We start from the raw sequence: 57671 nt of genomic DNA, 5'->3' as shown, positions 1-57671 counted from the left end.
GGCTTTATTGGCATTAGAAACGATAAAAAAAAACAATATTACTCAATTATTAGTTATGGATGATCAGACTTATTGCGGAATGATACATTTACATGACCTTTTAGATGAAGGTATTATTTAAATAAAATTATCTTTGTAGGAATGAATAAAAATAATTACGCACTAATAATGGCTGGTGGTGTTGGAAGTCGGTTTTGGCCAGTAAGTAGAACAGAATTTCCGAAACAGTTTATAGATTTTTTTGGTGTAGGAAAAACGTTAATTCAAAGCACTTACGATCGATTTGCAAATATTTGTCCACCAGAGAATATTTTTATTGTTACCAATGAAATTTATGTCGACTTAATAAAAACCCAAATTCCGGGTTTAAGCCCGAACCAAATCTTGGCCGAGCCAATTATGCGTAATACGGCTCCTTGTATTGCTTATGGTTCGATGAAGATAGCTGAGATTAACCCAAATGCTGTAATTGTAGTTGCACCTTCCGATCATACCATTGCTAATCAAGATGGGTTTATAATGGCTATTAATCAGTCGCTAAAAGCTGCAGCTGAAAACAAATGCCTACTTACGTTAGGCATTAAACCGAATCGACCCGATACTGGTTATGGTTATATTCAATATGAAGATGGGGTGCTGAAAACTGATGAAGCTATCCATAAAGTTAAAACGTTTACTGAAAAACCCAATGTAGACTTGGCGCAATCTTTTATACAAAGTGGCGATTTTCTTTGGAATGCCGGTATTTTTATTTGGTCGGCAAAAGCAATTAATAGGGCTTTTGAAAAACATTTACCTGATATGTTCGAAATTTTTCAGCAAGGTAAAGTTTTTTACAATACGCCAAATGAAGAGGCATTTATTGCCAATGCTTATCTCCAATGCACAAATATATCCATCGATTTTGCCATTATGGAAAAGGCAGACAACGTATATATCTTACCAGCAGATTTTGGATGGTCTGATTTGGGCACATGGGCATCTATTTATGAAATGGCTGATAAAGACTATGTAGGAAATGCCGTTATTCCAAGTAAAAAAGTGATGATGTACGATTCGTCTAATTGTATGGTGAATGTTCCTAAAGATAAGCTAGTTATACTTCAGGGTTTACATGATTATATCGTGGTAGAATCGAATAATATTTTACTGATTTGTCCGCGTTCTGAGGAGCAAAATGTAAAAAATATTACTGCAGATGTGAAAGCCAAATTTGGGAATAAGTTTATTTAGTATTGAGATTTAATTAAGTGTTAACCTAGAGTTTTCCAATTGCAAAATGGCTGTTCAGCATGTTATATGTACCCAGTCCCACTAGGCAATACTCATATCTCAATACTATTGCCGCTGTCTAACCGCCTCATACAAAATTACTCCAGCTGAAACAGAAACGTTTAATGATTCGATTTTCCCAGCCATTGGTATTTTAGCGAGGTAATTTGCTACTCTTAACAATTCATTTGAAATTCCTTCATCTTCTGAGCCCATTATAATTGCTGTAGGTAAAGTGTAGTCTGGTACATAAATTAAATCGTTTGTTTTTTCGGTACACGCCACAATTTGTAATCCACTATCCTGAAGAAATAGACAGGTTTTATGTAAATTCGAGTGTCTGCAGATTGGGATGCTAAACAGTGCTCCTGCCGAAGTTTTTATAGCATCAGCATTAATTTGCGCAGCATTTTTTAAGGGAACTACAATGGCGTGAACCCCTACACAAGCAGCAGTTCTAGCAATAGCACCCATATTCCTTACATCGGTAATGCTATCTAATATTAAAATTAATGGAATTTCTCCCTTTTCGAAAACGGATGGAATTATATCTTCAATATTTTGGTAAGTAATTGGAGAAATGACTGCAATAACACCTTGATGGTTTTTTTGAGTCATCCGGTTCAATTTTTCAACTGGAACTGAGCTTAATGGAATTAATGTGCCATTTAAAAGTGTTTTTAATTCAGTAAATAAATCGCCAGCCAAGCCACGTTGCAAATAAATGGTTTCGATATCACGACCTGCTTTTATAGCTTCGATTACGGCCCTAATACCAAATACAAATTCGTTATTTTCTTTTGGGCGTTGGGGTCTTCTAAAATTATCCATTGTTTTTTATAAGGAAATGCAAAAATAAGAAATAGATATGAGATAGTCATCGTTAGAAAGATTGAGCCTTATCAACATTTAATTGTTTAGAAATAAATTTAATATGTTAAAACAATCTTTAAATGCAATATCTTAATTCCCAGTCTGTTTAAAAAGATTTAAGAATTGGACCTTTCTTTTACCTAATTTTGAGGATATGATTATCGATAACGAACAACAGGGACAAGGAAAATACTCAACTTCAGCACGGAAGAGCAGGCTGGCTACATCTATGAATACGATGGGTAAAATACCGCCACAAGCTATAGACTTAGAAGAAGCGGTTTTAGGTGCTTTAATGCTTGAAAAAGATGCCTTATCTACCGTTATTGATATTTTAAAGCCAGAAGTATTTTATGCTGAGTCTCATAAAAAAATATTTGAAGCGATCCAACAACTCTTTCAAAAATCGAAGCCTGTAGATATTTTAACCGTAACTGCTGAAATGCGCCAGCAAGGCACTTTAGAATTGGTGGGCGGAGCCTATTATATTACCAATTTAACCAACCGTGTTGCTTCTGCGGCAAATATCGAATATCATGCCCGAATAATTTCTCAGAAATATATCCAACGCGAGCTAATTAGAATTTCCACTGAAATTATTACGAATGCCTACGAAGATACCACCGATATTTTTGATCTTTTAGATCACGCCGAGAAAAACTTATTTGATATTGCCCAAAACAATTTGCGTAGAGATACGCAAAAGATGGACGAGATTATTAAACAATCGCTAGCCACACTCGAAGAATTACGCACAAAAACAGATGGCTTAACGGGAGTTCCTTCGGGGTTTACCGATTTAGATCGAATTACAGGAGGTTGGCAAAAATCTGATTTAGTGATTATAGCTGCTCGTCCAGCAATGGGTAAAACAGCATTTGTACTTACTTGTGCTAGAAACGCAGCCGTCGATTTTAAGAAACCCGTAGTGGTGTTCTCTTTAGAGATGTCGTCTGTTCAATTGGTAAATCGTTTAATCTCTGGCGAAACTGAAATTGAGCAAGAGAAAATTAGAAAGGGAAACTTGGCCGAATGGGAATGGCAACAATTGCACAGTAAAATTGGAACCCTCACCGAAGCCCCACTCTTAATTGATGATACACCGGCATTGAATATCTTCGAGTTTCGTGCAAAATGCCGTCGTTTAAAATCGCAATACGATATTCAAATGGTAATCGTAGATTATCTTCAATTAATGCATGGAAAAGGCGAAGGTCAAAGTGGAGGTGGTAACCGTGAACAAGAAATTGGCAGCATATCTCGGGCACTAAAATCGGTTGCCAAAGAACTTGAGGTTCCCGTATTAGCATTATCACAATTAAGCAGAGCGGTAGAAAACCGACCTGGTCAGAACGGGAAAAGACCATTGTTATCAGATTTACGTGAATCGGGTTCCATTGAGCAAGATGCAGATATGGTATTATTCTTGTATCGACCTGAATATTATGGTATCACTGAAGATGAAAATGGTCGCTCACAAGCCGGTATTGGAGAAGTTATCATTGCTAAACATAGAAACGGTGAAACCGGTATCGTTCCGTTACGCTTTATTGGTAAGTATGTGAAGTTTGCTGATTTGGAAGAAAGTTTTATGCCTCAAAATAGTTTTTCTTCTGAGAGCGCAGCGATGTTGCCTTCATCTAATTTCGACAGACCATCGGGCAATGTGATTATCAAACCCTCTAGCATGAATGATATGCACGATGAAGATGCTCCTTTTTAAATCAAATAGCCTAAAATTATACCTGCTAAAATAATAAATGGCGGACTAATCTTCGTATACACCAAAATTAAAAACGTTGAAATTAATATTCCAATAGCTAACCAATCTAGTCCAATTGGTTGCACCAATAAAACAAATGCAGCAATAATAAATCCAACACTAACGGCATTGATTCCAGATAATGATTGTTTGATTCGAGCAATCTTCTTTAAATCGTCCCAAAAAGGAACAATAAATAAAACCAAAATTAATCCAGGTAAATTAATTCCTAACACGCCCAATAAGCCACCTAAAACCTGTCCAGATAAATCATAGCCCCCTTGCTTCATACTTAAAGCACCTAAATAGCTAGTAAAAGAAAAGGTTGGGCCTGGTAAAATCTGTTGCATGGCAAAACCAGAAATAAAATCGGTTTGCAGCAAATAGTGCTTCATTTGCACAAATTCGGTAAACATTAAGGGCACTAGAACTTGTCCGCCTCCAAAAACAAAAATACCATTACGATAGAAATTCTCAAATAGTCTAATTGGTAAACTAAAAGGAGATGTTCTATTTATAATAGCTCCTAGCATTGCCATAAAGAGCAATACACCTATAAAGTAACTTAGTTTTCGTGGATTGATATTGGCAAATAGGCGCACCCGAATCTGTGCTTCATCTGTGGGTGTACCTATGGCCGACGATACCATTCCTCCAATTAATATGGCAATGGGAAAAACATAGGCATTTCTTAAAACCAGCGTTGTAATAACGGCACCAAATGCTAAAAAGATAGCAATTTCGTTTTTAAGTACTTTTTCTGCTAAATGAAAAGCCCCATAGGCAACGATTCCTAAAGCTATTGGATTAATAAATTTTAAAATTTCAACAAATTTTTGCTTCTGATCTAATAAGGCATAACTTATAGCAGCCATGGTCATCATTGCTGCTGAAGGTAAAATCCAGATTAAAAAAGTGAGTATCGAAAGTTTTAATCCCCCAACCTTATAGGCAATGCCTACTAAAGTTTGAGTAGAAGCCGGACCCGGTAGAACTTGAGCTAATGCATTTAATTCCAACAACTCTTCTTCCGAAATAAAACGATTGTTCTTTACAAAATAGCGAAGCAAAAGCGAAATATGTGCTTGTGCCCCACCAAAAGCGGTAAATGTAAAAAATAATACATTTCTAATAAATAAGAGCTGCCTATTTGCCATGCTAAACCTATAATCCTAGTCTATTCGTCCTCATAATCTAAACCTGCCGCACTAGCATAAGCCCCTTGTAATTCAGAGAAGGAATGCATGTCTCTTTTTGTTTTCGCCTTTAACATGCCTGTTTGATAAGTTGCTATCGCCTTTTCCTTCTCATTTTCCTTTTCATATAATTTGCCCAAGTGATAATAGGTACCTACATAATCTGGATATTCCTCAATTAATCGTAAATAGTAATGAAATGCATTTTTTGTGTCATTTATTACATTGTACTCTGTTGCTATGGCATAGAGTACAAAGGGATCGCTTGAATCGTTGCTTAAAAATTCTAATAACTTTGATAATCGGTCGTTTTGCATTTTAAATCACTGCTTTTTTAATTAGATTTGCATAAAGAATTAGAGCTGAGTAACCTTTTAAATCAAATATAAAACCTATGAAGATATTAGTTTGTATAAGTAACGTTCCAGACACCACCACAAAAATAACTTTTACCAACGATAATACACAATTCAATACGGCAGGTGTTCAATTTATTGTAAATCCGTACGATGAGATTGCATTATCGAGAGCCATTGAACTTTGTGAAGGTGGAAAAGGTACCGTAACGGTAATTAATGTTGGAGAAAGTACAACAGACCCCACCATTCGAAAAGCATTAGCCATTGGCGCTGATGATGCCGTTAGGATTGATGCAGCCCCACGAGATGCCTATTTTACAGCTTTTCAAATCGCAGAATACGTAAAAGCGAACGATTTTGATATGATTTTATGTGGGCGTGAGTCTATCGATTATAATGGTTCACAAGTAGCGGCGATGATTGGCGAATTTTTGAGTATCCCATCAATTTCGATCATTAAAAAATTAGATTTTGACGGAACAACAGCCACCATTGAGCGTGAAATTGAAGGTGGAAAAGAAGTAGTTTCGGTTGCTGGAAAATTCGTTGCAAGTTGTGCCGAAGGTACTGCAGAAGCCAAAATTCCGAATATGAGGGGAATTATGTCGGCCAGAACTAAACCTTTATTGGTTGTCCCTGCCAAGGATGTAGAAGAGCTTGGTAAAATAACGAAATTTGAAACTCCTGCCCCACGAGGAGCAGTGAAATTAATTGCTGCCGAAAATGCAGAAGATTTAATTGGTTTACTTCATACCGAAGCTAAGGTAATTTAGTTTTCACCCGATAGCTATCGGGTTACAGTTCGGAGTTTTCAGTTGGATGTATAACACCTCAAATAATTAATTTAAATTATATCCTTTAGGGGATTAGCATAAAAAGATATGTCAGTATTAGTATATGTAGAACAAGCGAATGGTAAATTCAAGAAATCTGTTTTTGAAGCAGTTTCTTATGCTAAAGCAATAGCAGATAAGCAAAATACCACGTTAGCGGCTATTTCAATAGGGAATGTTGCAGATAGCGAGTTAAAAGAATTAGGTAAATATGGCGCTTCAAAGGTATTAAGTGTTACGAACGAGCAATTAACTAGTTTTGTAAATCAAGCCTATGCTGCTGTAATTGCAGAGGCAGCCGAAAAAGAAGGCGCAGCTATCATAGTACTTTCAAATTCTTTTTCTGGTAAAGGTTTAGCACCTCGAATTGCGGTTAAACTTAAAGCCGGATTGGTTGATGGAGCGGTTGAATTACCAAATTTTGAAGGTGGATTTTGTGTTAAAAAAACGGCCTTCTCGGGAAAAGCTTTTGCAATAACGAGTTTAACTTCATCAAATAAAGTTATTGCTTTAAATCCAAATGCTTTTGGTGTAAAAGAGTCATCGGTTAATCCCGTAATTGAAGCGTTTAGTCCGTCAGTAAAAGCAACAGATTTAGTGGCTATCGTAAAAGAAATTGTTAGGGCTACGAACAAAATTTCATTACCAGATGCCGAATTAGTGGTTTCTGCGGGTAGAGGTTTAAAGGGACCAGAAAACTGGGGCATGATTGAAGAATTAGCCAATTTGTTAGGTGCCGCTACAGCATGTTCTAAACCTGTATCGGATGCCGATTGGCGACCACATTCAGAACACGTGGGTCAGACAGGTATTGCCATTAGCCCTAATTTGTACATTGCAATTGGTATTTCTGGTGCTATCCAACATTTAGCAGGTGTTAGTTCGTCGAAAGTAATTGTTGTGATCAATAAAGATCCAGAAGCACCTTTCTTTAAAGTTGCAGACTATGGCATTGTTGGAGATGCATTTGAAGTTGTTCCAAAAATTATTGAAGCGTTAAAGGCTCATAAAGGATAGTTTTAGTGTACGACCTCGCAGGTACCTGCGAGGTTGATTAAAGAATATGAAGAAAGTAAAACTCGACATCGTGGGCTTATCGTATAGCCAAACCCAATCTGGCGCCTATGCCTTAGTCTTAGGTGAAGTAAATGGCCGAAGAAGACTGCCCATAATTATTGGTGCATTCGAAGCGCAAGCTATTGCTATTGAGATTGAAAAAATGACCCCTACTCGTCCGCTTACGCACGATTTATTTAAGAGTTTTGCTCAGCTCTATCATATACAGATTACCGAGGTGTTAATTTACAATTTAGTTGATGGGGTTTTCTTTGCCAAACTAGTTTGTACTGATGGCGAAAATACACAGGAAATTGATGCACGTACCTCTGATGCGATTGCACTAGCGGTACGTTTTAATGCGGTTATTTATACCTACGAGTTTATTTTATCTTCTGCCGGAATAGTGATCGAAGGAAATGATTTTTTATTCTTAGAAAATATGGATTCGATTACCAAAGAGCATAGTTCAGAAGATATTCAGACCTCTATTCCGGTTTCAGGATACCAATCGCTTACCAACGAAGAACTCCAGCAGAAGTTAGAAGAAGCATTGGCAGAGGAGGCTTATGAACGCGCAGCCCGGATTAGAGATGAAATTACGAAGCGCAAAGATTTTTAGTTTCTATATGGTTTATGTTTTAAAATAGTTATAACTTACAGGCAACTATTCACTAACGAAACAAACTAATAAATGAACATTAAATTTCGCTTAACCATCATGAGTTTCATGCAATTTTTTGTATGGGGCGCATGGTTAATTACTATTGCCAATTATTGGTTTGGTACAAAACAATGGGACGGTGCACAATTTGGCCTAATTTTCGCCACAATGGGATTTGCATCGCTTTTTATGCCAACACTTACCGGTATCATTGCCGATAAGTGGATAAATGCAGAAAGATTATACGCCCTTCTTCATATCCTATATGCCGGTACGCTATTTTATATTCCACAGGTAGAAACACCAGATGGATTTTTTTGGGTCATATTTTTAGCTATGTGCTTTTATATGCCCACCATATCATTAAGCAATTCCATTTCATACAGTACATTAAAATCTGGCAATCTAGACGTGGTAAAAGATTTCCCACCAATTCGGGTTTGGGGTACGATAGGTTTTATTGCAGCTATGTGGATAACTAATTTAACAGGTAGTAAAGCGAGTGCAAATCAATTTTATATTGCTGGTATCTCTGCACTTGGCCTTGGGCTTTATGCTTTCACTCTACCAAAATGTGTTCCTTCGAAATTATTGGAAGAAAAATCGACCATTTTTCAGAAGTTGGGCTTAGATGCATTTAAATTATTTGCCGATTATAAAATGGCTTTGTTCTTCATCTTTTCTATGTTTTTAGGTGGGGCGTTACAATTAACCAATGCTTATGGGGATGTATTTTTAGACGAATTTAAGTTGTTTCCTACCTACGCAGAATCATTTGTAATTAAATATTCGACCATAATTATGTCCATTTCGCAGGTTTCTGAAACCTTATTTATTTTGGCTATTCCTTTTTTCTTGAAACGTTTTGGAATTAAGAAAGTAATGGTAATTGCCATGTTGGCATGGGTTTTCAGGTTTGGATTGTTTGCTTATGGCGATCCTGCAGGGAATTTATGGATGATTATATTTTCATGTGTAGTATACGGAATGGCTTTCGATTTCTTTAATATCTCAGGCTCTCTTTTTGTTGAAACTTCTACCACTCCAAAAACACGTTCATCAGCACAAGGTTTGTTTATGATGATGACCAATGGCTTTGGTGCTGTACTGGGAAGTGTAATTTCGGGCTGGATGATTCAAAAATATTTCACAAAAGGATACAGTACCATTCAGGCCTTGGCCGATCATGTTGGTGCGCCAGCTAGCGATACCCATTTGTTAAAATTTTTAGCTGATAAGGGCATTACAGTGTTAGGAAATGGCGAATTAAGTAGAGTATTAGATGTTAAAGACTGGCGAAACATATGGCTAGCATTTACATTTTACGCTTTAGCCATAACTGTATTATTTATTATTTTCTTTAAGCATAAGCATACCAAAGCCGAAGCAAAGGCCATCGAAGCGATTTCTCATTAAGATACAAATTATAAAATGTCAGCTTTTAAGCTAAGAAAAGAAAAAGATTGCCTCAATTGTGGGAGAATAGTTGAAGAAAATTTCTGTCCACATTGCGGTCAAGAAAACATCGTTGTAAAAGAAGATGCGTTGCACATGGTGAGTCATGCTGTGGCCGATTATTTTCATTTTGAACATAAATTTTTCGGTACCATTAAGCCTTTAATGCTTAAACCCGGCAAACTTACCAAGGCCTATGTAGAAGGAAAACGCGTTTCATTTATCCATCCTATTCGCTTATATATTTTTATCAGTATTATTTTCTTCTTGGTTGTGCTAAATGAAAAGAGAATTGGAGAAGGTGGCGATCCCATAAAAGTAGAAGAGAGTAAACCAGCTAAAGGAAACGAAAAACTTACGCTAAGTCAAAAAGATAGTTTAGTTGATTCTGAAATCAGAGAAGTAGAAAAAGCGATGAAATACGTTCCGAATGCCAATGGATTACGTGACAGTTTAATTAGGGAAGCAAAAAAAGATATTATAGCCGATGCAAAGTCGGGCAAAGTGAATACGAAAATAAATTGGAAAGTCGGAAATAAAAAAAAGTGGGCAAATAATTGGGCTACTAAAGATACTACAGTTGCAGATTATGAGAGAAATCAGGCGAAGTTGCCCAAAGAAAAGAGAGATGGTTTTCTGGAGCATTATTACATTAAAAGAACAATAGAGCTAAATCAATATCCAGATCCGAAAAAGAAATTTATAGAAGATTTTTTGCACAACATTCCAAAAATGATGTTTTTGCTGCTTCCGCTTTTTGCACTAATATTGAAATTGGTCTATATCAATAAAAATAGGTACTATTACGAACATCTGATTTATTCGTTCCACGTACACTCAGCGATATTTTTAAGTGTATTAATTACCATGCTTTTACAGTGGTTATTTGCTTTTGTGTACGATATAGATGGCTGGCTTTATGCTATATGTACATTTTATATCATATGGTATATTTATCGTTCACTTAGGGCCTTTTATGGAAGCACAAGATGGATCACGGTGTTAAAAATGTTCTTTTTAAGCTTTGCTTATAATATTGTGCTCACTATTTGTTTCTTGATCATCATTGCCATAAGTTTCGCTATGATTTAATTTAATTAATCTTAATGTCTGCCGGAAAATATAGAAAAGAAAATAATTGTTTAAACTGTGGTTTTCATGTCGAAAAACATTATTGCAGTAGTTGTGGTCAGCCCAATCTAGAGTTAAATGAGAGCTTTTGGCAATTTATTAGTCACAGTGTAGCCCATTACTTCCATTTTGATAATAAGTTTTTTCAAACGCTGGTTCCCCTTATTTCTAAGCCAGGTAAAGTTACCCTAGATTACTTAGCAGGTAAAAGAGCAAGGTATATTAATCCGATCAGCATGTATATTTTCGTCTCGCTTTTGTACTTTTTGGTCGTTTACTCTAATAATCACAAAAAAGAAAATGAAAACGAGATTACCAAATCAACACTTAAACGGCCCGTTTTAGACAGTATTTCCACGCCATTATCAAATGCTGGATTGATGAATAAACAGATATTAGCGAAAACCCAGCAAACCATAAATGAGAGTTTTGATCGAGAAGAGTTTCGTGCATTGCCGTTCAATGAACAAACCCGAGTATTACACGAGTTAAATACGAAATACAAGGAACAAAAATCAGATTCATTAAAAAAGCTAATCCATACGTTCACAAGAGTACACGAGGTGGCGAATGATAGTACCTATGCTGCATACCTAAGCCGACAATCAAAGTTATCGAGTGCTGAAAAGGATAATTTTTTTGAACGGTATATGCAAAAGAGAAGCATTGAAATAGGGCAAAATGGTGAATTCATTCAGGAACAATTAGAACACAACAGACCAAAAGTTTACTTTTTATTTATGCCATTGATGGCATTTTTCGTTATGCTTAATTTCAGGAAAAACAATATCCGATATCTAGATCATTTGATTTTTACCATACATGGGATGACCGCATTTTTTATCGTATCAATTATTATAGAGCCTACTAAACGATTTTTATTCCCAGATGGTTTTATTAGCGTTGTTTTAGAAACTGCACTGATTGCTTGGGTTTGTTGGTATTTAATGCGGAGTTTGAAAATATTTTATCAGCGTAAAACCTCAACTACAATTTGGAGAGCCCTATTTATCATTATCCTTTATAGCTTATCCTTAAAACTTGCCGAAACGGTAATTACCAATATTATTTATTACGTAGCCACTTAAACCAAAAATACTTTGACAAACCTTAAAAGTTTGTCAAAGTACTTAGTGATTACCTATTTTCAATAGGAACAAAATTCATATCTACATCGCCAACATATACTTGACGTGGGCGACCAATTGGTTCTTTATTCTCGTGCATTTCTTTCCACTGCGCAATCCATCCTGGTAAGCGACCTAAAGCAAATAACACTGTAAACATGTCGGTTGGGAAGCCTAATGCTCTATAAATAATACCAGAATAGAAATCTACGTTTGGATATAATTTACGATCAATAAAATAAGGATCGCTCAATGCAGCTTCCTCTAATTTTTTAGCAATTTCTAAAACTGGATCGTTGATACCTAATTTCTCTAAAATATCATCGCATGCTTTTTTAATAATTTTAGCTCTAGGATCGAAGTTTTTATATACACGGTGACCGAACCCCATCATTCTAAAAGGATCGTTCTTATCTTTTGCTTTATTAATCCATTTTTCAGTATCGCCCCCATCTTCTTTAATTAATTCGAGCATTTCAATTACTGCTTGGTTAGCGCCACCGTGCAACGGACCCCAAAGTGCCGCTATTCCTGCCGATACAGAAGCGTATAAATTACAATCTGATGAACCAACCATTCTAACAGTCGACGCTGAACAATTTTGCTCATGATCGGCATGTAGAATAAGTAACGTATTCATTGCACTAACCACTACCGGATCTATTTCAACTTCCTCGGTACGTTGCCCAAAAATCATATTCATGAAATTGGTTACGTAATCGTATTTATTTTTAGGATAAATGAGTGGATGACCTAGTGATTTTTTATAAATGAAAGATACAATAGTGGGAAATTTAGCCAAGAGTTTAATCATCGTTAAATTCATTTCTTCTTTCGAAGAATTTGCATTTAATGATTCAGGATAGAATGTAGATAGAGAACAAACTAGTGACGCCAATTGTGCCATTGGATGAGATTTAGAAGGATAGCCATCTAAAAATTTCTTCATGTCTTCATGGATCAAGGTATGGCGACTAATTACTGACTGAAAATCAGTTACTTCTTTAGTGGTTGGTAAAGCACCATAAATTAACAAATAAGCAACTTCTAAAAAATTAGATTTTTCTGCCAATTGCTCTATAGGATATCCACGATATTTAAGTATTCCTAACTCTCCATCTAAAAACGTGATTGCACTTTTCGTGGAACCTGTGTTTTTGTAACCTAAATCTAAAGTAATGTGACCTGTTAAATCTCTTAATTTTGAAATATCGATAGCCTTCTCCCCTTCTGTTCCTGTAATTACTGGAAATTCATATGTTTTTCCGTCTATCTTAATTTCTGCAATATCTGACATATAGTTATAGTTTTATAAATAACAAAAATAGGTAATCTGTTTCAAATACGCCACTTATTAACTTAACAATGCTGTTAATAAATAGTTAAATTCTAATTATTGGGCTTTAATTTCTTCCAAAACGGCACCACACTCCATCATTTCGCTGCCATAATAAGGATTTTGAATTTTTTTCTCCGAAGCAAGCCAATCGCCACCCTCTCCATTATTAGCCATCGGACAATGCTGAACATAGATTGTTCCTTTGCTTAAAGAAGCATGCTTAAACAAAGCAATAATATCGGCACTAAGTGAGGTAAATGCTGTACGCTGCACCGCAATATCATTTGCTGCTTCTATTTTGGAAGCTGTAATCGCTGTATTTTCGCAACCTGCATAGGCTTTTAAAGAAACGGATAATTTCTTTGCTGCTGATTTTGCATCGCTAACATTGGTTGATACCAAGGCATTTTTTAAGGCAAGATAATCGGTGTAAATTGCTCCAACTTTTTTATCCTTAAATGTAAGCGTTGCTACCGTAGAATCTACTTTTACAGCGTTCGAATCTTTAGTTTCGGTTGATTTATTTTCGGCATTATTGCAAGCCATTACGATCAACATAAACGCTATTCCAAAATATTTCCTCATCATTTATATATATTTTATTTTGCTGCTCAAAATAGCATTTATAATTTTAAATTAATAAAAAAAGCCAACTAAAATTGGCTTTTTAAGTATAAAATTAGATTTTAATTATAATTTAATGAAGTCTCTTTTTAATAACGTCTTATAAATCAATAAATTCATTAAAACCATAGCCATACCATAAAATACATCTTCGAAAGGAATGGTTAAAATTCGGCAGCCAATGATTTCATTTTCATTATACCAAACTATCGGATTTTCTATGCCCGTTCCCGTTAGTACACCGTTTACAATTAGGAATGGGAAAAGTAAAATACAATAAATCAAGTAAAATTTAATTAACCAGTCAACCCGCATAACATATTTTGCAATTAACAGCAACACGCCAAGTGTTAAAAAAGCAAACATCGTATAGGCCTTTTCGAAATTTAAAATTGCCATAAATACACACGCAATTATAAAAATCAGACTTATCCATTTATCCGTTTTTGGCTCTTTTAACCACAAATCAATGCAGTGATAGGTAAATACACATGCATAGGGAATACATAAAAAGAAAAGAATTTCTTCCAAAGGAAGGTTATACAGGTAAACGCCCACCAAGTAGTCGCTATTAAATCCCCATACCCCCAAATCCGTAAAATAAGCATCCCATACTATAAAAAAAAAGCTTGTACATATTACTGCTGGAAAAAAAGCTTTCCATGTTTTATAAAACTTAAGTTTAGGATGAAAAGAGAATAAAAAAGGAACGATTATAGTAAAGAAATTTACTAAGAGGTAAGCATACTTCATTTCACTGAATCTCTAAAGTACTTTAATGGCACCCAAAGCATCCCGAAGCATTCGCCATGTTCCTTGCTAAGATGTTTATGGTGCATTTTATGTGCTCTTCTAATTGCCCTAAAATAACGATTATCAGTAGTCCTAAAAAACTTAAAACGCTGATGGATAAATATATCATGAACAAGAAAATAGGCCACTCCATATAAAGTAATACCTAAGCCAATATACAAGGCGTTTGCAAGGTTATAAAAAGAACCTAACCCTATGCAAATTATACCTGGAATTGCAAATATTAAAAAGAAAAAATCGTTTCGCTCAAAAAATCCGGGATGATCTTTTTGATGATGATCGCTATGCAAGAACCAAAAAATACCATGCATAATGTATTTATGGGTTAACCAAGCTACCCCTTCCATAATTAAAAAGGTTACTAGAATTATCAATACGCTCATGATGCCTTAGTTTTAAATTCAATAATATTCTCGAAACATATTTTTAACCAAGCGGTATAATGATTTGGATTTTCATTTAAATCTAAACCCAGCTCATCTAAACTCATGTATTTGAATGACGCCACCTCGTTGGTATTTATTATGGGTAATTCATCGCTTACGCCAAAATATACATGGTCGAATTCATATTCAATTAATTGATTGTCGAAGGTGGCTTCGTAAATAAAATTAAAGCCATACTCCAGTTCGCATGCCATTCCCATTTCTTCCATTAATCTGCGACTTGCAGCTTTATCCGTCTCTTCAAAGGGTTTAGGGTGACTACAGCAGGTATTGGTCCACTTGCCAGCAGAATGGTATTTATCAAGTGCTCGTTGTTGCAGTAGTAACTCACCGCTGCTATTAAAAATGAATACAGAAAATGCCCTATGTAACAATCCCAGACTATGAGCTTCCATTTTATCGATTATCCCAAGAGGATTATCAAGACGATCAACCAATACTACTTGTTCTTCCATATTTTTATTCTTTGTAGATAATTTTCAATTCTATTTTTAAGATCTCTATCTTTAATACCTTCGAGTTTATTAATTAACAACTTCTTATCGGCTTCAATCGCATTAGAATAGCCTAAAAAACCAGGTATATTAGTTTGGATCGTAAGCCTGATGTACCTAAGTTCAACATTAGAGCCATCTTTCCTTATTGCATTTTCAATCAACTGTTTACCCTTATTAAATCGGCTTAACTTTGTAATTGGGTTAAAAACATGGTTGGCCTCCATCATTATAGCCGCACCTTTATATCCAGTTAACAAAGCATCATCATTTTTAACAGGCATTAATAGCGCAATTAATTTTTTATTCGCTTGTTTATCATCAGCAGCAATTTCATACAAATTTCTAATTTCAATAACGTTAATGCTATCGATTTTAAATAAAAGAAGTAGAAGACAAATTTTCGTTAGCATTTTATCTTAGCGTATGTTCATCCTAAACCGTATCATCGAATCGAGCATTAAACCAAATTTTTGTCCATTCGAAATTCGTATACGTTTATTCATAATTTCGTTGACACCTGTATTCTTAATTTTTTCGAATAATGTTTTATAATAGACATAGGCTAAATAAACCCCTTTTCTAGATGATAAAGGTAATTTTTTAATCCCTATAACCGCCACCTTAAATTCTTCATCAATCTCCTTTTCGATCATTTTCTTTTGATCTTCTCTAAAATTAGCTAAATCTACATTCGGAAAGTAACTGCGATTTAACTGCATAAAATCATCCTTTACATCACGCAAAAAATTAACTTTTTGAAAAGTTGAACCCAATTTCATGGCATATGGTTTTAACTTTTCGTAAAATGATTTATCGCCATTAGTAAATACACACAAACACATTAAACCCACTACTTCTGCCGAACCTAAGATGTATTGCTCATAAGTTTCATTACTATACACATTATCCTCTAGATCCATTTCCATACTCTTTAAGAAGAGTTCTATCAACTCAATATCTATATTATATTCATTAACCACTTTTTGAAAAGAATTAAGTACTGGATTTAAGCTAATGCCAAATGTTATGGCCTCAAAACAATCTTTCTTAAATTTTTCTAGCAGATACTTTTTATCATAGTTATGAAATGAATCTACAATTTCATCAGCGAAACGTACAAAGCCATAGATTGCATATATCGGATCTCTTAATTTTTTATCTAGAAAGTAAATTCCAAAAGTAAAGCTAGTACTGTAGCGTTGTGTGGTAATTCTACTGCAATCGGCAGATAATTTATCAAACAGTTCTTTCATGCTAGGATTAATAGGATTTTAAGTTAATAGGATTATTGACCCTTAGCGCATCATGCTTTAGGTATTTTATGACTTCATTTGCCGCAACGGTTCCGGATATAATGGAAGGCGGAACACCCGGACCGGGCACAGTTAATTGCCCGGAATAGAATAAGTTGTTCAACATTTTGTTTTCTATAGAAGGTTTTAAGTTGGCTGTTTGCTTAAGCGTGTTCGCCAAACCATATGCATTTCCTTTGAAAGAATTATAATCGAGTTTAAAATCATTTACGCAATAACTTTTCTTGTACGCAATGGCGGATATAATTTCTTCACCAATATATTGCTCAAGGCGCTTTATCACGAGATCAAAATATTTTTCTCGTTGTGATGTGGTATCTGAAAGATCGGTTGCAATTGGAATAAGGATAAACACATTTTCATGATTTTCAGGAGCTACTTTTGAGTCGGTTTTAGATGGACAACACACATAAAACAAAGGTTTATCTGGCCATTTAGGGTCTTTATAAATTTCCATAGCATGTTTCTTTAAATCCTCATCGAAAAAAAGAGTATGATGTTGCAATCCAGTTAATCTTTTATTTATTCCCAAATAAAAAATTAAACAGGAAGGCGCTAAAACTCTACTATCCCAGTATTTTTTGCTGTAATTTCTAAACTTTTCGGGAAGCAATTCTTGTTCTATGTGATGATAATCTGCTGATGCAATAATTGCATCGAAGGTTTTTTCTTGCTTGTGGGTGACCACTTTTTGGATTCGATTTTTAGTTAATTGAAGGTTTATAACGGGCTGCTCTAAATGAAACTTAACGCCTAAATTTTCGCCAACCTTTTTCATTGCATGTACTACTTCACCAAACCCTCCTTTTGGATACCAAGTACCTAGTTTTAGGCCCGCATAATTCATTAAAGAGTATAACGCTGGTGTGTCTTCTGGAGTAGCACCTAAAAATAGAACAGGAAATTCCATTAATGCTATTAATTTGGGGTGCTTAAAATATTTTTTAACATGTTTACTAAATGATGTAAACACCTGCAGTTTAAAAATACCTTTAATTAAATCGAGGTCTACAAATTCAGTCAATGATATTCCTGGCTTATACACCAATTTCTTCATCCCAATGTTGTATTTAAATTCAGCCTCTTTCATAAACGCATCTAGTTTTAAAGCACTTCCAGGCTCAATTTCTTCGAAGAGTTTTCTCAAATCTGCATAATTGCTGGGAATAGCTAAATCTCTGTCCTTAAAAATTACTGAAAACGACGGGTCAAGTAAAACAAGTTCATAAAAATCGCTCGCGGTATACCCAAAATCGCTAAAGAATTTTTCAAATACTTCAGGCATCCAGTACCAACTTGGACCCATATCAAACACATAGCCTTCTTCTGTTTTAAATTGACGAGCCCTACCTCCTACTTCTTTATTTTTTTCGAATACCTCTACTTGATAACCTGCTTTTGCCAAATACGCAGCAGCACTTAGGCCAGCAAAGCCTGCCCCAATTATTGCTACAGATTGACGATCTACATTTGTGCTCATTTCTTAACGGTTTTTAATTGAGCTTCGAACTGATCTATTGAAGTAATCCAATTTACATTGCTCGGCAACTTTAAGCCAGAAATTAATTTATGATTCCCTGCCAAATGAATTAATACAGAAGGATAGGTTGTAGAGAGTTGGTCTATATACTTTTGAGCATGCGTTATCAAATTATTTTGAACCATAAAGATTAATATGTGATTAATCTTATTTAAAGCGAATACCTGATCTACCGATTCTAAAGGAACTCGTGGCCCTAAATAAATTACTTTCTGTGCTAACTTACGAAGCGCATAATTGGCATATAAAAGACCGATTTCATGTTCTTCTTCTTGGGGTAAAAACAATAACCAAGTTTTGCCATTATCAAACTGCGGAAGGTTCTCTATGGCAACAAATAACTTCTGTCGGATAATACTTGTTAAGAAATGTTCTTGTGCAGCGCAAATGCTATCCTTTCGCCACATTAACCCCAGTCTAACCAGCAAAGGATAGATAATATATTTATAGGTATTAGAAACCTCATATTTTGCAATGCATTGATTTAAAAGTGTACTAAATTTAATTTCATTATAACCAATTCCATACTGAAGTAATTTCGAGATGTAGCATTCGTATTGTTGATCTTTAGCAATCGTGTCGCTTATTTCTAGATCAATATGCTGCTTCATTGCATCATCACTTAATAAGCAAACTTTTGATATTTTTAATCCTTGGTTACTAATGCTAACAATATTTAACAAACGCAATAATTGCTTATCATCGTAGTATCTAGTATTTCCGGCCGAACGATGTGGAACTAGCGCATTATAGCGTTGCTCCCACATTCTTATGGTATGTGACTGAATTCCAGATAGTTGTTCTAAATCAGAAATGGTATACTGCATTTTGTTTAAATATTTTTCATTTAATTTAAACAATAATAAGGATAATAAGTTTGAAAAAGTTTTGGCACTGTAACAAAATGGTCATTTTTTTAAGCCGTATAATCCTTTTTTTAAAAGACAGATGTCTTTTGTTAAAGACACGTAAATAATTGTGGTTTAATACGAAAAAAAATGCATGAATAGGCAGTTATTTAACTAGTGGCATAAAACTTGTATCTTTGCAGTAATGCGGTTAAGAATAAAATTTCTAAAATATATTTTATTTATTTTGGTTACTGGTAGTGCAGAAGCAAGTTTTGCTCACTATGGAACGTCTGGTTATGGATGTAATTTAGGAAATGTGGTGTATGGACAAAAAATAGGTACAACTAAATTTTATGGAACATCATACGATGTATATAGTTCTAATGGGGCACATTACTCGATTGACTGGAATAATGCGTCTACCCCTTATCAGATCAATAGTTATAACATTCACGATCAAGGCGAAACATGTTGGGTGAATAGTTATGTAAACCCAAAAAACAATAACTCTGGTGTTTCTTATGGCTCTTTAGTGTACTATACAGTAAATCCACAAGTGAATGTTCCGTTAGATGATTATGTAGGATTAATTCTTATCCTAACTAGTGGTTTAGGAGCCATTATCATCTATAAAAAACAACTTCTCTCCTCTAAGTTGTAAGTGTTTTATTGAATTCATCATATTAATGCTTACCTTACCTAAATGGGTGATAAAGCAAACTTAATTTTAGGTATGATTTCGATATTAGGTGGCTTTTCTGTGTTATATACTATCTTTAAAGGGAAACGTTAATTTAATACTTTAAATTCAGTGCGTCGATTTTGCTCGTGCTGTGCTTCGCTGCATTTAACCCCATCTTTACAATCATTAATTAATTTTGTTTCGCCATACCCTTTTGCAACAAGTCTAGTTTCACTAATGTTTTTTCTTTTTAAGTAGTTAACAACTTCCTGTGCTCTTTTTTTACTTAAACTTAAATTTGAACTTGCACTTCCCCTACTATCTGTATGTGAGTCAATTTCTATTTTAACACTAGGATTATCCGTTAAAAATAAAACCAATCGGTCTAAATCTGATGAGGCCTCTTGCTTAATGCTACTACTTCCTGTAGCATAATAAATATTCTTTAAATTTATAGTTGAATTAGGTTTTGTTTCTTCAATGCCCAAGAGAAGTTTAACATATAACGTAGTTGATCGGTTTAATCCCTTTGTACTTACCACTTCGATATTAGAAATGTAGTTTGATTTTTTAGCAGATAGTATATAATCGCTATTTTCGCTCAATTGAATATTAAATTTCCCATCAGTTGAATTACTTTCAACGGTAATCGTTTTATTTAAAGTTTTATCTATAATACTTATTACACCCCCCCCCATTGGTGTATGCGCATTTTTATCTTCCACTATTCCAGTCAATGTAAACCTGGGGTCGTTATGCGTGAGTTTGATTAAAATTTCTTTTTCTTCACCATCAAAACTGCTCTTTTGTATTTGCCGGGAAGTTGTGCTAATATCATTCAATACACCTGTAATTGAATAATTATCTGCCTTAACTGCAGGAAAAAATACTTCACCCGTACTATTTGAAACTCCTTTTAGTTCATTTCCATTTGCATTAAAAGCAATATTCACAGCTGGAAGGGGTTCACCCGTCTGCTCATCTACAACACTAATTCTAATGTCCTTATGAGCTATTTTTATGATAGGAGGTTGGACTGGTGTAACAACAATTGGCTCAACTAAAACAGGTTTGGTTCTTTGCTTTTTGCTAATACTCGTTCCAATACCGATAGTATAATATAAGTGATTATTAACATTCGCCCCGCCTGCAAACCGGTATTGCATATTGGTTAAGATAAATCCTTCATTAAATAAGTTAAACTTCAAACCTACTCCTGCAGGAAAATATAGACCTGACTTTTTATAATAGGTAAATCCTGCACCTCCAAAAAAATAGGGTATTATCCCATTTGCATCATTCAATAGCTTGGCATTAAAGCCAACATTCATATCTAACAAGAATTTGCTAACTCCGTTGGTGCTTCCATCTTTAAAGAGATAATCCATGGAGCTTCCATCCAACGTAGCTGTAAAATCTAAAAGCTGATTTAGACCTTTTAGATAGTTTAGGCCAAATCCTGCTTGCATTTCCCTAAAACCACTCCATTTATCGTTTTTTAGTACATCACTTAAGGAAGTAAGCTTAATCTGTTGTGCCGTTTTAAAATCATTATAGAAAATATGAAAGGCTATTGATGTTGTCTTTATTGTTTTTGTTTCCTGAGCCTCAATTCTTAAGATTGAGAAACAGGTACAACAAATTAATATAATTCTTTTCATCTGAATTGGAGCTTTTTAGTTAGATGTCTTTGTTGCTTCTATATTTCTTTCAATCTTAAAAATAAAAGGCGTACTTCTACCTTGTGTAGTCGCATCAACACCCTTCAAGGGCATACCTTCACGATCAAAAGTTTGGATCGTCCATATAAATCTTTTATTGGATGTACTATCCAACATTGCCAATTGTGGTCGCCATACGTATTGCGTAGTTCCTCTAACCACCTTTTCATTAAGTAGTGGCCTATTTCCTCGAAAAGCCTGCATGGGCGTTTGGTCTGGCAAGATTTCAAATATTTGGATGCGATATTCTGGAAGTTCTGGTACAGCTGGAATGAGGCTTGTCCACCGAAACACAATGGTACGCTGTGCAATGTGCGCCTCTAAACTAGCTTCGTTTGACGGGCTCATCAACAACGGTAACTGATAGTCCACCATAGAGAAAGGTTTGGTTTGCTTCGCTCGAACCACATCACCAGCCGTATTAACTACTTCTACAGTCATTTGATAAAGGCCTGCGCTTAGTCTACCTGTACGTTGCAATAACGTTTGTGCTTTACCCGAAAATGTTAAATTCTGAAACTGCAGCGCATCTGCAATGCTAAATAAGTTAACCCCATCCTTTAATCGATAAACCCTTGCAGAAGCGGTATTGGAACTAGCGATTACGGCTCCACTTCCGTCGAGCAAAGTGGTTCTGAGTTTAACATTTGGATCACTTATCACTACTGGAATGTAAGAGATAATTAACTGCCCATTAATCGGATTATTCCAATCATTTAACCAGGGTTGTGGCCGGCTATTTAGTGCAAGATTTATTGTAATTTGGGATTTAGATGAAGAAATCATAAAAAATACCGACACCATCAATAGTATAATTTTTTTCGTAATCATTTTGTTAAAATCTATATTGCAAACCTGTCCTAACTGTTGTTTCAAAATAATTTGGAAATCCAGTTATGGGAGGATTTAATGAACTTCCAGGTAGCTCTGTACCGTAGTGGTATACATTCGCTGTTACAGAAAATTGCCAAATTAACTTTTTATACAATTCCCAATCGAAGCCAGCAGTTGCCAAGAGATTTTTATTAGCAGTATAAGGTTTAATGGTACTTAAGCTGTATTGCAGCTGACCTTTAAACCCTATTTTATCTTTAGGCTTCCAATTCATTCCAGCAGTTGCACTGAGCAGGGAAAGTTCGATTGGTGTTGCTTTATTTTGGAACCACATGAGGCTAAAATCTGGACTGATTTTTTTCTCTAAAAATGTGGGGACATATAAAAGTAATGCCGTTTTGGTCTTGTTATGGGTAGTGCCAAATGGGGGTACGATCAGTGTTTCGTCGTACTTGCTATAGGTATAGGTTGCACTTAATAGGTGATTAATTTTAGAAGTTGTCCAGGTGTAGGATGGATTTAGGCTTAACTCATTGCTTACACTTTTATAGCCCGAAATACTGGAAGCATCAAACCCGAAGTTATTAAAGCCAGCAGTAAGTGTAAAACGATCGCTAAACTGTGTAAAGACATTAATGTTGGCGATGATTTGTTTGGTTACACTTGGACCAGCTATTTTGCTTAAATTTCCAAAACGCTGACCTAAACTGGCCACTACATTCATTTTCTTTTTAAAAGCATTAAAATGAGTATTCGCTAGATATTCTGCTTTATCATTTTGCATAAATGGATAACCTGCGGTATAATATCCTGCTCCATAATAATTAAACTTAGCCCCTATTTCCCAGTCAGAGCCTTTCTTAGCAATACCAATCATTACTGCGTTATCTTTATTGGATGAGGTATGCGCTTTAATAAAAGGTTTAAAATCAGGAACGATGCTTGTGGAGACTGGCAAGTTTAGATTCCTTGTAAAAAAACTTTGTCCAAGTTCAATATGATACTTCCAACCATCACTAGTATTTACTTTAGCTAAAAAGCTTACGACCATGTTTTCTTGTGGTTCTATTGGAGGTAAAGGTGCTGAAGTAACCGAGCTTCTACGATCTGAAGATTTTACAAAGTTAAATCCGGCAAAATATTTCTCTTCATTTTCCATTCCCAACTGTGCCATCCACTGATTCCTTTGGTAAGCACCAATTATACCATTTGGTGGGAATTGAGAAACCGATTGATAATCGACCGGCCGCTGTGAAACGCCATTGAATACTTTCAATCTAAATTTACCTGGAGCTAGATTTACACCATAACCAAATACCCCTAAATCTCCAGTACTTAATTCGCTGTATTGCAGATTTTGTGTACCTAATAGAATTTCTGTTGTACCAATTTTAGGGCGAATACCGAAATTATTAACTGGATTGGTTAAATATTGCCATATACTTTGCTTTTTTCCTGTTGATGATGTTGTAAAATTATTTTGCAGGGCACTAAAGTTGAAATTGAAAGGAATATTCCACTTTCCAACGCTAAGGCTTGGGTTAAAGGAATATCGCAATAAATTCCATGGCTTACGAGCAGGGTAAAAATTTGGGACAGATGGATTTGGATTTTTATCTAGTCCATATCCCTCATACCACACACCCATGTCGCCACCAATTTTTACGAGTTTCTTTTTATCTTGTGCATTTGCATGAAAAGACAATACCAAAACAAAGTAAGGTATTGATTTTCTTAAAGCACTTTTCCAGAAAGCACTTATTTTTCCACAATACATTTTTTTTATCTCTAGCTCCATTATTGTGCTTTTTGAATAATAAATTCACTTAAAGGAGATTGGCCTCCATCTTCGGTGAGTACCTTAATCGCATAAATATTTTCTTTGCCCATATTTTTATCGGTAAATTTTTTATCTGTAACTCTGGCATATTGTTGAAGTTCACCTTTGGCGTTCTTCTTGTAAATGACAAAAAATACTTCTTTTTTCAATTGTGGATACGTCCATTTTAGTTCAACTTCTTTGTTAATTATGTTTGAATTAATATTTGTTACGGGAGGCCGAATTCCGCCATCAAAAGGTTTTCCATATACTGGATTTGCATACTTTGAGTATAATTTGCTTTGGTCAACTGCTCTGATCGAGTAATAATAGGTTATATTGGTTTTTACAGCGGTATCAATTACCTTTTTCTGAAGTGGACTTAATTTGAATACTACTTCCCAATTATTGTTCAGATTTGTTTTTCTATAAATAAGTTGCTCTTTTACATCCAAACTTTCGCTAGGGGCAAAATAGAGTTCTATTTGCTTTTCTTTTACTATAACATTTGTAAAAACAGGTGTTATTGGAGGAATGGTATCCGGTCTTTTAACCGCAATTACATCTGAATAGATAGACTGATTGTAATTAAAATCGAGTGCCTTTACTTGGTAATAAGTTTTAGGCGTTAGGGAATTAAGTGAAACCGTGTCAGTAAACACAAGTTTAACGGCGTTGCTATCTAATTTATCTTTTCTAAAGGATTCTTGAATAACCGAGAGTTCATGTTCAGCACTATTACTTTTATAAATCCGGTACCCTTTTAAATCTTTTTCTTTGCCTTTTTTAATGGTTAGCGTAACAACACCTAAGGAATCGACAATTGCACTTACAATCTCGGGTTTAGATGGAGGAATAGTATCCACTAAAGCAACATAACCCGGATAAGAGGCACTGATGTTTCCTGCGGTATCAAGTGCATATACTACATAGTAATTATTTTCTTCGAGATTAAAGTCAGTGTCTACAAAACTCCTTATCGTATTTGCCAGCAGTTTTTGATGAAGCAATTTAAAATCGCCAGAATCTTTGCTCGATCTGGCAACCATAAATCCTTTTAAATCGGTTTTATTTCCATAAATATCCCATCCAATGCGTATCTCCTTTGGTTTAACATGCTTTAGTTGTTTTAAGATAGGCGCATCTGGTGGAGTAAGGTCTTTTGGCATTCCTTTAGCTTCAGCAAATAATACTTTTTCACCAAAAGAGGTTAATCCATAAAAACGATACCGATACCATTTATAATTGGTTAACGAATCATCGTCGAATGTGCCGTTCGTTTTGCCCTCAAAGCCTGCTCCTTTAGAATCGTAAATTGGTACGGTATTTAAAGGTTTAAATTGAGTTTCACCTTCGGCTGCTCTTTCTACAAAATAACCAGCTATTTCGGGATTAACAGGCCAAGCAAAGGATAATTTCGTATCGCCAGCAAAAACAAGCACTTCATTTTTATATCGATTGGCATCAGCCACTGCTTTTACGGTGATGTTCGCATTTTCAATTTCATAGACAGTAGAGTTTGCATTAAGCTTGATCTGATAAGCATAGGTTTGACCAAGTTTAACAGCATTATCTATATAGCTTAAACCAAGAGCTTTTGCTACTTTACCATCTTTTATAGTTGTTAGCACAAACAAGCTATAAATCATATCCTCTTTGCTCTTCTGCTCTTTTAGGTCTGCAATACCTGCATCAAGATTTAGGGCTTTTTGTTCATTATCTTTTCCTGCAAACAAAAATTCCATCGCAATCTCCATATTGTCTTTTGTAGCTAAATTTTTTTCGGTGGCAATGAGCGAATTCCAAGTTGCTTGATCTGATGCTTTAACTGTAGCTATATCTTCAAATTTATTCGCCCCAGCTTCCTTACGCTGAAGAGTATAACTATGGTTAAAACCTAACCTAAGAATGGTTTTGTGGTCAGGAATCCACCGTAGTTCTATTCCATTTGCAGTAGTAAACCTGCCAATTGCTGCGATTTTTGTTTTAGCCCCTTCTATTTGAGCGAATGACGAAAATGAAGCAAGGAGAAGTAAAAAAAGGTTCAAGTATAATTTCATAACACTCAATTTTTTAATTTTTGTAATCCCGTAGGGAGCGCATTTACCTGTAATACCTGCATCGGGCCGGTTCTAAACACTACTGTTTTGGTTTCCTTTACCATACTTCCATCCCGAGTTTTAGCTTGGCCCCACATGGTCGACATTCCATCTCCTCTCCCCCCCAAAGAAGGATCAGGGAACCGACCATATTCCATTAAGGCTGCGGTAACTACAAATCGATAATCGCTATTTACAGTCAGCTTATTAACTGCATCAGGAACAGGATTTGGGTAATTTGGTGCTGGTGGTGGGGGTATGGGTGATACAATAAATTTAGCTTTTAACCCGCCATGAGCGGCCATTAGAGTATTTCCAGTATTGACATTTAGTACCTGAAGATTCGCTGCCTTATTTTGTCCAAAAGCTGGGGTTGTATTTATTGTTCCGCCGATATAATACTGATGCTCACCTAAGTTATTTACTTTGGTTTTAAGCGTTATGGGCACCCAATTGCCACTCGCATTTTTAATTTCGAGTGTTTTGGTCACTACCATTTTAAATGTTCGGTTTTTAGTGGTACCATCGCCCTGGTTTTCGGATACATCGAATATACGATCGGGTACCAATCCGTATCTCACATCAATAGGCGATGTAATTGGAAAATTATATTTGCTAGTTGGCGCAACCGATTGGATGAGCTTATTTTTAAAGTCTCCTGCTTCGTCTTCTTGGGCAGCATCTGCAGTTACTACTGCGGTACCGTTACAATCTTCACCTCGTTCAAATGTCTCATCATAGTGGGTTTTTAAAAGTCCATCAAATAAATCGATATCGGCCGACAAAGCACCTGCAATATATTCCGGATTAGGGAATTTGCCCGTTACCCAAGCACCAGCTTTTATTTTAAATAGATTTATTGATTTATTACCACATGCTTTCGTAAAACTTGTACCTGTTATGCTTGCATTTACACTTCCATATAAGCCGAGCCATCCTGAAGCTCGATAGCCATTGATACCAATACAACCATTTTGGTGCATTAAGGATAGATTTAATTCGGCACCCGCAAGCACGGTACCTCCGATAGACCATTGCCTACATAGCCCTCTCAATAAATCTTTAGTTATATTCTTTGAAAACTCAATTCCTATACCAGCAGCAATGCCTTTGCCTGTTGCAGTATTTGCATCAACCCCTCCAGTACCCAAATGAGTTAGGCTTGGGGAACTTCCCGTAGCTGCCAAATAATTATTAAAAAACTTAGTTGTAAATCCAGTTGGCGCGGGAATATCGTTACCAAACATAAGGTACGAGTATAAGTCTACTCCAAAAATTCGCACGGTATTCGTACTGGTTGGTGTACCCGCTTTGAAATACCATTTATTAGTGGTACCATTAATGTTTAGCACAAAACCAACGGGCGCTGGTGTAACAATCGCCGGCGGAACATTGACCCCTAAAGCAGCCGACATATAAAATATCTTATCTACAAAATTATACTCGACAGCTACGCCTCCCTTGATTTTTGCGTTTGGTTCTCTTTCTTCAAGTTTTGCTGCAAGCCAGAAATCGCCTGTAAACCCGATTTTGGTTAAGCCCCCAGTATTTGCATTAAACTGTGCCAATAATTTTACATCGGCATTAAAGGTTTCGAATTTCGGCAAAGTGGCTATGGTTGCCATGGCCGAGAAACCCAAACTACTTTTCTTTGGTTTAAAGGTATATTTAAATCCAACCTCTGGCGCTGTTTTTGTAACAAGTTGGGCTTCCATATTGTAAAAAGCACCTCCACCAAAGCCATAAAAACCAACTCCAGTTAAAAATGGGATGCCTGGATTAAATTTAACATCAGCTTCTGCTCTCCAATACCGATAATATTGATTGTTATTATTGTAAGTAGTATTACCGAATTGTACCAAAGCATTTGCCTGTATGGAGACGGCTGTAAACGTTACCCCTAACGTGGCCAAGAAACCATCTCCATATACCGGATCATTATCGTACATTTTAAGTTTACCATCAATTTTAACCGCTGGCATATCGGCATGTACTTCAATATCTTCAATAAAAACCCCTTTAAACTTGGGTAGGAATTTTATGGCACTTTTATTCATCTGGACGGCAAAGGCACCCCCAACAGTTGTGCTTCCACCAATATCATCTGTTAAATTGGCAACTATATCGATCATCAAAGCACCTCTTAATAATTCTTTCAGGTTTGGATCTGAAGGAGCCACAGTGGTTAGTTGTTTATAATAGACCTTTTTTACAGTTACTGGGAAATTAGCCAGTCGCTTTTGTGGGCTCGCAAAACTCCATGTACCAGGATTAAACGTCATGCCATTTGTATTTAGGGCAGAATTACTTGTGTAGCCGAGACTTAAGTTTTGAAAGTCCATTTGGAACTTGATTCCTTTAATCCCCTTTTTACGAATAGCTGCAGCACCAGTATTGGTTGCCGTATCGATAACACTCAAGTCGGTACCTCCCCAATCAAAACTTCCGTTTAAGTTAATGGTCATAGATTTTACAGTGTTGGATAAACTTGCTGTAATAGTTGAAGTTGGACTTAAGGTTATTTTACCCTTTAAAATATCTGCATCAATTGGTCCAGACGGTAATACTACAATTTGAAAATTATTAGCACCCCCTGCCTGTGCGAAAGTGGCGGTATATTTTAGGGTGTTGGTTAAAGTCTCGTTACTTATGGGCAGAACAAGTTTTCCTTTAGCGCGCCCCTCTGTTAACGAACCTTTTAAAATCGACAATTCTAAGGTATCCAAACTAGCGCTCATGTCTGAAACCCTCCCTTGAGGAAAGGTGATTACATTCTTCGCCTTTATCTTCATCGTTACCCCCTGATCGTCGATAATGGTATTGGTTGCCGTAATTTGTGTTGGACTGGCTCCTGTTTTCCAAGTATCAGGCAACGTAAGTCCAAGTGTCTTTATATAGAAACCTTTCCAAAGTAGCCTTCCAACTGTAGTGGTATCACTGGTATAATTTGTAGGGAAGTTCATTGCTGCAGGATTCCTTGTATCCGACAAATCAAGCGCAAGGGAGTTAACCGAAATTTTTATCCCATTAGTTCCAACAATTTCGCAGTTTGGCAAATTCCCTGTAAGTAGAATATCATGCATGCTTGTTCCATTTCCAGAAACGGTAGCTTTTACAGAATCTGGGGAGGTGGGCATTGGAAGCAACCAATCTCTTGAAAATTTAACATCAAGTGCAAGCCCTATATTTTTTACGCCTGTACTATCCCATTCAATAAAGCAACCATTTCCAGACACGCCCTTTTTAAAGACAAATTTCATTTTCGGGTCTGAAACGAGATTTGGAATACTAATATCTTCAACTAAATCTACCCTTCCATTAGAAAAATCAATTCTTTTTGGATGTATTTCAAAATATTTTCCTGTAAAACCTAATTTATAATCATTAACTCCTTTTGTAAACTCTTTCTGCACTAAGAAATTAATCTTTGAAACATTAGGCTTAAAAACGATCTCTGTGATCATTAATTTATCGTCGGCATTACTAAATTTAACCCCAAAAGGCATTTTAAGTGAATTGGGAGGTATAGGAGGAGCAGTAATATTGGCTTGATAATTTATATCGGGGAATCCGTAGTTGTTATTATTTGCCCAAGCCACCACATTATTTACTTGGTTATTAGTCCAGTTTACCACACCATCTACCGGAATATTCGATGCTATTGCCGTAAGATTAGCGGTTAGCCAAGATTGGATGTAATTTACGCCAGCGCTTTTTTCGGTAACAATGCCACCAGCAGTCAACCTTTTGTTTAAATCGATGCGAATTTTACTAAATTCGACAGCAATATTAGTAGACAACCAAGGTACAGTTACAGTTCCCTTGCCAGTAATAGACCCGTCTGTTTCGGCTGCAATTTGTGCCACTACAATTTTAAATTCACCTTCAAAGCCAGCGCTAATCGTATCTCCTACTGCTGCAACACCTGTACTAACCAAAGGAATATTGGTATTCCCCAAACCAAATGTAGTTGGTGTACTTGTGCCATTATTTGGGCCTATCGGAATATCATCCGTATTTAAGGCCTGTACATTCCATACAAATTCGCAGCGATAAGGAGCAGTACAGGGACCTGAAATTAAACTGGTAACTACTGTTTGAGTTGACGCATTTACATCCTTCGTTACCAATGGCTGATTGGCCATAATGGCTTGACCAGTACTTTGACCAACCATTAACTGCCATATTTTTAAGCGATATTTAACAGGGGTACCAGTACTTGGGGTCACTGGAGCCCATTTAAAAATAATAGGTGCCGACAAGGCTGCTTGAGTAAGTTGATGAGCATCTGCTGGTGCTAAATTCTGCGGAGCTTGATATTGCGTTGGTAGTATTGCAGGTATTGTAAATGCTTTTATTTTTTCATCACTTACGGATATCGTAGCACCATTTTTAGTACCAAAGAACTGGACAACAATTTCGTAGCTTCCTGGTACTAGTGTACATGTTTGTCCTAGCAAAGCAATAGCTTGATTTCCACTCCACACTTTTGTAGCTGTAAAAAAACCAGCAATTGGTGCGGTTCCTGTGTTAAAAGCCCCACAAACTCGAACTCCATTTTTTCTAATGAAAACCAAAATCTTACTTTCTTCGGCGGCAGAAGATACACGCCCGTTATCCATTTTCGGATTAGCGGTAATCGTTAGTAGCGATGTCCCACTATTCCAATTTGCTGTGTTTGCATCTGGATTTGCTGGTAAGGAGATAGCAATGCTAGTGATAGCGCTATTTTGAGCATTTGCGTTTAAGCAAATGAGCAAAAATAAAAATGGGAGCATTTTCTTCATAGATATGTTCTTTTTAACCAGTCTATTTATTGAATGAATAGATACTTATATCCGTAATCGACATCATACATGCAATTATCTATCAAATTATGATAAGTTCTTTTCCAGATATAAAATGTTTTCCAATAGATGCTTGGTCGTGGAATACCATGTCTGAATATTATTTTGATTAGTGGAAAGGAAATGGATCTACCTTTCACAGTTTCGCCCATTTGGTTGATAATTGATGGATCGATCAAAGAAGGATTAAATAGGCTAGCGTTAGCTACCACCAATTGTTCTTCATTATTAACGGCGCCACCTGGAAAAGTTTTCGCGTAATCGCAGGGAACATTATTAGGTTCATTATCAGCCATCGTCTCTGTAGCTTTAATCCAATGCTCCTTTGCCGACTGAATAAAGGAGAAATGATTGTTAAAATGTTGTTGTGGGTTTATGTTTACCGATTGAACAGGCTGTACCATTCCCGTTGGAGAAAGATTAACAATACTTCCAGATGCAAAAACTCCCTGAGAAATTCTTTGATCTAAATAGTAGGATATTCCTCTTTGTAAAGGAATTCCCATATCAAACACCTTACTTCCAGTTGCCGAAAAACTAGAGGGCCCCCATGATAGCGGATTATTGTTTCCATTTGAGCTATCCATTGTTAATACTCCATCATCGAAACCCGGATGAATGCTGTATTTCAATGCATATAAAATAGCGGATGGATGGCCTCCTGCAATCGTAAACACAGGAACACTAATGTCGTTGAGGTAAGATGCCCATCTACTTCTTGTTATTTCGGGTACTAAATCTACCAATATGCTGTTTGCTATAATGCCGTTATTGGCAACCAATGCCTGAACATTAGCAGCACCTGGAACTAAAGCTACAAGTACCTTATTGAATAAAGGCGCAGAAACTCCTTGCGCAACGAGTGCTAATTTTGCAAGATTACTACCAGAATAAGCACCTTGAATGCTCAATCTTCCCTTACATCTATCTGATATTAAGCCTAGATTTCCATATTTTGTTTGAAGGATTCCTTGGGTTTTTGTTTTGTTGGCTATAGATAAAGCTACGTCAGCTATTAAAGCGCCGGTAGAATGAGAGATCATTACATAGTCACGGCCAAAACAATTTTTACCTCTACGATCAGAACGATCAGATTGAACCCCAGTGCCATTTTCCATGGCATCTCTTATTTGTGTTAAAATAGCATGAATTGCTACTTCTGCACTTTCGGCACAATCGTAAGTAACCACTAAATATCTATTGGTATTACCTCTGCTGCGAAGAAAATGATCGATATGTGGCCCCATATTATGTAAAGCCTCCGTTTTATAGTAACCATTTACATATTCATTTTTATTAGCAGGCCATTTACCTATAGCGCCATTAACACCTAAGGCCCTGTCAATTAAATGGCTCATCTGCAATCCATGTATATAAATAATATCTCTACCTCCAAAAGGCATATTTGCCATGTTAGTGGGCTTAGGTAAATCGCATTTACCATCAGACAATGGAGAAATGGGCGGTAAAATTGTTGGGTCTGTTTTTTCAGGTTTAAAATCAGTGTTAAATAATTCATTTAACTCTTCACAGGTCATGTCGATCCCGGCAAGCTTCAAGCTGTCGTTACAATTATATGTATTCACCTCATCGGGTAGTGTACCACCAATATTGAAACAAGAATTAGACAGTTGTGCATAAAAATCGGCAGTTCCATTATATCCGGGATATAAATCCACTAGGCTGCCATTGAAATACTCATCATCTTCAGCTTCTGAATTGCAGGAGACTGCCGTTGTAGATGTATTTCCATATCCGGCTGGCATTATCGGACTTCCATTAGCTGCTATTTGTACTTCATCGCACCCATCTTCCGGTGTTTCACAAACGGTTATATTATCAATCCATAGTGTTGCATTGGTATTATCATTCGTAAATGCATTAAAAGCAATATTTAAAAAATCTTTATTAGCTACCCATACAGGAAACTCTATAACCGACCAATCGTTGCAGTCCTTTATTTTATTGCTTCTACCTATAATCGCTACATCAGCCGTAGGTAAGGGATGAACTCCGGTACTGGAACTTATACTTCCATTGAAAGCAATCGCTCTCAATCTCACATAATCGACTGAACTTTCAGTTGCTTTAAATCGAACCGCTACGCTAACTTTGTATTTTTTTCCCTGAACAATTTTATTATTGGGATCTAGCGATTGCATGATAGCTTTTCCATTGCTTATATTACCTGATAACTTTATGTATCCCTGTTCTATAAAACCTTCTGCTGCATCGTTATTAACTGTAGGATTACCATAAGCGTTTGCCCAATATTGAACACTCCCTGCAGGCATTACGCCAGGTTGGTTAGCTAATAAAAAACCGCCATTGCGAATAATTGTACACGCTACTTCTGTTTTAGGCTTACATTTCCCTGCGCTATCTGCAGCATATAAGGCTCGAACTTCTGATGGGCTAAGCACTCTTTTAAATAACTCTATTTCATCTAAAATGCCTTTAAAGTTGTACGAGTTGCTATACAAATCTTTTCCTATTCTTAATATAGAGGTGTTATCGATGTTTCCAGGTTGAAGTGTTGGATTACCAAATTGAGTAGGTACACCATCTAAATAAAATACAATACCTTTTTTGTCTTTTCTTGAAACTGTTATGGCGATATGATGCCATTTACCATCGGCTACAAATAATGGCGAAGTATAATTTGTAAAAGCACCATTTCGCAATTGAATGCCTAGCTTACCATCCATTAAATAAATCAGATATCCGGTCGGAGTTCCTTGTTGAGAACGTTTATCAACTAAATCTTGTAGATCGCTCGCAATATTAATTTGTATCCATGCATCAAAAGAAAAGTCGCCCGTACCAAAATTGAGTTCTGCATGATTGGGCACGTCCACATAATTGTTTGTACCATTAAACTTTAAGCCTCCAGCTACTTTTGCAGGCACTGAAAGTGGATTATTCATACTCGTCCCAGCATTATTTACCCCAGCAAGGTCTACCAACGGCTGTCCTGCTTTCTCATCAAAAGTCCACCAAGCAACCATGCCCATTGGAGGCGTTACACAACTTATGTCAGGTTTACAACCCTCTACTACTAGGTAATAAACACATGGCTCGCATTTTACATCGCCACAAACAGCACTTAACGTAATCGTATATACACCATTGGCTGTTGGTGTAAAACCATCGGTGATGATACTCGTGCCGATGCCAGATTTGATCAACACGTTCTCCTTTTTAATCGCCCATGAGGTTTTTGCTTCACATTTAACTGCTCCCGTTTTGCATTCGTAGGTACTGCTGAACTTGAAGGGCAAGTTGCATTTCCACGGCAGTTTGGCACCACTCTCGTATCTTTTGGTGCCTGCGGCTGTCTGCACACTCATCATTCCCCATTTGCCACAGGTGCAATCTGAAGAAGTAGAACAAACTGGTAATATGATATCCAATTCTGCTCCAGGCTTACACGTAATGGGTCCAGGATCCTTATCATCTCCCTGCAAACCGAGTTTAATTGCATTTTGCCCAATAACTACGCTAACCTCAACTGAATAATTAACTGTAGAACTTCCCCCGGTATTTTGAGATTGTAAGATTGGAGAAATATTAGTAGTAGGATAAATGGGTGAATACGAAGGGTGATAAGCAGTTAAACCACTCCCGTTTTGAGTATAACTTAAGGTATACGTATTACTGGTGTAGGTCGAAGAAAAATTTATTTTGTATCGCCTATTTCTACCTAAATCTGGCAAGCATTCTATAGATAATAGTTTTAAAGACAGGTTTACATCACAGCTAGCTGCAGTGAATTGGAATACATCAGTAGTGTTAGTCCCTCCTATCGGTTTACCCTCTCTATTCAGTTCCTGCACACCCCATGCATACTTGCTGCCTGCTTTAAACTTAGGCGCAGACAAAGGATATTTCAATTTTAGCGCATGAATGCTATCTTTCTCGAAAATGGGCTTATTCGTATGAAGATTAATCATACTGTCTTTTTCAAAGAATGGTTTATTGGCTCTAAGTGCCTGATCTGGAGATTGATCACCGATAATTTCTACTATTTTTATTTTGTAAGTAGGTGGCTCATTTACTGGATAAACGTTAATTTTCCAGCTAAAGTTGGGTTTTTCGCCTAAAGCTAACGTACTGCCATTCGCCGGTGAAACTAATTTTACTAGGGCATTAGCTACTAGGGTTTCACGCTTGAAAGAAAATAGTTCACTCGTTCCATTATTTCCCCCAATAGGTTTCCCGTCGCGCTCAAGCGCTTGCACATTCCACACAAATTCGCAAAGGTAAGGCAGTTTACACGGTCCAATGTCTGCTAAGCTCAGTATGGTTTGCGTTAAATTCTCAATATCTTTAGTCATCAAAGGCGGGTTTACTCGCATGGCTTGACTGCCATTTTGCCCCTGCATTAATTGCCAAACCCTTAACTTATAAGTTACTGGTTCTTGAGGACGAGGAATTACGGGTGTCCATCTAAATAGAATAGGCTTAGCGAAATCATTTTCCTTAAATGCAGCGCCCATGGCAGGTCTGAGGGCTTGTGGACTTTGAAAGGTTTGTTGTTCTGTGCCACGTATGGTAAAAGCTTTAACTTTCTCTTCGCTATAAGGCATTGTTCCAGTTGGACCGTAGCCAAAAAATTGCACACTCAATTCATATTCACCAGCTGGTAAAGTACAACCTTGACCAATTAAAGAAACTGCGTTTGTACCACTCCATACTTTTGTTAATGTATTAAAATTTGAAGCGGGAGCGGTATTACTCGTGTAGGTTCCACAAATTTTTGTATTATTTTTTTTTATAGTCACCAATATTTTGCTTTCTTGTACACGACCATCTACCCTTCCGTTTACAGCTTTTGATGTTGCAGTAATGTTAAATACATTTGTACCATTTCCCCAGTTAGTCATATTTGCATCTGGGTTTGCAGGCAACGAAATGTTAATACTCGTAACGGGATAAGTTTGCGCATTTGCTTGCACGGTAATTAATACCATTAGGATGGCAATGATTTTTTTCATGGTGAGGTATTTAGACACCATTAAATTAGTTACACTACTATAGATCAACAACCTATACTGTGCAACGTTCTATTAGTAATGTTTGTTAGCCCTTTATGAATGAGTTTACGGTAAACCTTTTAAGAATGTTTTGCATTAAGCCAAGCCTTATAAAGTTCGGACGGAATTTGAAATAAAATTCTATTGCCTGGATTTCTTTTGTTTTTAAAGACCTCTTCCATCCTAATCGAAATAGGATGCGTATCAAAACTACAAAGTGCCTTAATCCTTTTATGAATTAGCTCCATACCCCTACTTTTGTGAACATTATTTGCTTTTAATGCTTTACTATTAACTATACCTATACCATTATCGGTAATGGTTATAAGGAGATCATTTTCGTTTAAAGTAAATAGTATGCTTATTTTTCCAGGCTTCTGAGAGGGCATAATGCCATGTAAAATGGCATTTTCTAGAAGTGGTTGTAAGATCATGGTTGGGATCATCCAGTCTTCAACATCCAAATCTTTACTGATATCTATCTGATAATCAAATTTTTCATTAAAGCGCATCTGCTCTAACCTAAGATAAATTTGAATATTTTCGACTTCTTCTTCTAAGGGGATAAACGATTGATGGGCTGCTTCGAAATTCTTTCTTATTAATGATGCAAAATCACTTAAATACCGATTTGCACTTTGGCGATCTTGTACATTAATGTAATGTTGAATACTGTTTAACGCATTGAACATAAAGTGTGGATTCATCAATGACGTAAATGCCTGTTGTTCGAGCGCAGCTGTTTGTATGGTAGCTAGTCTCTTTGCTATTTTAGCTTCTTTTTTTCGCTTTTGGTACCGGCTAATTACATAAACCATAATCAATTGAAACACAATGACACCAATTAACAAAAACCATATATTTTGCCAAATCGGAATAGCAACATTAAACTGGAGCGTTAAAATTTTGTTGCTGATGTTACCATTTAAATCTATAGCTCTTATTTTTAAAAAATGTTTTCCGGTACGGAGCTGAACATTTAAAATGTTTTGGCCTAAAGTGGTCCACCTATTATTATCCAGTTGATATTGCAAACGATTAAAGTATCCGTTTAAGTCTACTCCTGCAAATTGCATTTGTATATTTTGCTTTCCGTATTCTAATTGGTAATGATTTAATATATTAACTTCCTTGCCATTTATAGTTATGTGTACCAAGAAGGTAGGAATAGCTATTTTGGGAACATTATAGTTTTCGGGTATAACCGAAATTCCATTGCTTGTGGCCGCATAAATATACCCATCTTGATAGAAAAGTTCTTGTACCTCATTACTGGTTAGCCCATTATTTACGCTTAAACTTTGCGTTGTAAGGTTTATCCTATCTCCTTTAGAGTGGTATCTGACCAAAGTAACGCCACCCGAAGTTGATACCCATATCTCTCCTGGTTTTCCTTTGGTAATATTGCGTATAATATGATTGCTGATCGTATTAAAGTTAAAATTTAATATAACCTTATCTCCCCGAAGCGCAACTATTTTGTTATCAGAGGTAACTACCCAAACCAATCCATCGTCTGTATAACTTAATGCAGTAATGCGCGCGCTCAGGTTAGGGTGTATTTGATGTAAGGTAATGTACTGGTTGGTATTAAAATTATATTGATACAAGCCATCAGTAGAACCGAAGTAAACGAAAGGTTCTTTTGCTTTTACCAATGCGGTGATGCGTATGGCGTTTGGTGGAGCCGGAATCATCTCGTGTACCGACTGGGTACGTGTATCTAACCGAACTAATCCCGAATGAGTACCAATAATTATGGAGGTGTCGTTATAAACTATCGCTGTTTTAGCAAATGAAATATTTTGATTTCGAGGAATGAGTATACGCTGTTTGTAATTACGGTAAATCCCTTGTTCGGAAAAGCTGTAAATGTCTTTTCCTGAAAATAATATCTTCCTTATTTTTGCTGTAGCAATTTTATTAGTGTGATGTAAGCTAAATTTTCCATTTTTATTGATTTCGACAATTTCTCCATAATAATTACCAGCGAAAACAGTACCATCGCTTCGTTTGGCAATGCTCAAAAAATTGGTATGTGAAAAATCTGGAGGCATGGTTAAGTTTTGTAGCAAATTCTTACGGTATACGAATAGCCCTTTATCAATAGTGCATACATAACGATTGCCCTTACTATCTTCACCGTAGCTATTCGGAAGAAAATTACCTTCAAATATCCCTATTAGGCGCAGTGTTTTTTTGTTGTAAACATATATTTTGCCCGAATATGCCGTAAAATGAACACTGTTTTCGGTAAAAAAACAATCTACATAACGCTCGGGGACAGTAATTGTGTCTCTCTTGTAACGTATTGGGTTTACCTTAATTTGAGAAAGGACTACACACGTGTTATCATTGCGGTTCCAGATGTATACATTTCCCTCATGTACATGACCCCTGAGCGATTTACTAGGTTTTGATAGTCCTATTTCTAAACTATCTGTTCGTGAGTTGTTCTTAAAATAGATTAGACTAACTTTCTGCATAGATTTTGAAACCACAAACTCAGAATTCCAAACTATAGTAGACCCATCCTTGAAAATTTTTATTGGGGTACCCCACCATTTCCCTATTCTATTTCCATACGATTTGATTTTTGTATCTTTAAAAAGAAAAAACCGATCACGATTAGTAAACATCATTTCACCATTTAATTGAGGAGAAAGAACGGATTGAGCTGTGTTCTCAAACCAACGTTGCATTTTTTCGCTTAATGGCGTAACAAAGCGGTTTTTTGTCTCATCGAAATATGCGGGTGCTTGTTTATATGTGGAAATCCAAATTCGTCCGTTCTTTTCTTTTTCCAGGTAAAGTACTTCATTATCTGGCAACCCTTGTTCGGTAGTGTACCGTTGAAAATTTTTGCCGTCAAATCGTGCTACTCCGGCGTCAGTAATTACCCACAAAAACCCTTTATTATCTTCCAATACTCTATATACGTTATTACTTGGAAGTCCATCGTTTACCGTGAAATTGATATATTTATCAGCAAAGCTTAACTTGTTTTTAGTTTTATTAACCTCATCATTCTGAGCAAAACCTATTGAAATCTGCATTGCGCAGATCACTATTAATCCTGATAAACGAAAGAAGCTGGACATCTTACTTGTTTTTCCCAAACATAACCGTTGCAGTTTTCATCTTCTCTAAAAAAATGTCAAGTTGCCTCCTGCTGATACTCCATTGATTGCCGTCAATCATTTTTACCACACCCCCATCAATGGTGCTGTATTCCTTTATGTAAGTTAGATTTACGATGTAGGATTTATGGATTCTTGCAAAATGATGTTCATCTAATAGATCTTCAAATTCTCTTAACGTTTTACTGATGACCAACTTTTGCATATCCTTTAAGTGAATGATTGTATAATTACTATCTGCTTGTAAGGAAATGATTTCGTCTAGATCAATAAATCGAATACTGCCTAATTGTGGTACGGCAATTTTTTTAACCGGATTTTTTTTATACACAGAATCCAATAAGTGTTCCATTAACAATTGATGTTGTTCAGTGGCTAGAGGATTATTTAAAGATAATTTAATTTTATGAACAGATTTTTGTAATTCATCAATATGTACAGGTTTTAAAATATAATCAACTGCACTAGCTTTAATGGCTTGCAAAGCATATTCATTATGGGCAGTTACAAAAACTACTTTAATATTTTTGTCTTCTATACTTGTTAAAAATTGAAATCCATCTTCGCCTGGCATCGTAATGTCTAAAAAAATGACATCGGCCTTGTTTAATTTTAACCACGCTCTGGCTTGTTCAGCGCTAATTGCTTTATAAACCACTTCAATGCCCTCACAATCGTTATGGAGCAAAAATTCCATGCTTGTTAGATTTTTAAGTTCATCATCAACTAATAGGGCTTTTAGCATGGTCTAGAATAATAAAATTAAATGTACAAATTGTACAAAGCTTTACCTAGAATTATGAGTAAGTATTACGATTTGTTTATTGTGTGAGATTTTTGATGAGTAAACGGCAATTTATTTTCAACCGTACACCAATTTTAGTGGTTTTCATGTAACTATTTAGTTTAAATACTATCTAATTTAAATAACCTTTAACCAAATTAACACATGAAATCATTTTACCTATTTGTATTGCTATTTGCGGCAAACTATGGCTATGCACAAAAAAAAGACACCGTAATAATTTCACCGGCAACTATTTTAACTCAGAACCTTCCTATGGGTAACCATAAATATTTAGTTTACTTTAAAAAAGATAAGGATAGTAGTAGTATTAATTTTCAGATGTGGAATTTGAGTGTTAAAAAAGAGCATTACAAGGGCAAACCGGCTATTATAATCGACCAGTTTTGGGAAGACAATACCGAAATCATTCATCGTGTTCATTCGGTTAGCGATGTAAAGGATTTTAAGCCAATTTATCAAACCAGTTGGTGGAAAGCTCGTGGTACCACCGTTACAGATTTTGAAGTTAAAACAGCCACATTTCCTGATCAACTTTTCCGTAAAAATCCAGACTCGTCGCGAAAAGTAGCGTTAAATGCCTTCTTAACTGCCACAAATGAATATGCGTTGAACTGGCATTTAGATTTAGAAACCTTTTCGATGTTGCCTTTTAAAGAAGGGGTAACTTTTGGTATAAACTATTACGACGCTGGCTTTTCAGCACCAAAAGTTCAATATTACACCGTTATCGGCTCGGCTACTTTCGAAGGTGTAGAAAAAAATAAAACCGAATGTTGGTTGTTAAATCACGAAAGTCCCGGAAATAAGGAAACATTTTGGATTAGTAAAAAAACCAAAGAAGTATTGAAATTGGAGCAACAAGCGGGGAAATTATATCGGTTTAAAATTAAAATACCTGTTTAATTTGATTTATCATTTAATATTCTTTCCATAGTACACATCTGCGGGAATATGATGCCCCGGATATACTTTTTCAAAAAGCGCATAAAGCGTAGGATCATAGACTTTTAAATCGTCTGGAGATTGAACACGAGTTTTACCATCGAAAAACTCAAAATTAGACCAGAACCACCATTGACTCCCTTCGGCCCAATATTCGGCTACGGTATTAATTGCATATTGATTTTTATAAAGCCCCTTTGCCTTGGCATTTTCATAAGCTGCGTAAATCTCTTTAACAAATTCTTTATCTATCCGCTGCAAAACCGCCATTACATTGTGGCTAAATTCGTGCACCATAATGTTTTCGCCATAATACCGTGTTCCACGAATGCCAAGCAGGTTTTCTTCGGCACACGAAGTCTGTATCCCTCCCATTCCGCGAGCACGTTGATTCCAGTAGCCACGGTCGGTCATACTCCCTATACCCCCAGGTTTGTCATAATTCTCTCTTTCATAAGGCGTAAGTCGACCATCGGTAATGGCGGGCTTTTTCCAGTCGCGGCACTCCGGAAGATCAGTTTGCATTTCATTTTTTCCGATAATCGATAATCGTGCGCCAAGCTTAATCATACTTTCGCGAATATCAGGTCTTTTCAAAAGCATGTAATTAATAATATCACGAGCAATCAACAAAGCATCGTCTGCGACCTTATCTGATGAAATTACAGGAATGCCATAGGCATCTGCATATTTTTTATAAAATGGATCGAGATTAAAGCTTTTTGGAGGAGCGGTTAGCATTGCTTCACTAAAGCTTGGTATTAAGGGAGCTTGGGCAGTTGCCTTCGTTTGGGCTATAGCTAAACCTGTATAGATTAAAAGACTAACTGTTATTCCAATTTTAGTAAAAATTCTTAGTCTCATACTTGCTAACTTAATTATATCTCTTCTAATTTTACTCCTTCTAAACTCACCTTTAGCATATGCTTAACCCCACATTTTAGCGCATAATTTGCTTTTTGATGCCCCACCGGGAAGTCGAAACAAACTGGATAATTGTATTCTGCTACTTTCTCTGATACAATATCAATTACCGTTTTTCCAAATGCATCAGCACTATCATCGGTCTTAAGTTTAAAACCGCCCACAATTAATCCTTTTAGTTTTTTTAATTTGCCACTTCGTTTTAGATTGTAGAACATTCTGTCGATGCTATAAAGTGCCTCCCCCGTATCTTCTACAAATAATATTTTGCCCGAAGTTTCGATTTCAGAATCACTACCCGCTAAATTTTCGATACAGCGTAAATTACCACCTATTAATTCGCCTTTAGCCATTCCCAGCCTATTACCGGCATTCGCAACTGCTTGATACGACATTCGTTCGCCCTTAAGTGCTTGTTGGATAGAATTAATGGTTTCTATTTGTATGGGTTCGGCCATTTCCCAAATGGCTGGAAAGCTGTTGCACATTTTCGAATGGATGGTGGCGATATGGTAATTGCTGTTTATGTGGCAATGTAAAATGGTAATGTCGCTAAAACCAATAATCCATTTTGGCGACGATTTATAGGTATGAAAATCTAGTTGGTCAACAATTCTAACTGCTCCATATCCTCCTCTGGCGCACATAATAGCTTTAATAGTTGGATCATCAAGCATTTGCTGCATGTCTTGCAATCGCTCTTGGTCGGTGCCACCAAATGTAAAATCGCGTGCGCCAACGGTTTTACCAATTACCACATTAAAGCCCCAACTTTTCATCTGTATTACCGATGGTTCAATTTCTTCGGCGGTAATATAGCCTGCTGGGCACGTTATGCCAATGGTATCACCTGCTACTAAATAAGGAGGTTGTTTAGCTTTAGCACTTTCAGCGAAAGTTGATGAGGCATGGGCTTTGAAAGGATTTAATAGCGCAGCAGCTGGAATTAACGTGAGGAAACTTTTTCGGTTCATGCTTCCAAAATTTTATCTGGGGTAATTGGCAAGGTTCTAATTCTCTTCCCAGTTGCATTAAATACTGCATTGGCCACAGCAGCCGAAAATCCGATCAATGCAATCTCGCCCATTCCTTTTGCACCCATTGGATTAACTAAAGGATCGGGTTTATCGATAAAAATGACATCGATTTCTGGAACATCGGCATGTACAGGCACATGGTAATCGGCGAAATTATTGTTTACGTACCTGCCATAACGATGATCTAATAAAGCTTCTTCAGTGAGTGCCATACCAATGCCACCAACTGCGCCGCCTATCATTTGGCTTCGTGCTGTCTTCGGACTTACAATTTTACCCGAATCGCCAACCGAAACAATTTTACTTACTTTAACAACGCCTGTTAATTGATGTACTTTAACTTGCACAAAGTGAATAGAGAACGAATACATGGAGTAGTTTTTAGCCTCTGGATTATTTTGCGACGATTGAATGGTTTTTTCGATCATCGGCAAATTGTTTTTCTTTAATACATCTACAAAACTAGCTGTAGTATCCATGTTGGCGTTAGCAGCTAACTCAGCAATGGTAGCTTTTAGGGCGATGCAAACATCGTTAACCGCCGAGCCAACGGTAGAAAGGGTGGCCGACCCACCTTGACTGGGTGCTGGTGGCAGTGAAGAATCGCCTAGTTCAAATGTAATTTTACCAACGGGTATGTTCATTAGACGACTTGCAATTAAAGTCATCCCGGTACCTGTACCTGGCCCAATGTCACTTGCTGCACTTTGTAAGACCAACGTTCCATCGGCTTTTAAAATCCCTTTTACACTTGCCCTACCTCGTCCTGCATTAAAAACGCCGATACTTACACCATAACCAATTTGCCATGAGCCATCAACAATGCTTCCAGGTTTATTTTTTCGCTCACTCCAGCCAATTTTAGCTGCACCTAATTTATAAGCTTCCTTAATGTATTTACTCGAAAATGGTCTATTCTGAGCTTGGTCTTTTTCGGGGTCATTCTTAATTCTGAATGCTAGCGGATCCATATTTAGGGCATGCGCCATCTCGTCGATTGCGCTTTCTAGGGCAAAAGCACCGGTAGCTTCGCCAGGGCCTCGCATCCAAATGGGCACGCCCATATCTAATGGGATTACATAATAATTGGTGTTTACATTATCGCATTGATACATAAATTTAGACATATTTACCACACCTTCTGTAAAATTCTCGTAGGTGGCCGATTGTCCAAATGCAGTGTGCGTAATGCCGGTTAGTTTTCCATCCTTTGAAGCGCCCATGCCTATTTTCTGATAAGCGGCAGGTCTATTCCCAACCATCGTAAACATTTGCTCGCGGGTAATAACTAGTTTAACTGGCTTTGCTAAATGCTTAGAAGCCATAATAGCTGCAATTTCTAACGGCCATGTTTTTAATGCCATACCAAAACCACCCCCTACAAATTTGGAATTTACCTGTATTTTCTCAGCTGGAATTTTAAAAACGTTAGCAATTGTATTCTGAGTAGATTTTACGCCTTGTGTTTTTGCGTAAACCGTAACTTGATCATTCACTCTCCAATCGGCTATAATCCCATGCAATTCCATCGGATTATGCGTTTCTACGGGCAAATGATATTTTTGTTCTACTTGCACCTCGGCAGTTTTATACGCATCTTCTATTCCTCTTTTATAGGGAGCAGCACCCTGTAGTTTCTTTACGGAAGTATCATTAATGCTTTTCTCGAAATCAGTATTAAAATTTTCTTTAGCGTAAGACACTTTAACTAATGATGCAGCGTAGGTAGCACGCTCAAAGGTATCGGCTACAACCAAGGCTACGGGTTGTCCGTTAAAAAAGATCTGATCGGTATAAAAAATTTTCATCGGCGAACCGCCTGGTGCTTCGTAACCAGGTACCGAAGGCCTATTTAAATGCGAAACTACACCTAACACGCCTGGAGCGTTACTTGCAGCCTTGGTATCCATACCTGTAATTTTTCCTTTGGTGATGGTACTCGTTACCAAAACCCCATAAGTTAAGCCAGGAATCTGAAATTCTGCAAAGTATTTTGCCTTTCCCGTTACCTTTTCTATGCCGTCTACACGGTCGTTCTCGTCTATAAAAAATTCCATTAGGCTTTAGCTTTAGCAACGGTTAACGCTTCAATAATTGAGTTGGGAGCCATCTTAAGCTTAAAATCGTTCTCTCCATATCCTTTTGCTCCATGCATGGCTATTTTAGCTGCTTCTTCAAAAGTACTTAGCGATGCTAACTTTCCTTTTAAGAAATTCTCAGCTTCGATTAATCGCCATGGTTTATGCGCCACACCACCCATTGCTAATCGCGCATTGCTAATGATATTATTTTTAATATCAAGCGCTGCAGCAACAGAAACTAGGGCAAAAGCATAGGATGAACGATCTCTAACTTTTAAGTAATGAAAATTCCTGTTCAAATTATTTACTGGGATTTCGAGGCGAACAATTAATTCTCCTTTTAATAAATTATTATCTTTTTCTGGTGTCGTGCCCGCTAAGCGATGAAAGTCGATAAAGTTGATTTTACGCTCGCCCGTTGCACTGGCAATAACCACTTTTGCATCTAAAGCTACTAAGGCAACGCACATATCGCTTGGGTGCACAGCGATGCATGATTCTGATGTACCAAATATGGCATGCATTCTATTGTACCCACCTATTGCACCACAACCACTGCCAGGCAAACGCTTATTGCATGGCATGGTTGTATCGTAAAAATACCCACAGCGTGTACGCTGCATCATATTACCGCCTACAGTTGCCATATTTCTTAACTGAGCTGAGGCACCTGCTTGAAGCGCAAGCATCAATAAAGGAAATTTATCTCTAACGATAGCGTTATCTGCCAACGCCGAATTAGAAGTTAATGCGCCAATATGAAGCACATTATTAATTAGTTCGATTTTCTTTAAGGGCAATAAATTAATATCTATTAGTTTCTCTGGAGCGGTAACCCCTCTTTTCATTAAATCGACAAGGTTAGTACCGCCTGCAATAAATGAAGCTTTTGGCGCTTTACCTATTAGGTCTAACGCTGTTTTAACTACCGAAGCTCTTACAAATTGAAAATTTATCATAATGCAGCTCCCTTCTCTTTAACTTCTTGTATGGCATCAACAATATTAGGGTATGCACCGCAACGACAAATATTGCCACTCATATATTCTCTAATTTCTTCTTTCGAATTGGCATGTCCTTCTTTTATACACGCTATTCCGCTCATAATTTGTCCCGGTGTACAATACCCACACTGAAATCCATCGTGTTTAATAAAAGCCGCTTGCATAGGATGTAATTCTTCGCCTTTAGCTAAGCCCTCAATAGTGGTGATGCTTTTGCCTTCGTTCATTACTGCCAGACTGAGGCAAGAATTTACTCGCTGTCCGTTCACATGTACGGTGCAAGCGCCACATTGTCCGTGATCGCATCCTTTCTTCGTGCCAGTTAATTGCAATTGCTCTCTAAGCAAGTCTAAAAGTGTAACTCTAGGTTCTACTTTTAGCGCATAGGGTTTATTGTTTACTTTTAAGTTTAGCGGTATTTTTTCAAAGCGTTCGGCAAAACGTTCATCCAGTTTGTTATCTGCTGCTTTTAAAACCGTTAAAGGCGTTAGGGAGAGCGCAGTAAAAAGGGACGATTTTTTAAGGAAATCGCGGCGACTATCGCCGGATGTGGGTTTGTCGAATTCAGACATAGCGAAACAAGTTGTTAGCATACTAATATCGGAATTCTATTGGTGATTTTTGGAGATTTGATAATTTAGAAGGAGTCTAATCATCAATAACAAGTGTATAATTAGCTATCTAATTTTGTTACAGGGGTACATGTCTCTAATGTAAAAGATTCCATCGAAAACTTGATTCCATACTCCAGAGCTAGTTGCGTGCCCTATGCCTTTCATGTAAAAATTGCTCATAATGTTCGATTTCTGAGTATTAAATTTTTTAAAATCTACAAAACCATACTCAATTTTCTCTCCCACCCACTCCTCAAAACTATTTTTAAGCGGTTTCTGAACGGTAAATACCCTCGGGATACTAACCCTTCCTGCAGTGCCATTTCTCGACGTAAAGCCTAATATATAAGTTTCATCTGCTAATGCACTATTCTGCACAAATACATTACCCATAGGTTGTTTAATGACAACGTTTTTAACCAGATCGGGTCTTTTAAGTATATGGCCACTATGTGCCCAAACAATAACTTTTTCATTTGGATACTTATGATTTACAATCCATTGTAAATTTTCGGCCATCTGTTTATCTCTAATGATAGACATTTTGCTTGTTTTCAACAACCTAGAAATCGTCATCGAGTTGCCCGATTTTAGATTCTTAAGCAACATCATTTCAAAAGTTGTACTATCATTTCTAATTAGCTGTTGTGTAATCGTAGCTAATGCATTTCCGAATAATGTATGCTTTTTCACGTCATTCCCAAAAAGCACAGAATCGACATAATTAAGAAAATCGGTTTGGTAAGCAAGGGTATTGGTAAATTGTATTTTCTGTGCACTAAGATAATCATCTACAAATTTTCTTAGGTTTTTCTTACTATAATATCCATGAATCTGACTGTCGAATCCGGTAATCTGGAGGGGATTAGTGTTAAAAGAATTCGGAACATACTTGTATAATAAATTCTCACATTCCTTACAATAGGTCCAAACTCCCCAAATGTTTTGTTTTAAGAATGGGTTAATGGCCTCAGCTTGTTTATCTAATTTCTCCCAACCTTTGGTTAAGGCGAAAAAATCGCTCTCAAAAGCTAAGACATTAAAACCTTTTTTCTCATGAAGATATTTAATCAATCGTGTTTTAGCCAAAAAAGTGGGTGCATCTCCATGATCTTGCTCTCCAAGCATTACTATCCTAGAATCGCCTATGGCATCACCAATTGCCTCTACATCTGAAAAATCTAAAGAGTCAGGGACGACTGTTTTGATAGTAACGACATTTTCTTGTACGTATTCTTTAATGTCTCTTTGGGCATAAGATTGGATGTTAATGATTGATAAGATGAATACGAAGAGTTTTTTCATTGTCACACTAATTATGGTCTATAAAAATACATAGATCATAATTAGCTTAGCAATTAATTAACATACATTAACAACCGTCATCGGATGGCGACCAGCATCATGCCTATTGACATCCGATGACGGAAAGAACTAAGCATAGGCCACCGAATCTTTACTTGGCAATTTGCTATAACCCATTAAATATTCATCCACCTTACGGGCAGTTTCCCGACCTTCAGAAATGGCCCAGACTACTAGCGACTGACCTCTACGCATATCTCCAGCAGCAAAAATCTTAGGAATATTGGTCTGATAAACTCCTTCTACAGCTTTTACATTACCACGGTCATCTAATTCTACTCCTAATTTCTCCAATAGACCTTGTTTTTGGGGATACAAGAAGCCCATTGCCAACAATACCAACTCGCATGGATAAACTTTTTCAGATCCTTCTACTTCTTTAAATCCACTTGCTCTACCGTTCTCATCAATATCCCACTCTACATTTACCACTTTTAAGGCTTTTAAGTTTCCTTGCTCATCGGCTATAAATTCTTTTGTATTTACTGCCCAGGTTCTGCTTACACCCTCTTCGTGTGAGGAAGTTACTTTTAAGAGCATGGGGTAGGTTGGCCAAGGCATGTATGTAGCTCTGGTTTCAGGGGGCATGGGCATAATCTCGAATTGCGTAACTGATTTTGCACCCTGACGATTTGAAGTACCAATGCAATCAGATCCGGTATCGCCACCGCCAATTACTATTACATTTTTACCAGTTGCTTTAATCTCTTCATCGACCACCTCGCGCGAACTCACACGCTTATTTTGTTGTTTAAGAAAATCCATCGCAAAATGAATGCCCTTAGCTTCGCGACCCGTAACGTTTAGATCGCGCGGAATGGTAGAACCTCCTGCTAAAACTAAAGCATGGTGATCCCTTAAAAGCGAGCTTAATTCGATATTCTCACCAACATTGGCATTACAACGGAAAACAACGCCCTCTTCTTCCATTAATTTTATGCGACGATCTACCACATCTTTCTGCAATTTAAAATCTGGAATACCATAGCGCAATAAACCGCCTGGCACATCATCACGTTCAAAAACAACTACTTCGTGTCCTGCTTTATTTAACTGAGCAGCAGTGGCTAAGCCTGCAGGACCTGAACCAATTACGGCTATCTTTTTTCCACTTCTGATTAAGGGTGCATGCGCTTTAACATAACCCTTTTCGAAGGCAATTTCGATAATATGCTTCTCAATTTCTTCGATAGCAACGGGCGATCTGTTAATTCCCAAAACACATGCACTTTCGCATGGGGCCGGACAAATCCTACCCGTAAATTCAGGAAAATTGTTAGTACTTAGTAAAATCTCAGCAGCATTTTGCCATTCGCCTTTATACACGGCATCGTTAAATTCAGGAATAACATTTCCCAATGGGCACCCCGATTGGCAAAAGGGCACACCACAGTCCATACAACGAGCAGCTTGTTTATTCAATTGCTCATCGGCCAGTGGATCTAAAAACTCATTATAATGTTGTAGGCGAGCTACTGGTTCTTGTCTTGAAGGCGAAACTCTTTCGTATTCAAAAAATCCGGTTACTTTTCCCATTTAGTTAATCTTTACTTGTGAACTACGTTGTAATAATACTGCTTTGTACTCTTTAGGGAATACCTTAACGAATTTACCAGATTGATTGCTCCAATCGCTTAATATAAATTCGGCAACCCTACTGTTGGTTAATCGGATATGATTTTTCAAAAGAGCAGAAATTCTTTCTTCGTCTTCGGCTTGTAGCGGATCTAAATCGACCATTTCACGATTGCATTTTTTAGCAAAATCGCCCTTCACATCGTAAACCCAAGCTAAACCACCACTCATACCGGCAGCAAAATTACTACCTGTATCGCCGATTACGAGCACCTCTCCCCCTGTCATGTATTCGCAACCGTGATCGCCAATGCCTTCAACCACCGAAGTGGCCCCCGAGTTACGTACCGCAAAGCGCTCTCCTGCTTTTCCTCTAATGTACAATTCGCCCGAAGTGGCTCCATAAAGGGCTACGTTACCGACAATGATATTCTGTTCAGGAACATAGTTAATGTTACCAAATGGATAAATCACCAATTTCGCACCCGAAAGTCCTTTACCAACATAATCATTTCCTTCTCCCTCGAGGGTTAACGAAAGTCCCTTTGCTGCAAAAGCTCCAAAACTTTGCCCAGCAGAGCCAAAGCATTTAAAATTAATGGTGTCTGCAGGCAAGCCCGCACCTTTATGAGCTTTAGAAATTTCGTTCGATAACATGGTACCAATGGCACGATCTGTATTTTTAACTTCAAAGTTTGCAAAAACAGGCTCGTTATGTAAAATTGCTGGTTGTGCTTTTTCGATCAGTTGATGATCGAGCACACTCTCAAGTCCATGATCTTGTTGTTCAGAATTATATAAGGTGCCGCCAGTATTTGGTTCTTTATATAGTATTGGCGCTAAGTTTATATATTTAAGTTTCCAATCGGAATCGTTTATTGGACGCATCTGCAAGGCATCAGACTGACCAATCATTTCTTCGATGCTTCTAAAACCCAGTTCGGCCATAATCTCTCTTAGTTCTTCGGCTAAAAAATGGAAAAGGTTTACCACATGATCAGCATCACCAGTAAATAGCTTTCTTAATTCTGGATCTTGAGTAGCTACTCCAACCGGACAGGTATTTAAATGACATTTACGCATCATGATACAACCGGTAGTTACGAGTGCGGCAGTAGCGACACCCCATTCTTCTGCACCTAATAAAGCAGCAATGGCAATATCTCTACCTGTTTTTAATTGTCCGTCGGTTTGCAAAACTACTCTACTTCGCAATCTATTTTTAACAAGCGTTTGATGCGCTTCAGCTAAACCTAATTCCCACGGCAAGCCTGCATGTTGTATAGAGGTGAGTGGCGATGCACCGGTTCCACCATCATATCCAGACACTAAAATTACATCTGCATGTGCTTTAGCAACCCCAGCAGCAATGGTACCCACCCCTGCTTTAGATACTAACTTTACGTTAATTCTAGCTGCTCTATTGGCATTTTTTAAGTCGAAAATCAACTGTGCTAAATCTTCGATCGAATAAATATCGTGGTGAGGAGGTGGCGAAATTAACCCTACTCCTGGTGTAGCGTGACGAACTTTAGCAATCCACTCGTCGACCTTGTGGCCAGGAAGCTGACCACCTTCACCAGGTTTTGCGCCTTGAGCCATTTTAATCTGCAACTCATCGGCATTGGTTAAATAATAACTAGTTACTCCAAAGCGTGCAGAAGCAATCTGTTTAATGGCCGAGCGCATCGAATCACCGTTAGGCAGTTTTTCGTAGCGCATTTCATCTTCACCGCCTTCTCCAGTATTGCTTTTTCCGCCAATTCGATTCATGGCAATGGCTAAAGTAGAGTGTGCTTCGTGAGAAATCGACCCGAACGACATTGCCCCAGTGGCAAAACGTTTCAAGATATTTTCTACCGGTTCTACTTCATTTAAAGAAACAGAAGACCGTTTATAGTTAAATTCTAATAAGCCACGAATGGTATATGCTTGGGCGGTTTGCTCATTAATTAATTTCGAATACCTTTTAAACGTAGCAAAATCATTTCTTCGCGTTGCGTTTTGCAATAAGTGAATGGTTTCTGGATTAAACAAGTGTTTTTCACCTCTTCGTCTCCATTTATAGGTTCCGCCTGCAGATAAGAGATGTTCCGACTGTGTTTTAGTACCGAAACTTCTTTTATGTTTAATTAAGGTTTCGAGGGCTATTTCGTCGAGCCCTAATCCGCCGATGCGCGAAACAGCACCCGTAAAATGCGTATTAACCACTTGTTCGTTAATGCCTAAAATCTCGAAAATCTGAGCACCATGATACGATTGTAAGGTAGAAATTCCCATTTTAGAGAAAATCTTTAATAAGCCGCTGTTTACAGCATAGATATAGTTAGAAATTAATTTCTCTGGTTTTAATCCACTTTCCTCATCAAAACCTTTGATAGTTTCTAAGGCTAAATACGGGTTAACTGCAGTAGCGCCAAAACCGATTAATGTTGCAAAATGGTGTACTTCCCAAACATCGCCAGCTTCTACCACGATACCCACAGCACCACGGTAACCTTTTCTTATCAAATGATGATGAACTGCCGAAACAGCCAACAAAGAAGGAATGGCGGCGTGTTCTGAATCAATTGCTCGATCGGACAATACAATAACTTGAAATCCATCTTCAACCGCATCAACTGCATAACGGCATAAGCGGTCTAAAGCTTTAGCCATTGCACCTGGTTTATCGTTTGCCCTAAAATAGGTTTGTAGCGTTTTAGATTGGAATAAGCCTGTATCGATACTTCTTAGTTTTTCGAGCTCTAAATTGGTTAAAATCGGATGTTTAATACCTACACAGTGGCATTGCATCTGATTTTCTTCTAATAAATTACCGTTATTACCCATAAAACCTGCCAAACTCATCACCACTTTTTCGCGGATGGGGTCGATAGGCGGATTAGTTACCTGTGCAAATAATTGTTTAAAGTAAGACGATAAATGTTGCGGTTGCTTAGATAAAACAGCCAAAGGTGTGTCTGTTCCCATCGATCCGATGGCTTCTTTTCCTTCGATCGCCATAGGTTTTAGTAGCAGCTCGATATCTTCGCGACTGTAGCCAAAAACTTGTTGATATTTAAAGATCGAATCTTTGGCCAAGTTGGTAAACATTAACCTCGGTTCTGGTAATTCTTCTAATTTAATCTGATATTGATTAATCCAATCGGCATAAGGCCTACGGGTGCAAACTTGCTTTTTAATTTCATCATCGCTGATAATACGGCCTTGTTCCATATCTACCACAAACATTTTGCCTGGGGTTAAGCGTCCTTTTTTAATTACGGTACTTTGATCGATGGCTAAGGCACCTGATTCAGAGGCCATAATTACACGATCGTCGTCTGTTAATACATAACGCGACGGACGTAAACCGTTACGATCTAATGTAGCACCAATTAAATTACCATCGGTAAAGGCAATTGCAGCTGGTCCATCCCATGGTTCCATTAACGAGGCGTGAAATTCGTAAAATGCTTTTTTAATCGGATCCATGTCTTCGTTGCCATCCCAAGCTTCGGGAATAAGCATCATTAGCACATGCGGCAATGAACGACCTGCATGTAATAACAGTTCGACCACATTATCTAAACAACCTGAGTCTGACTGCGTTTCGTCGATCACAGGCAAAATCATATTTAACTCATCTGCTGTAAAATAAGGAGAAGCGAACGATTTAACACTCGACCTAAACCAATTTAAGTTACCTTGAAGCGTGTTAATTTCTCCATTATGGGCAATGTACCTAAAGGGTTGGGCTAATCGCCAAGAAGGAAAAGTATTCGTTGCAAAACGTGAGTGGATAAGGCCGAAGGCAGACACCATGCGTTTATCGCTTAATTCGGTAAAATACGTACGTACTTGTAATGAAGTAAGCTGACCTTTATATATAATGGTGCGTGAAGAAAACGAAGCGATATAAAAATCTTGTTTACTCCCTGCAACTGTACTATAAATTGTTTTAGCTAAATAGGTTTTGAGAACGAACAATTTACGCTCGAAATCTGCACCTTGAGGAATATGATAAGGCCGAGCGATAAAAACTTGCTCAATTTCGGGCTCAACAGATAAGGCCATTGCTCCAATATCGGTGGTATCTACTTGTACCTTTCTGAAACCCAAAACCTCTAAACCTAATTTTTCTGCTGTGCGATAAATAATTTCGCGGCATTCTTCACGTGCTCGGATTTCTTTAGGTAAAAAAAGCATTCCAACGCCATAATCGCCATATTCTGGCAGACTAAAGCCTGTGCGTAAACATTCGTCGAATAAAAATTCGTGTGGAACTTGAATCATAATTCCGGCTCCATCGCCTGTATTTGGTTCGGCACCACATGCACCACGGTGATCTAGGTTTTCTAGTATGGTAAGGGCATCGGATATAATTTGATGTGATTTTCTGCCCTTAACGTGGGCCACGAATCCGATACCACAGGCATCGTGTTCAAAGCTTTTACGGTATAATCCTTGGTGTTCATTCAAGTTCTCCATCTGTTCTCGTTCTGGTTTGATAGTTAGTGTATAGGAAACACTAAGATAGTGATTTTTTATCTCAAATTACATTATCCGTAATATTTTTGGAATATATTTATATTATATGTTTCGAATGGTTTCTTTTTTGCCATTTTAGCAATTTCAATCGTTATCAATTACAAAAATGATAATTCGATAAATTACTATTTATGCATAGTAATTCATTTAGAAAGATAAACACCTATTAATCAAGCTTCTAAAATTTAACCTAAAAAAACCGACATTTCTTTTTGTAGAATGCATGCTTTTGCTACCTTTGTGCCGGGCAAGTCTTTTACGATCAGCTCCCTTTGAACTCCCCCAGGGCGGGAACGAAGCAAGGGTAGAAGGTTGTAGCGGTGCGATAAAAGTTGCTTGCCCATTTTTTTTCCTTCCTGTTTTTTATGAACCACCAGCGCCTTCTGGCTGCTGAATTTAAAATTATAAACAAATGAAGTTTTTTATTGATACGGCAAATTTAGCTCAAATTAAAGAAGCGCAAGATTTAGGCGTTTTAGATGGCGTAACTACCAATCCTAGCTTAATGGCTAAAGAAGGTATTACAGGAGATGCAAATGTAATTAATCACTATAAAGCCATCTGCGATATTGTTGACGATAATGTAAGTGCTGAAGTAATTGCAACCGATTACGAGGGTATTGTAAAAGAAGGTGAAGCTTTAGCTGCGCTTAACCCTAAGATTGTGGTTAAAGTACCAATGATTAAAGACGGTATTAAAGCAATTAAATACTTTTCTGGAAAAGGAATTAGAACTAACTGTACATTAATATTTTCTCCAGGTCAGGCTTTATTAGCTGCAAAAGCAGGTGCGAGTTATGTATCTCCATTTTTAGGTAGATTGGATGATATTTCTACCGATGGTCTACAACTGATTGAAGATATTCGCTTAATATTCGATAACTATGGTTATCCGACAGAAATTTTAGCCGCTTCTATTCGCGGTCCACTGCATATTGTTGCTTGTGCAAAACTAGGTGCTGATGTAATTACTGCACCTTTAGCAGCCATTACCGCCTTATTAAAACACCCATTAACCGATAGCGGTTTAGCTACTTTTCTAGCCGATCATGCGAAAGCAAGTGGGAAATAACTAGCTAATTTGGAAATGTGCTGATTAAGTAATTAGCGGATATTGGTAAATAGCATTTAGAGTTTCGCAACAACGAAACTCTTTTTTTATGCACTATTCGTCATGCCGAATGTAACGTGACGAAGATACATCTATAGATCTCTTGCCATGATTAAATAATCATACCCCTGTGTGTTTAATGATGATTTAATCATAGACGGTTCGTGATTTAAAACACCGTCTATATCTAAAAAAATTGCTTTTTGCTTCATGATGTAAAGATAAAATCGTAATACCTACTCTTCTATATATTAATAAAAAAAATTAACTTTATTCGACCAACCCCAACAAATGAGCAAAGAAGAATTTAAACCTTTTGTACCTGCAGAAAGCAATGTTGCAGAATTTACCCTTAAATCTATACTATTAGGCTGTATTGCTGGAATAATTTTTGGCGCTGCTACCGTTTACTTAGCCTTAAAAGCGGGGTTAACGGTTTCAGCTTCTATCCCAATTGCGGTTATTGCGATTACCTTGGGTAAGCGATTTTTTAAAACAACAATACTCGAAAATAACATCATCCAAACCACAGGATCAGCTGGCGAAAGTATCGCTGCGGGCGTGGTATTTACGTTACCTGGGTTTTTGTTTTTAAGTACGGGTATTGGCGGCCAGAGTTCTGGTGAAGCATTTTTTAACTACATGACCATTCTTATCCTAGCTATTTTAGGTGGTATATTAGGCACATTAATGATGATCCCTTTAAGAAGATCATTAATTGTAAAAGAGCACGAAAATTTGCCATATCCAGAGGGAACGGCATGTGCATCTGTATTGCAGGCTGGTGAAAAAGGGGGATCTTTTGCGCGCACTGCCTTTTGGGGATTAGGTTTCTCCCTTATTTATGCACTTTTGCAAAAGGTATTTCATGTAGTTGCCGAAGCCCCAACTTGGGCAAGTAAACAAACGAATAAGTTTTTACCATCAGCACAGGTAAGTGGTGAAATTACGCCTGAGTATTTAGGTGTAGGTTATATTATCGGCCCGAAAATATCAGGTGTACTGGTTGCCGGTGGCGTTTTAGCCTGGCTAGCGCTTATTCCCTTACTTTCTACGTTAATTGATCCTTTAACTGCAGCTAAGCAATTGGTTAAGCTAGGTTTGCTAGCCGATATCAAAAAAGCTGGAGGTGCTGGGTCATGGGACCCATTTACACAAACCTTTGCCGATTATCCTAGAGCTATTTATCAAGCTTTCGTAAAGCAAATTGGTGCTGGTGCTGTAGCTGCTGGCGGATTTATTACCCTTTTAAAAACAATCCCTACCATTATATCATCCTTTAAGGAAAGTATTGGATCTATTAAAGAAGGAAAATCTGGCGTTGCGGTTAAACGTACCGACCGAGATCTTTCGATTAAATTGGTAGGCATTGGAAGTCTAGTTTTAATCTTATTAATGGCTATTTTACCTCAAATACCTGGAGATAGCATTTTCAATAAGCTATTGATAGGTGTATTGGTAATTATTTTCGGGGCATTTTTCGTAACGGTTTCTAGCCGCATTGTAGGCTTGATTGGTTCGAGCAACAACCCCATCTCGGGGATGACCATTGCCACCATTATGGGAACATGTTTAGTTTTCGTTGCTGTTGGGTGGACAGGTAAAATTTACGAACCGATGGCCTTGGTGGTTGGCGGAATGATTTGTATTGCTGCAGCCAATGCTGGGGCAACTTCACAAGACTTAAAAACAGGCTATTTAATTGGAGCGACACCAAAATACCAGCAGATAGCCTTGTTTATTGGTGCAATTGTTTCGTCTATCGTAATTGGTTTAACGGTACGAATTTTAGATACACCAACAGCGGAGATGCTAAAACAAGGAATTCATCACGCTATAGGCACCGAAACCTACGCCGCACCACAAGCTACATTAATGGCTACCTTAATAAAAGGGATGCTGTCGTTTAACCTCGATTGGCAATATGTATTGGTTGGTGTTTTTATTGCCATCACAATCGAATTATGCGGTATAAACGCACTTTCTTTTGCGGTGGGTGCTTATTTACCACTCTCTACTACCCTTCCTATTTTTGTGGGTGGTGCTATAAAAGGTTTGGTAGATTGGCGTTCAAAAAACAAAGCAAAAACTCCAGAAGAAGAAGAAATAGCCCCAGGTAATTTATTCGCTACTGGATTAGTTGCCGGTGGTGCCATTGCGGGAGTTATTGTAGCTGTTTTAATGGTTATTCCTTCGGTAAGGGATAATTTAAGCAAGGTAAACATCGAACCACTATTTATCAGCTGGTTTGGCGATTCGGGCTATCAGATTTTAGGGGTATTGTTTTTCTTGTTTATGGGTTTTGTATTGTATACGATTGGGATTAAGAAGCGAGATAAACTATAAAT

At 37.1% G+C, this 57671-nt stretch carries 41 protein-coding genes and 1 other RNA gene (1 of these 42 only partly in view); 14 read left to right on the top strand and 28 right to left on the bottom strand.

What is annotated here, in order from left to right; genetic code table 11:
- Both WG904_RS16340 and WG904_RS16335 read left to right on the top strand, forming a co-directional pair.
- Positions 1 to 121, top strand: the 3' end of a protein-coding gene (locus WG904_RS16340) for a KpsF/GutQ family sugar-phosphate isomerase (RefSeq protein ID WP_339580407.1). The gene continues 845 nt to the left of window position 1, outside the view; the window shows 121 of its 966 coding nt (coding positions 846-966); the start codon falls outside the window, past its left edge; its stop codon occupies positions 119 to 121.
- Positions 122 to 141: 20 nt separating this feature from the next.
- Positions 142 to 1233 carry a mannose-1-phosphate guanylyltransferase gene (locus WG904_RS16335; protein ID WP_339580406.1) on the top strand — a complete coding sequence of 364 codons (1092 nt, stop codon included), beginning with the start codon at positions 142 to 144 and terminating at the stop codon, positions 1231 to 1233.
- A gap of 105 nt (positions 1234 to 1338) precedes the next feature.
- Here WG904_RS16335 and rlmB read toward each other — a convergent pair whose 3' ends face one another.
- Positions 1339 to 2103 carry a 23S rRNA (guanosine(2251)-2'-O)-methyltransferase RlmB gene (rlmB, locus tag WG904_RS16330; RefSeq protein ID WP_339580405.1) on the bottom strand — a complete coding sequence of 255 codons (765 nt, stop codon included), beginning with the start codon at positions 2101 to 2103 and terminating at the stop codon, positions 1339 to 1341.
- Positions 2104 to 2299: 196 nt separating this feature from the next.
- On the opposite strand from rlmB, the gene dnaB reads away from it, so the two are divergent.
- The gene (gene dnaB, locus WG904_RS16325; protein ID WP_339580404.1) at positions 2300 to 3868 is read left to right on the top strand and encodes a replicative DNA helicase; all 1569 of its coding nucleotides are present in this window, start codon (positions 2300 to 2302) and stop codon (positions 3866 to 3868) included.
- Here the strand turns inward: dnaB and chrA are convergent.
- Positions 3865 to 5064: a chromate efflux transporter gene (gene chrA, locus WG904_RS16320; RefSeq protein ID WP_339580403.1), complete on the bottom strand. Its 1200-nt coding sequence runs from the start codon at positions 5062 to 5064 to the stop codon at positions 3865 to 3867. The genes dnaB and chrA overlap by 4 nt on opposite strands.
- Before the next feature lie 20 nt (positions 5065 to 5084).
- Positions 5085 to 5420 (bottom strand): tetratricopeptide repeat protein, encoded by a 336-nt coding sequence (locus WG904_RS16315; RefSeq protein ID WP_339580402.1) that lies wholly within the window; start codon positions 5418 to 5420, stop codon positions 5085 to 5087.
- A gap of 77 nt (positions 5421 to 5497) precedes the next feature.
- On the opposite strand from WG904_RS16315, the gene WG904_RS16310 reads away from it, so the two are divergent.
- From WG904_RS16310 to WG904_RS16285, 6 genes are all read left to right on the top strand, one after another.
- Complete coding sequence (locus tag WG904_RS16310; protein WP_339580401.1) at positions 5498 to 6235, top strand: electron transfer flavoprotein subunit beta/FixA family protein; 738 nt, start codon at positions 5498 to 5500, stop codon at positions 6233 to 6235.
- A gap of 108 nt (positions 6236 to 6343) precedes the next feature.
- Entirely contained in the window at positions 6344 to 7312 is a 969-nt protein-coding gene (locus WG904_RS16305; RefSeq protein WP_339580400.1) for an electron transfer flavoprotein subunit alpha/FixB family protein, read from the top strand.
- Between the two features lie 46 nt (positions 7313 to 7358).
- On the top strand, positions 7359 to 7973 hold the full coding sequence (locus WG904_RS16300) for a bifunctional nuclease family protein (protein ID WP_339580399.1): 615 nt from the start codon (positions 7359 to 7361) through the stop codon (positions 7971 to 7973).
- Between the two features lie 72 nt (positions 7974 to 8045).
- On the top strand, positions 8046 to 9431 hold the full coding sequence (locus tag WG904_RS16295) for a nucleoside permease (RefSeq protein WP_339580398.1): 1386 nt from the start codon (positions 8046 to 8048) through the stop codon (positions 9429 to 9431).
- A gap of 15 nt (positions 9432 to 9446) precedes the next feature.
- Entirely contained in the window at positions 9447 to 10562 is a 1116-nt protein-coding gene (locus tag WG904_RS16290) for a DUF3667 domain-containing protein (RefSeq protein WP_339580397.1), read from the top strand.
- A 14-nt stretch (positions 10563 to 10576) separates the two neighbouring features.
- Positions 10577 to 11689 carry a DUF3667 domain-containing protein gene (locus tag WG904_RS16285; protein WP_339580396.1) on the top strand — a complete coding sequence of 371 codons (1113 nt, stop codon included), beginning with the start codon at positions 10577 to 10579 and terminating at the stop codon, positions 11687 to 11689.
- 49 nt (positions 11690 to 11738) lie between these two features.
- Here the strand turns inward: WG904_RS16285 and WG904_RS16280 are convergent, their stop codons facing one another.
- From WG904_RS16280 to WG904_RS16240, 9 genes are all read right to left on the bottom strand, one after another.
- The gene (locus tag WG904_RS16280) at positions 11739 to 13025 is read right to left on the bottom strand and encodes a citrate synthase (RefSeq protein ID WP_339580395.1); all 1287 of its coding nucleotides are present in this window, start codon (positions 13023 to 13025) and stop codon (positions 11739 to 11741) included.
- 96 nt (positions 13026 to 13121) lie between these two features.
- The gene (locus WG904_RS16275; RefSeq protein ID WP_339580394.1) at positions 13122 to 13655 is read right to left on the bottom strand and encodes a DUF3347 domain-containing protein; all 534 of its coding nucleotides are present in this window, start codon (positions 13653 to 13655) and stop codon (positions 13122 to 13124) included.
- A 102-nt stretch (positions 13656 to 13757) separates the two neighbouring features.
- Complete coding sequence (locus tag WG904_RS16270; RefSeq protein WP_339580393.1) at positions 13758 to 14444, bottom strand: lycopene cyclase domain-containing protein; 687 nt, start codon at positions 14442 to 14444, stop codon at positions 13758 to 13760.
- On the bottom strand, positions 14441 to 14887 hold the full coding sequence (locus WG904_RS16265; protein ID WP_339580392.1) for a sterol desaturase family protein: 447 nt from the start codon (positions 14885 to 14887) through the stop codon (positions 14441 to 14443). Before WG904_RS16265 ends, WG904_RS16270 begins: the two co-directional genes overlap by 4 nt.
- Positions 14884 to 15405, bottom strand: a complete 522-nt coding sequence (idi, locus tag WG904_RS16260) for an isopentenyl-diphosphate Delta-isomerase (RefSeq protein ID WP_339580391.1) — start codon at positions 15403 to 15405, stop codon at positions 14884 to 14886. Before idi ends, WG904_RS16265 begins: the two co-directional genes overlap by 4 nt.
- A complete protein-coding gene (locus WG904_RS16255) occupies positions 15390 to 15857 on the bottom strand; it encodes a hypothetical protein (RefSeq protein ID WP_339580390.1) in 468 nt (155 codons plus the stop codon). Before WG904_RS16255 ends, idi begins: the two co-directional genes overlap by 16 nt.
- A 6-nt stretch (positions 15858 to 15863) precedes the next feature.
- Positions 15864 to 16700, bottom strand: a complete 837-nt coding sequence (locus tag WG904_RS16250; protein WP_339580389.1) for a phytoene/squalene synthase family protein — start codon at positions 16698 to 16700, stop codon at positions 15864 to 15866.
- Between the two features lie 7 nt (positions 16701 to 16707).
- On the bottom strand, positions 16708 to 18240 hold the full coding sequence (locus WG904_RS16245; RefSeq protein WP_339580388.1) for a phytoene desaturase family protein: 1533 nt from the start codon (positions 18238 to 18240) through the stop codon (positions 16708 to 16710).
- Entirely contained in the window at positions 18237 to 19127 is an 891-nt protein-coding gene (locus tag WG904_RS16240; protein WP_339580387.1) for a MerR family transcriptional regulator, read from the bottom strand. The genes WG904_RS16245 and WG904_RS16240 overlap by 4 nt, the downstream gene beginning before the upstream one ends.
- Positions 19128 to 19353: 226 nt before the next feature.
- Here WG904_RS16240 and WG904_RS16235 point away from each other — a divergent pair, with 226 nt between their 5' ends.
- On the top strand, positions 19354 to 19812 hold the full coding sequence (locus WG904_RS16235) for a hypothetical protein (RefSeq protein ID WP_339580386.1): 459 nt from the start codon (positions 19354 to 19356) through the stop codon (positions 19810 to 19812).
- A 128-nt stretch (positions 19813 to 19940) separates the two neighbouring features.
- On the opposite strand, the gene WG904_RS16230 is transcribed toward WG904_RS16235, so the two are convergent.
- From WG904_RS16230 to WG904_RS16195, 8 genes are all read right to left on the bottom strand, one after another.
- Positions 19941 to 21494, bottom strand: a complete 1554-nt coding sequence (locus WG904_RS16230; RefSeq protein ID WP_339580385.1) for an OmpA family protein — start codon at positions 21492 to 21494, stop codon at positions 19941 to 19943.
- A gap of 15 nt (positions 21495 to 21509) precedes the next feature.
- Positions 21510 to 22385 (bottom strand): hypothetical protein, encoded by an 876-nt coding sequence (locus WG904_RS16225; protein ID WP_339580384.1) that lies wholly within the window; start codon positions 22383 to 22385, stop codon positions 21510 to 21512.
- A gap of 4 nt (positions 22386 to 22389) precedes the next feature.
- A complete protein-coding gene (locus WG904_RS16220; RefSeq protein WP_339580383.1) occupies positions 22390 to 24186 on the bottom strand; it encodes a hypothetical protein in 1797 nt (598 codons plus the stop codon).
- Positions 24186 to 26267: a fibronectin type III domain-containing protein gene (locus WG904_RS16215; RefSeq protein ID WP_339580382.1), complete on the bottom strand. Its 2082-nt coding sequence runs from the start codon at positions 26265 to 26267 to the stop codon at positions 24186 to 24188. Before WG904_RS16215 ends, WG904_RS16220 begins: the two co-directional genes overlap by 1 nt.
- 5 nt (positions 26268 to 26272) lie before the next feature.
- Positions 26273 to 31093, bottom strand: coding sequence for a hypothetical protein (locus tag WG904_RS16210; protein WP_339580381.1), 4821 nt, complete (start codon positions 31091 to 31093; stop codon positions 26273 to 26275).
- A gap of 26 nt (positions 31094 to 31119) precedes the next feature.
- Positions 31120 to 36150: a LamG domain-containing protein gene (locus tag WG904_RS16205; RefSeq protein WP_339580380.1), complete on the bottom strand. Its 5031-nt coding sequence runs from the start codon at positions 36148 to 36150 to the stop codon at positions 31120 to 31122.
- A gap of 119 nt (positions 36151 to 36269) precedes the next feature.
- On the bottom strand, positions 36270 to 39245 hold the full coding sequence (locus WG904_RS16200) for a sensor histidine kinase (protein WP_339580379.1): 2976 nt from the start codon (positions 39243 to 39245) through the stop codon (positions 36270 to 36272).
- A gap of 46 nt (positions 39246 to 39291) precedes the next feature.
- Positions 39292 to 40074, bottom strand: a complete 783-nt coding sequence (locus WG904_RS16195; RefSeq protein WP_339580378.1) for a LytR/AlgR family response regulator transcription factor — start codon at positions 40072 to 40074, stop codon at positions 39292 to 39294.
- Positions 40075 to 40278: 204 nt separating this feature from the next.
- Here WG904_RS16195 and WG904_RS16190 point away from each other — a divergent pair, with 204 nt between their 5' ends.
- Entirely contained in the window at positions 40279 to 41040 is a 762-nt protein-coding gene (locus tag WG904_RS16190) for a DUF3108 domain-containing protein (protein WP_339580377.1), read from the top strand.
- Positions 41041 to 41049: 9 nt separating this feature from the next.
- Here the strand turns inward: WG904_RS16190 and WG904_RS16185 are convergent, their stop codons facing one another.
- From WG904_RS16185 to gltB, 8 genes are all read right to left on the bottom strand, one after another.
- Complete coding sequence (locus tag WG904_RS16185) at positions 41050 to 41943, bottom strand: glycoside hydrolase (RefSeq protein WP_339580376.1); 894 nt, start codon at positions 41941 to 41943, stop codon at positions 41050 to 41052.
- 14 nt (positions 41944 to 41957) lie between these two features.
- Positions 41958 to 42977 carry a S66 peptidase family protein gene (locus WG904_RS16180; protein ID WP_339580375.1) on the bottom strand — a complete coding sequence of 340 codons (1020 nt, stop codon included), beginning with the start codon at positions 42975 to 42977 and terminating at the stop codon, positions 41958 to 41960.
- Entirely contained in the window at positions 42974 to 45097 is a 2124-nt protein-coding gene (locus tag WG904_RS16175) for a xanthine dehydrogenase family protein molybdopterin-binding subunit (RefSeq protein ID WP_339580374.1), read from the bottom strand. The genes WG904_RS16180 and WG904_RS16175 overlap by 4 nt, the downstream gene beginning before the upstream one ends.
- Complete coding sequence (locus WG904_RS16170) at positions 45097 to 46080, bottom strand: FAD binding domain-containing protein (RefSeq protein ID WP_339580373.1); 984 nt, start codon at positions 46078 to 46080, stop codon at positions 45097 to 45099. The genes WG904_RS16175 and WG904_RS16170 overlap by 1 nt, the downstream gene beginning before the upstream one ends.
- Positions 46077 to 46697, bottom strand: a complete 621-nt coding sequence (locus WG904_RS16165; RefSeq protein WP_339580372.1) for a (2Fe-2S)-binding protein — start codon at positions 46695 to 46697, stop codon at positions 46077 to 46079. Before WG904_RS16165 ends, WG904_RS16170 begins: the two co-directional genes overlap by 4 nt.
- Positions 46698 to 46802: 105 nt before the next feature.
- Positions 46803 to 48044, bottom strand: a complete 1242-nt coding sequence (locus WG904_RS16160; protein ID WP_339580371.1) for an erythromycin esterase family protein — start codon at positions 48042 to 48044, stop codon at positions 46803 to 46805.
- Positions 48045 to 48173: 129 nt separating this feature from the next.
- Positions 48174 to 49640, bottom strand: coding sequence for a glutamate synthase subunit beta (locus WG904_RS16155; protein WP_339580370.1), 1467 nt, complete (start codon positions 49638 to 49640; stop codon positions 48174 to 48176).
- A complete protein-coding gene (gene gltB / locus WG904_RS16150; RefSeq protein ID WP_339580369.1) occupies positions 49641 to 54152 on the bottom strand; it encodes a glutamate synthase large subunit in 4512 nt (1503 codons plus the stop codon).
- 305 nt (positions 54153 to 54457) lie between these two features.
- Between gltB and ffs the strand changes: the two genes are divergently transcribed.
- The 3 genes from ffs (at position 54458) to WG904_RS16135 (ending at position 57669) form a co-directional block, all read left to right on the top strand.
- An RNA gene (ffs, locus tag WG904_RS16145) (signal recognition particle sRNA small type) lies at positions 54458 to 54557 on the top strand.
- Positions 54558 to 54624: 67 nt separating this feature from the next.
- Positions 54625 to 55284, top strand: a complete 660-nt coding sequence (gene fsa, locus WG904_RS16140; RefSeq protein WP_339580368.1) for a fructose-6-phosphate aldolase — start codon at positions 54625 to 54627, stop codon at positions 55282 to 55284.
- A gap of 330 nt (positions 55285 to 55614) precedes the next feature.
- Positions 55615 to 57669, top strand: a complete 2055-nt coding sequence (locus tag WG904_RS16135) for an OPT family oligopeptide transporter (RefSeq protein WP_339580367.1) — start codon at positions 55615 to 55617, stop codon at positions 57667 to 57669.
- The last annotated feature ends 2 nt before the right edge of the window (positions 57670 to 57671 follow it).

Source organism: Pedobacter anseongensis (genome assembly GCF_037482965.1).
Classification (GTDB): Bacteria; Bacteroidota; Bacteroidia; order Sphingobacteriales; family Sphingobacteriaceae; genus Pedobacter; species Pedobacter anseongensis.
This window is presented reverse-complemented; position numbering and strand designations above follow the sequence as displayed.

Excerpts from the sequence above, each read along its gene's own strand:
- WG904_RS16225 (WP_339580384.1), bottom strand. The coding sequence starts at position 22,385 with ATGATTACGAAAAAAATTATACTATTGATGGTGTCGGTATTTTTTATG.
- WG904_RS16265 (WP_339580392.1), bottom strand. The coding sequence starts at position 14,887 with ATGAGCGTATTGATAATTCTAGTAACCTTTTTAATTATGGAAGGGGTA.
- WG904_RS16280 (WP_339580395.1), bottom strand. The coding sequence starts at position 13,025 with ATGTCAGATATTGCAGAAATTAAGATAGACGGAAAAACATATGAATTT.
- WG904_RS16275 (WP_339580394.1), bottom strand. The coding sequence starts at position 13,655 with ATGATGAGGAAATATTTTGGAATAGCGTTTATGTTGATCGTAATGGCT.
- rlmB (WP_339580405.1), bottom strand. The coding sequence starts at position 2,103 with ATGGATAATTTTAGAAGACCCCAACGCCCAAAAGAAAATAACGAATTT.
- WG904_RS16235 (WP_339580386.1), top strand. The coding sequence starts at position 19,354 with ATGCGGTTAAGAATAAAATTTCTAAAATATATTTTATTTATTTTGGTT.
- WG904_RS16185 (WP_339580376.1), bottom strand. The coding sequence starts at position 41,943 with ATGAGACTAAGAATTTTTACTAAAATTGGAATAACAGTTAGTCTTTTA.
- WG904_RS16245 (WP_339580388.1), bottom strand. The coding sequence starts at position 18,240 with ATGAGCACAAATGTAGATCGTCAATCTGTAGCAATAATTGGGGCAGGC.
- WG904_RS16170 (WP_339580373.1), bottom strand. The coding sequence starts at position 46,080 with ATGATAAATTTTCAATTTGTAAGAGCTTCGGTAGTTAAAACAGCGTTA.
- WG904_RS16220 (WP_339580383.1), bottom strand. The coding sequence starts at position 24,186 with ATGGAGCTAGAGATAAAAAAAATGTATTGTGGAAAAATAAGTGCTTTC.
- WG904_RS16305 (WP_339580400.1), top strand. The coding sequence starts at position 6,344 with ATGTCAGTATTAGTATATGTAGAACAAGCGAATGGTAAATTCAAGAAA.
- WG904_RS16290 (WP_339580397.1), top strand. The coding sequence starts at position 9,447 with ATGTCAGCTTTTAAGCTAAGAAAAGAAAAAGATTGCCTCAATTGTGGG.
- WG904_RS16295 (WP_339580398.1), top strand. The coding sequence starts at position 8,046 with ATGAACATTAAATTTCGCTTAACCATCATGAGTTTCATGCAATTTTTT.
- WG904_RS16135 (WP_339580367.1), top strand. The coding sequence starts at position 55,615 with ATGAGCAAAGAAGAATTTAAACCTTTTGTACCTGCAGAAAGCAATGTT.
- WG904_RS16160 (WP_339580371.1), bottom strand. The coding sequence starts at position 48,044 with ATGAAAAAACTCTTCGTATTCATCTTATCAATCATTAACATCCAATCT.
- idi (WP_339580391.1), bottom strand. The coding sequence starts at position 15,405 with ATGGAAGAACAAGTAGTATTGGTTGATCGTCTTGATAATCCTCTTGGG.
- WG904_RS16210 (WP_339580381.1), bottom strand. The coding sequence starts at position 31,093 with ATGAAGAAAATGCTCCCATTTTTATTTTTGCTCATTTGCTTAAACGCA.
- WG904_RS16195 (WP_339580378.1), bottom strand. The coding sequence starts at position 40,074 with ATGCTAAAAGCCCTATTAGTTGATGATGAACTTAAAAATCTAACAAGC.
- WG904_RS16270 (WP_339580393.1), bottom strand. The coding sequence starts at position 14,444 with ATGAAGTATGCTTACCTCTTAGTAAATTTCTTTACTATAATCGTTCCT.
- WG904_RS16180 (WP_339580375.1), bottom strand. The coding sequence starts at position 42,977 with ATGAACCGAAAAAGTTTCCTCACGTTAATTCCAGCTGCTGCGCTATTA.
- gltB (WP_339580369.1), bottom strand. The coding sequence starts at position 54,152 with ATGGAGAACTTGAATGAACACCAAGGATTATACCGTAAAAGCTTTGAA.
- fsa (WP_339580368.1), top strand. The coding sequence starts at position 54,625 with ATGAAGTTTTTTATTGATACGGCAAATTTAGCTCAAATTAAAGAAGCG.
- WG904_RS16155 (WP_339580370.1), bottom strand. The coding sequence starts at position 49,640 with ATGGGAAAAGTAACCGGATTTTTTGAATACGAAAGAGTTTCGCCTTCA.
- WG904_RS16300 (WP_339580399.1), top strand. The coding sequence starts at position 7,359 with ATGAAGAAAGTAAAACTCGACATCGTGGGCTTATCGTATAGCCAAACC.
- WG904_RS16255 (WP_339580390.1), bottom strand. The coding sequence starts at position 15,857 with ATGCTAACGAAAATTTGTCTTCTACTTCTTTTATTTAAAATCGATAGC.
- chrA (WP_339580403.1), bottom strand. The coding sequence starts at position 5,064 with ATGGCAAATAGGCAGCTCTTATTTATTAGAAATGTATTATTTTTTACA.
- WG904_RS16200 (WP_339580379.1), bottom strand. The coding sequence starts at position 39,245 with ATGCAGATTTCAATAGGTTTTGCTCAGAATGATGAGGTTAATAAAACT.
- WG904_RS16215 (WP_339580382.1), bottom strand. The coding sequence starts at position 26,267 with ATGAAATTATACTTGAACCTTTTTTTACTTCTCCTTGCTTCATTTTCG.
- WG904_RS16240 (WP_339580387.1), bottom strand. The coding sequence starts at position 19,127 with ATGCAGTATACCATTTCTGATTTAGAACAACTATCTGGAATTCAGTCA.
- WG904_RS16230 (WP_339580385.1), bottom strand. The coding sequence starts at position 21,494 with ATGAAAAGAATTATATTAATTTGTTGTACCTGTTTCTCAATCTTAAGA.
- WG904_RS16190 (WP_339580377.1), top strand. The coding sequence starts at position 40,279 with ATGAAATCATTTTACCTATTTGTATTGCTATTTGCGGCAAACTATGGC.
- WG904_RS16310 (WP_339580401.1), top strand. The coding sequence starts at position 5,498 with ATGAAGATATTAGTTTGTATAAGTAACGTTCCAGACACCACCACAAAA.
- WG904_RS16205 (WP_339580380.1), bottom strand. The coding sequence starts at position 36,150 with ATGAAAAAAATCATTGCCATCCTAATGGTATTAATTACCGTGCAAGCA.
- WG904_RS16335 (WP_339580406.1), top strand. The coding sequence starts at position 142 with ATGAATAAAAATAATTACGCACTAATAATGGCTGGTGGTGTTGGAAGT.
- WG904_RS16285 (WP_339580396.1), top strand. The coding sequence starts at position 10,577 with ATGTCTGCCGGAAAATATAGAAAAGAAAATAATTGTTTAAACTGTGGT.
- WG904_RS16175 (WP_339580374.1), bottom strand. The coding sequence starts at position 45,097 with ATGGAATTTTTTATAGACGAGAACGACCGTGTAGACGGCATAGAAAAG.
- WG904_RS16250 (WP_339580389.1), bottom strand. The coding sequence starts at position 16,700 with ATGAAAGAACTGTTTGATAAATTATCTGCCGATTGCAGTAGAATTACC.
- dnaB (WP_339580404.1), top strand. The coding sequence starts at position 2,300 with ATGATTATCGATAACGAACAACAGGGACAAGGAAAATACTCAACTTCA.
- WG904_RS16165 (WP_339580372.1), bottom strand. The coding sequence starts at position 46,697 with ATGTCTGAATTCGACAAACCCACATCCGGCGATAGTCGCCGCGATTTC.
- WG904_RS16315 (WP_339580402.1), bottom strand. The coding sequence starts at position 5,420 with ATGCAAAACGACCGATTATCAAAGTTATTAGAATTTTTAAGCAACGAT.